The organism is Paraburkholderia tropica (assembly GCF_900109265.1).
GTDB classification, from domain to species: Bacteria; Pseudomonadota; Gammaproteobacteria; order Burkholderiales; family Burkholderiaceae; genus Paraburkholderia; species Paraburkholderia tropica.
The window spans coordinates 284,726-341,489 of sequence record NZ_FNZM01000009.1; the positions used below are offsets into that span (position 1 = coordinate 284,726).

The 56,764-nt window shown below is 66.1% G+C and carries 52 protein-coding genes and 3 tRNA genes (2 of these 55 cut by a window edge); 18 read left to right on the plus strand and 37 right to left on the minus strand.

The features are described from left to right. The 3 genes from BMY06_RS17165 to BMY06_RS17175 all read right to left on the minus strand — a co-directional run. A protein-coding gene (locus BMY06_RS17165) for an enoyl-CoA hydratase/isomerase family protein (RefSeq protein ID WP_074984352.1) crosses the window boundary here: on the minus strand, window positions 1–754 show its 5' portion. It extends 407 nt beyond the left edge of the window; 754 of the gene's 1,161 nt are visible here — the first part of the coding sequence; it begins with the start codon at window positions 752–754; its stop codon lies off the left edge, out of view. Between the two features lie 77 nt (window positions 755–831). Continuing rightward, window positions 832–1,518: a TetR/AcrR family transcriptional regulator gene (locus BMY06_RS17170; protein WP_074984274.1), complete on the minus strand. Its 687-nt coding sequence runs from the start codon at window positions 1,516–1,518 to the stop codon at window positions 832–834. A 51-nt stretch (window positions 1,519–1,569) separates the two neighbouring features. Further along, window positions 1,570–1,854, minus strand: coding sequence for a DUF1488 family protein (locus BMY06_RS17175; RefSeq protein WP_065063253.1), 285 nt, complete (start codon window positions 1,852–1,854; stop codon window positions 1,570–1,572). 205 nt (window positions 1,855–2,059) lie between these two features. Here BMY06_RS17175 and BMY06_RS17180 point away from each other — a divergent pair, with 205 nt between their 5' ends. Then, window positions 2,060–2,272: a hypothetical protein gene (locus tag BMY06_RS17180; RefSeq protein ID WP_065063251.1), complete on the plus strand. Its 213-nt coding sequence runs from the start codon at window positions 2,060–2,062 to the stop codon at window positions 2,270–2,272. Window positions 2,273–2,322: 50 nt separating this feature from the next. Here the strand turns inward: BMY06_RS17180 and BMY06_RS17185 are convergent, their stop codons facing one another. Further along, a complete protein-coding gene (locus BMY06_RS17185) occupies window positions 2,323–2,661 on the minus strand; it encodes a DMT family transporter (protein WP_065063249.1) in 339 nt (112 codons plus the stop codon). A 4-nt stretch (window positions 2,662–2,665) separates the two neighbouring features. Next, entirely contained in the window at window positions 2,666–3,163 is a 498-nt protein-coding gene (locus tag BMY06_RS17190; RefSeq protein WP_065063248.1) for a heme-degrading domain-containing protein, read from the minus strand. 249 nt (window positions 3,164–3,412) lie between these two features. Between BMY06_RS17190 and BMY06_RS17195 the strand changes: the two genes are divergently transcribed. The 7 genes from BMY06_RS17195 (at window position 3,413) to BMY06_RS17225 (ending at window position 8,951) form a co-directional block, all read left to right on the plus strand. Continuing rightward, window positions 3,413–3,489 (plus strand) — tRNA-Met (locus tag BMY06_RS17195). Window positions 3,490–3,638: 149 nt separating this feature from the next. Beyond that, window positions 3,639–4,184 carry an NUDIX hydrolase gene (locus BMY06_RS17200; RefSeq protein WP_065063246.1) on the plus strand — a complete coding sequence of 182 codons (546 nt, stop codon included), beginning with the start codon at window positions 3,639–3,641 and terminating at the stop codon, window positions 4,182–4,184. Window positions 4,185–4,194: 10 nt separating this feature from the next. Beyond that, a complete protein-coding gene (gene aat / locus BMY06_RS17205; protein ID WP_065063244.1) occupies window positions 4,195–4,959 on the plus strand; it encodes a leucyl/phenylalanyl-tRNA--protein transferase in 765 nt (254 codons plus the stop codon). A 282-nt stretch (window positions 4,960–5,241) separates the two neighbouring features. Continuing rightward, the gene (locus BMY06_RS17210) at window positions 5,242–6,012 is read left to right on the plus strand and encodes an arginyltransferase (RefSeq protein ID WP_065063242.1); all 771 of its coding nucleotides are present in this window, start codon (window positions 5,242–5,244) and stop codon (window positions 6,010–6,012) included. Between the two features lie 135 nt (window positions 6,013–6,147). After that, on the plus strand, window positions 6,148–7,182 hold the full coding sequence (locus tag BMY06_RS17215) for a quinone-dependent dihydroorotate dehydrogenase (RefSeq protein ID WP_065063240.1): 1,035 nt from the start codon (window positions 6,148–6,150) through the stop codon (window positions 7,180–7,182). A gap of 153 nt (window positions 7,183–7,335) precedes the next feature. Continuing rightward, window positions 7,336–8,133: a cystine ABC transporter substrate-binding protein gene (locus tag BMY06_RS17220; RefSeq protein ID WP_065063238.1), complete on the plus strand. Its 798-nt coding sequence runs from the start codon at window positions 7,336–7,338 to the stop codon at window positions 8,131–8,133. Between the two features lie 158 nt (window positions 8,134–8,291). Beyond that, window positions 8,292–8,951, plus strand: coding sequence for an amino acid ABC transporter permease (locus BMY06_RS17225; RefSeq protein WP_065063236.1), 660 nt, complete (start codon window positions 8,292–8,294; stop codon window positions 8,949–8,951). A gap of 64 nt (window positions 8,952–9,015) precedes the next feature. Here the strand turns inward: BMY06_RS17225 and BMY06_RS17230 are convergent, their stop codons facing one another. From BMY06_RS17230 to BMY06_RS17240, 3 genes are all read right to left on the minus strand, one after another. Next, window positions 9,016–9,993 (minus strand): Gfo/Idh/MocA family protein, encoded by a 978-nt coding sequence (locus BMY06_RS17230; protein ID WP_074984276.1) that lies wholly within the window; start codon window positions 9,991–9,993, stop codon window positions 9,016–9,018. Window positions 9,994–10,195: 202 nt separating this feature from the next. Continuing rightward, the gene (locus tag BMY06_RS17235; protein ID WP_065063232.1) at window positions 10,196–10,918 is read right to left on the minus strand and encodes a FadR/GntR family transcriptional regulator; all 723 of its coding nucleotides are present in this window, start codon (window positions 10,916–10,918) and stop codon (window positions 10,196–10,198) included. A 396-nt stretch (window positions 10,919–11,314) separates the two neighbouring features. Then, complete coding sequence (locus tag BMY06_RS17240) at window positions 11,315–12,901, minus strand: mannose-1-phosphate guanylyltransferase/mannose-6-phosphate isomerase (RefSeq protein ID WP_074984277.1); 1,587 nt, start codon at window positions 12,899–12,901, stop codon at window positions 11,315–11,317. Window positions 12,902–13,742: 841 nt separating this feature from the next. Here BMY06_RS17240 and BMY06_RS17245 point away from each other — a divergent pair. Next, on the plus strand, window positions 13,743–14,477 hold the full coding sequence (locus tag BMY06_RS17245) for a Crp/Fnr family transcriptional regulator (RefSeq protein ID WP_065063228.1): 735 nt from the start codon (window positions 13,743–13,745) through the stop codon (window positions 14,475–14,477). Window positions 14,478–14,769: 292 nt separating this feature from the next. Here BMY06_RS17245 and rpiA read toward each other — a convergent pair whose 3' ends face one another. From rpiA to rnr, 4 genes are all read right to left on the minus strand, one after another. After that, a complete protein-coding gene (rpiA, locus tag BMY06_RS17250) occupies window positions 14,770–15,465 on the minus strand; it encodes a ribose-5-phosphate isomerase RpiA (RefSeq protein ID WP_065063226.1) in 696 nt (231 codons plus the stop codon). Between the two features lie 172 nt (window positions 15,466–15,637). After that, a complete protein-coding gene (locus tag BMY06_RS17255; protein ID WP_074984279.1) occupies window positions 15,638–16,543 on the minus strand; it encodes an N-acetylmuramoyl-L-alanine amidase in 906 nt (301 codons plus the stop codon). A 45-nt stretch (window positions 16,544–16,588) separates the two neighbouring features. Beyond that, entirely contained in the window at window positions 16,589–17,332 is a 744-nt protein-coding gene (gene rlmB / locus BMY06_RS17260) for a 23S rRNA (guanosine(2251)-2'-O)-methyltransferase RlmB (protein WP_065063223.1), read from the minus strand. A gap of 154 nt (window positions 17,333–17,486) precedes the next feature. Next, entirely contained in the window at window positions 17,487–19,958 is a 2,472-nt protein-coding gene (gene rnr / locus BMY06_RS17265; protein ID WP_065063221.1) for a ribonuclease R, read from the minus strand. Between the two features lie 444 nt (window positions 19,959–20,402). On the opposite strand from rnr, the gene BMY06_RS17270 reads away from it, so the two are divergent. From BMY06_RS17270 to BMY06_RS38750, 3 genes are all read left to right on the plus strand, one after another. Further along, window positions 20,403–20,489: transfer RNA gene (locus BMY06_RS17270), tRNA-Leu, on the plus strand. Between the two features lie 220 nt (window positions 20,490–20,709). Next, window positions 20,710–20,796, plus strand: a tRNA-Leu gene (locus BMY06_RS17275). 55 nt (window positions 20,797–20,851) lie between these two features. Beyond that, complete coding sequence (locus BMY06_RS38750) at window positions 20,852–21,310, plus strand: hypothetical protein (protein ID WP_143064426.1); 459 nt, start codon at window positions 20,852–20,854, stop codon at window positions 21,308–21,310. A gap of 36 nt (window positions 21,311–21,346) precedes the next feature. Here BMY06_RS38750 and oxlT read toward each other — a convergent pair whose 3' ends face one another. The 8 genes from oxlT to BMY06_RS17320 form a co-directional block, all read right to left on the minus strand. Then, window positions 21,347–22,669, minus strand: coding sequence for an oxalate/formate MFS antiporter (oxlT, locus tag BMY06_RS17285; protein ID WP_258365496.1), 1,323 nt, complete (start codon window positions 22,667–22,669; stop codon window positions 21,347–21,349). An 85-nt stretch (window positions 22,670–22,754) separates the two neighbouring features. Next, entirely contained in the window at window positions 22,755–24,149 is a 1,395-nt protein-coding gene (locus BMY06_RS17290; protein ID WP_074984282.1) for an NAD(P)(+) transhydrogenase (Re/Si-specific) subunit beta, read from the minus strand. Window positions 24,150–24,158: 9 nt separating this feature from the next. Beyond that, complete coding sequence (locus tag BMY06_RS17295; RefSeq protein ID WP_074984284.1) at window positions 24,159–25,727, minus strand: Re/Si-specific NAD(P)(+) transhydrogenase subunit alpha; 1,569 nt, start codon at window positions 25,725–25,727, stop codon at window positions 24,159–24,161. 190 nt (window positions 25,728–25,917) lie between these two features. Beyond that, entirely contained in the window at window positions 25,918–26,154 is a 237-nt protein-coding gene (locus tag BMY06_RS17300; protein ID WP_065063202.1) for a hypothetical protein, read from the minus strand. Window positions 26,155–26,211: 57 nt separating this feature from the next. Beyond that, window positions 26,212–26,658, minus strand: a complete 447-nt coding sequence (locus BMY06_RS17305; RefSeq protein ID WP_065063200.1) for a PAS domain-containing protein — start codon at window positions 26,656–26,658, stop codon at window positions 26,212–26,214. Window positions 26,659–26,778: 120 nt separating this feature from the next. Next, window positions 26,779–28,029, minus strand: coding sequence for a formyl-CoA transferase (gene frc / locus BMY06_RS17310; protein WP_065063198.1), 1,251 nt, complete (start codon window positions 28,027–28,029; stop codon window positions 26,779–26,781). 51 nt (window positions 28,030–28,080) lie between these two features. Then, complete coding sequence (gene oxc / locus BMY06_RS17315; protein WP_074984285.1) at window positions 28,081–29,829, minus strand: oxalyl-CoA decarboxylase; 1,749 nt, start codon at window positions 29,827–29,829, stop codon at window positions 28,081–28,083. A 331-nt stretch (window positions 29,830–30,160) separates the two neighbouring features. Beyond that, complete coding sequence (locus BMY06_RS17320) at window positions 30,161–30,880, minus strand: GntR family transcriptional regulator (RefSeq protein ID WP_074984287.1); 720 nt, start codon at window positions 30,878–30,880, stop codon at window positions 30,161–30,163. A gap of 233 nt (window positions 30,881–31,113) precedes the next feature. Between BMY06_RS17320 and BMY06_RS17325 the strand changes: the two genes are divergently transcribed. Then, window positions 31,114–31,497 carry a hypothetical protein gene (locus tag BMY06_RS17325; protein WP_065063192.1) on the plus strand — a complete coding sequence of 128 codons (384 nt, stop codon included), beginning with the start codon at window positions 31,114–31,116 and terminating at the stop codon, window positions 31,495–31,497. Window positions 31,498–31,600: 103 nt separating this feature from the next. Here BMY06_RS17325 and BMY06_RS17330 read toward each other — a convergent pair whose 3' ends face one another. Both BMY06_RS17330 and BMY06_RS17335 read right to left on the minus strand, forming a co-directional pair. Next, a complete protein-coding gene (locus BMY06_RS17330) occupies window positions 31,601–33,340 on the minus strand; it encodes a long-chain fatty acid--CoA ligase (protein ID WP_074984289.1) in 1,740 nt (579 codons plus the stop codon). Window positions 33,341–33,475: 135 nt separating this feature from the next. Beyond that, window positions 33,476–34,249: an SDR family oxidoreductase gene (locus BMY06_RS17335; protein WP_074984291.1), complete on the minus strand. Its 774-nt coding sequence runs from the start codon at window positions 34,247–34,249 to the stop codon at window positions 33,476–33,478. A gap of 330 nt (window positions 34,250–34,579) precedes the next feature. On the opposite strand from BMY06_RS17335, the gene BMY06_RS17340 reads away from it, so the two are divergent. From BMY06_RS17340 to BMY06_RS17350, 3 genes are all read left to right on the plus strand, one after another. Then, entirely contained in the window at window positions 34,580–35,989 is a 1,410-nt protein-coding gene (locus BMY06_RS17340) for a glycosyltransferase family protein (RefSeq protein WP_074984292.1), read from the plus strand. 341 nt (window positions 35,990–36,330) lie between these two features. Next, a complete protein-coding gene (locus BMY06_RS17345) occupies window positions 36,331–37,548 on the plus strand; it encodes an MFS transporter (protein ID WP_065063186.1) in 1,218 nt (405 codons plus the stop codon). A gap of 245 nt (window positions 37,549–37,793) precedes the next feature. Next, entirely contained in the window at window positions 37,794–39,569 is a 1,776-nt protein-coding gene (locus BMY06_RS17350; protein ID WP_074984294.1) for an AMP-binding protein, read from the plus strand. On the opposite strand, the gene BMY06_RS17355 is transcribed toward BMY06_RS17350, so the two are convergent. The 4 genes from BMY06_RS17355 to BMY06_RS17370 form a co-directional block, all read right to left on the minus strand. Beyond that, the gene (locus BMY06_RS17355; protein ID WP_124262599.1) at window positions 39,566–39,859 is read right to left on the minus strand and encodes a hypothetical protein; all 294 of its coding nucleotides are present in this window, start codon (window positions 39,857–39,859) and stop codon (window positions 39,566–39,568) included. The two genes, BMY06_RS17350 and BMY06_RS17355, sit on opposite strands and share 4 nt — an antisense overlap. 76 nt (window positions 39,860–39,935) lie before the next feature. After that, complete coding sequence (locus tag BMY06_RS17360) at window positions 39,936–41,522, minus strand: FAD-binding oxidoreductase (protein WP_074984298.1); 1,587 nt, start codon at window positions 41,520–41,522, stop codon at window positions 39,936–39,938. A gap of 6 nt (window positions 41,523–41,528) precedes the next feature. Continuing rightward, window positions 41,529–42,413, minus strand: a complete 885-nt coding sequence (locus BMY06_RS17365) for an anti-sigma factor family protein (RefSeq protein WP_074984299.1) — start codon at window positions 42,411–42,413, stop codon at window positions 41,529–41,531. After that, window positions 42,410–42,961, minus strand: coding sequence for a sigma-70 family RNA polymerase sigma factor (locus BMY06_RS17370; protein WP_074984301.1), 552 nt, complete (start codon window positions 42,959–42,961; stop codon window positions 42,410–42,412). Before BMY06_RS17370 ends, BMY06_RS17365 begins: the two co-directional genes overlap by 4 nt. 720 nt (window positions 42,962–43,681) lie before the next feature. Here BMY06_RS17370 and hfq point away from each other — a divergent pair. Continuing rightward, complete coding sequence (gene hfq / locus BMY06_RS17380; protein WP_074984304.1) at window positions 43,682–44,176, plus strand: RNA chaperone Hfq; 495 nt, start codon at window positions 43,682–43,684, stop codon at window positions 44,174–44,176. A 215-nt stretch (window positions 44,177–44,391) separates the two neighbouring features. Then, window positions 44,392–44,586, plus strand: coding sequence for a hypothetical protein (locus BMY06_RS17385; protein WP_074984306.1), 195 nt, complete (start codon window positions 44,392–44,394; stop codon window positions 44,584–44,586). A 108-nt stretch (window positions 44,587–44,694) separates the two neighbouring features. On the opposite strand, the gene BMY06_RS17390 is transcribed toward BMY06_RS17385, so the two are convergent. The 11 genes from BMY06_RS17390 to cpaB all read right to left on the minus strand — a co-directional run. Beyond that, complete coding sequence (locus BMY06_RS17390) at window positions 44,695–45,426, minus strand: DUF2968 domain-containing protein (RefSeq protein WP_065063173.1); 732 nt, start codon at window positions 45,424–45,426, stop codon at window positions 44,695–44,697. A 54-nt stretch (window positions 45,427–45,480) separates the two neighbouring features. Continuing rightward, the gene (locus BMY06_RS17395; protein ID WP_065063171.1) at window positions 45,481–46,872 is read right to left on the minus strand and encodes a sigma 54-interacting transcriptional regulator; all 1,392 of its coding nucleotides are present in this window, start codon (window positions 46,870–46,872) and stop codon (window positions 45,481–45,483) included. Window positions 46,873–46,881: 9 nt separating this feature from the next. Further along, window positions 46,882–48,666, minus strand: a complete 1,785-nt coding sequence (locus tag BMY06_RS17400) for a TadG family pilus assembly protein (RefSeq protein WP_074984307.1) — start codon at window positions 48,664–48,666, stop codon at window positions 46,882–46,884. A 1-nt stretch (window position 48,667) separates the two neighbouring features. Beyond that, on the minus strand, window positions 48,668–49,060 hold the full coding sequence (locus BMY06_RS17405; RefSeq protein ID WP_161495571.1) for a DUF3613 domain-containing protein: 393 nt from the start codon (window positions 49,058–49,060) through the stop codon (window positions 48,668–48,670). 57 nt (window positions 49,061–49,117) lie between these two features. Then, window positions 49,118–50,017 (minus strand): tetratricopeptide repeat protein, encoded by a 900-nt coding sequence (locus tag BMY06_RS17410; RefSeq protein ID WP_124263385.1) that lies wholly within the window; start codon window positions 50,015–50,017, stop codon window positions 49,118–49,120. A 31-nt stretch (window positions 50,018–50,048) separates the two neighbouring features. Next, on the minus strand, window positions 50,049–51,248 hold the full coding sequence (locus BMY06_RS17415) for a type II secretion system F family protein (RefSeq protein WP_074984311.1): 1,200 nt from the start codon (window positions 51,246–51,248) through the stop codon (window positions 50,049–50,051). Beyond that, the gene (locus tag BMY06_RS17420) at window positions 51,245–52,381 is read right to left on the minus strand and encodes a type II secretion system F family protein (RefSeq protein ID WP_074984312.1); all 1,137 of its coding nucleotides are present in this window, start codon (window positions 52,379–52,381) and stop codon (window positions 51,245–51,247) included. Before BMY06_RS17420 ends, BMY06_RS17415 begins: the two co-directional genes overlap by 4 nt. Then, entirely contained in the window at window positions 52,374–53,714 is a 1,341-nt protein-coding gene (locus tag BMY06_RS17425) for a TadA family conjugal transfer-associated ATPase (protein ID WP_074984314.1), read from the minus strand. Before BMY06_RS17425 ends, BMY06_RS17420 begins: the two co-directional genes overlap by 8 nt. A gap of 3 nt (window positions 53,715–53,717) precedes the next feature. Continuing rightward, window positions 53,718–54,956, minus strand: coding sequence for a P-loop NTPase family protein (locus tag BMY06_RS17430; protein WP_074984315.1), 1,239 nt, complete (start codon window positions 54,954–54,956; stop codon window positions 53,718–53,720). A gap of 72 nt (window positions 54,957–55,028) precedes the next feature. Beyond that, the gene (locus tag BMY06_RS17435; protein ID WP_110328122.1) at window positions 55,029–56,345 is read right to left on the minus strand and encodes a type II and III secretion system protein family protein; all 1,317 of its coding nucleotides are present in this window, start codon (window positions 56,343–56,345) and stop codon (window positions 55,029–55,031) included. 108 nt (window positions 56,346–56,453) lie between these two features. Further along, a protein-coding gene (cpaB, locus tag BMY06_RS17440; RefSeq protein WP_074984317.1) for a Flp pilus assembly protein CpaB crosses the window boundary here: on the minus strand, window positions 56,454–56,764 show its 3' end. It continues 643 nt past the right edge of the window; the window shows 311 of its 954 coding nt (coding positions 644–954); the start codon falls outside the window, past its right edge — the gene reads right to left on this strand; its stop codon occupies window positions 56,454–56,456.

The window sequence follows — 56,764 nt, forward strand, 5'->3', positions numbered from 1 at the left end:
CAATCGCCAGCGCCGATTCCGACGCCCGCCGCCGCGCCTCTTGCGCAGGCAACGCCGCGCGCCGGATGCGCTCGATTACGTCGGCGCCCGTCACGAACGTCTCGGTCTGCAAGGTGTCGAGCAGCGCGGGCCACGCGGACTCGTCGAGAAAGACGTCGGCGAGCCCGGCGTAAAGCGCGCTGGCCGCGTCGATCGTTTCGCCCGTCACAGCGAGATAGCGGCCAAGCGCGCCCGGCGTGCGCGCGAGCAGCCAGCCCATGCCCACGTCGGGAAAGAGGCCGATGCGCGTTTCGGGCATGGCCATGCGCGTCGTCGCGCCGACCAGACGCAGCCCGCCCGTGCGATGCGCGCCCTGCGAAATGCCCATGCCGCCGCCCATCACGACGCCATTGAGCAAGGCGATATACGGCTTCGGATAGCTGAAGATCGTGTGATCGAGCCGATATTCGTCGATGAAGAACGTGTCGAGCGCGGCCTGATCGCCCGCGCGAAATGACTCGTAGAGAAAACGGATGTCGCCGCCCGCGCAGAACGCACGCGGATGCGGCGTGCGCACGACGACTGCGAGCACATCGGGGTCATCGCGCCAGCGGTCGAGCGCGTCCTGCATGGCATCGACCATCGCGGTCGACAATGCGTTGAGCGCCTGCGGGCGATCGAGTTCGATATAGCCGATGCGGTCCGCGACGCGCGTGCGCACGTGCTGTTCGTGATCGGCGGAAACAGGGCTGGACGACGGGCTGGGCTGGGACATGGCGATCGGCAACACGGAAAGCACGAGGAAATGACGCGCGCGGCCATCCGGACACGCGGCAGCGCCTCGCGAGGCTATCACGTCGCGCCGGCTTTCGTCGGCTTGCGGGCAGGCGCGGCGGCGCTGTCGCGATCGCTCTGCCCGTTCTGCCCGTCGTGCTGTTCCGGCTCGCGCGGACCGAACCACGCATCGAGCGCGACGTCGACGGTTTGCCTGCGCTGCGCCTCGCTCGCCAACGCCGGATCGCGCGACGCCAGCGCGACCACGCCGTGCAGCATCGCCTGGAGCGCACACGCGAGCGATGTGGAATCGATACGACGTTGCTGCGCGTCCGCGAGCGTCTGCAGCGTCGGCGCGAACAACGACGGCGCGCGCTCGCTGGGGAGATCCGCCTCCGTCGCCGCCGCTTCCGCTTCGCTGAACATCAACCGGTACGCCTGCGGATGATCGCAGCCATACGCGACGTAGCCGTGCGCGAGCGCCTCAAGACGCGCGCGCGGATCGTCGATACGCGCAAACGGCGCGAGATGCGCGAGCAGGTGCGCGTGGCCTTCGCGGCCCAGCGCGCGCACGATATCGTCGCGATTCGCGAAGTGCAGATAGAGCGACGCGGGCGAATAGCCGATGGCGTCGGCGATCTTGCGCATCGACAGCGCGGCCAGGCCCTCGCGCATCACGATGCGGCGCGAGGCGTCGAGAATCCGTTCGCGCAGTTCGAGACGCTGCGCGGCGGCGCGGCGAACTTTCGGTTCGGTGAGGCCCATCGGCCCGATCCTCCTGCGCGCGAAACTATTCAGGACTGCCGGAGGACCCTGTCACGACAGCAAACTGCCCGGCGGAAAATGCCCGCTCTTGAGCAGCACGGGCGTGCCGTTGCTCAGTTCGAGATGCGCGCGCGCCACGGCTTCGATGCGCGGACGGCCCGCGTCGAACGCCTCCATCCAGGCTTCGCGGACGGCGGCGTTCGCGCCGAAGTGATCCTCGAGCGCCTCGACGGAAATCGCGCACGGCACGCGCGCGCCGTCGACCAGCGCGGGAAACACCACGGTGAGATTGGCGTCGCGCCAGACTGGCGCGTCGCCGGGAAATCGGATATCCATAAGCGGCCCCGCTCGACGATTTTGCAGAAGAAAATCCGCTCCGGCAGAAAACGGAAGAGCGCTTTATGTTACTCGTGGCGCAGCGGGTTCGACACCTGCGTGCACGGTGCGCGTGCGAAAATTGCCAACACTCCGCGGTGGGGCGCGCTTTGCCGCTCGCACCCTTTCACTTTCGCAAGCAGGCAAACCGACAAGCAGACACGACATGGCACCGCATCTGAACGGCCGATACTTCGTGGACGACCACGAGATACCCGAACCGCAGGCGGCGAACCGCTGGTTCAGCTACGCACAGCAGCACGGCATCGACGTGGCGCGCGCGATCAGCGTCTGGGAAGACGCCGCCACGCTCGACGGCGAGACGAGCCGCGCGACGGTGGCGGGATGTGGAATCCGCATCGTGCCGCCCGAGGTCTGAGCGGCACGCGAGACAGCGCGATGCGGCGGGCGCGCGCATCGATACGCTGATCAGTGCGCCTGCATCTTCGAAAACAGATTCAGCACGAGCACGCCGGCCACGATCAGACCGAGGCCGAGCAGCGCGGGCAGATCGGGCACCTGCTTGAAGAACAGCATCGCGACGAGCGTGATCAGCACGATGCCGACGCCCGACCACACCGCATAGACGATGCCCACGGGCAGGCTCTTGAGCGTCAGCGAGAGGCAGTAAAACGACACGCCATAGCCGACCACCACGACCGCTGACGGCACGAGCCGCGAAAAGCCGTTCGAGGCGCGCAGCGCGGACGTGGCGATGACTTCGGCGACGATGGCGATCGCGAGCAGGACCCAGGGAGAGGAGCGCATCGCGTCAGACCGTCGCTAGCGCGAGCTGGCTGTAGTCGGCGCCGAGCTGCGCGCACAGCGCCTCGACGACGAGTTCGTGGTCCTTGCGCTGCGGCAGCCCCGAGACGGTCACCGAGCCGATCACGCCGACGCCGTCGACAGTGATCGGAAACGCGCCGCCGTGCGTCGCGTATTCGGAAAGCGGCAGACCGTGTTTCTCGGCGAGCGTCGTGCCCGCTTGCTGCATGCGCAGGCCGATCGCGTACGAGCTGCGGCGGAAGTGATCGACGACGCGCGACTTGCGGCGCACCCAGTCGGCGTTGTCGGGCGAGGTGCCGGCGAGCGCGCAGAAGAACAGCGTGTGGCCGAAGGTGCGCACGTCAATGGCGACGGCATGCGAGCGCGCCACGGCCAGCTCGCGCAGATGAGCGCCGAGTTGCCAGGCGCGATCGGCGTCGAAGCGGGGAAACACCAGCGCGCGCTCTTGCGCGGTCACCGTTTGCAGATCGTGGGCGATATCCATAGGGGGCGAGTCAGACTGAGGGAATTGAGCGCTGATTCTAGCCTGGCGGTTTGGCGCGCTGGATGTGGCTAGCGGCACCTCGATTTGTCCAAATGCGCCTTTGGGTGCGCGCTTTCGCCGAGCCTCGCCGGTCCCCTGAAGCGGCCTGCGCAAAGGCCCCGCAATCTTTCCGCAATCGTCTGGCAGGCTTTTCGTTATTTTCTGTTGACAGCTTCGATCCTAGCCCTCATAATAGCTTTCTCTGACGGACGCGGGGTGGAGCAGTCTGGCAGCTCGTCGGGCTCATAACCCGAAGGTCACAGGTTCAAATCCTGTCCCCGCAACCAGCAAGCTGTTCGTCGGAAACAAACAAGGGTTACAACGCATTGGCGTGTAACCCTTTTTTGTTTTTGTCTCTCCCTTCCCCTCCGGTTCGCGCCCCCGTCATCGCACGCGGCGGTGATACACTCGCATCACCCATCCCCCTATCGTGCCCATGAAATTCTGCTCGACTTGCGGTCAGGCGGTCAGCCTGCTCGTTCCGCCCGGCGACAACCGCGAACGCTACGTCTGCTCGCACTGCGGCACTATCCACTATCAGAATCCGCGCAACGTAGTGGGCACCGTTCCCGTTTGGGAAGACAAGGTGCTGCTGTGCCGGCGCGCGATCGAGCCGCGCTACGGCTACTGGACGCTGCCCGCGGGTTTCATGGAGATGGGCGAGACGACCGCCGAGGCCGCCTCACGCGAAACGCTAGAGGAAGCCGGCGCGCGCGTGGAGGTGCAGAGCCTCTTTTCGCTGCTGAACGTGCCGCGCGTGCATCAGGTGCATCTGTTCTATCTCGCGCGTCTGCTCGATCTCGACATCGCGGCGGGCGAGGAAAGCCTCGAAGTCCGCCTCTTCGAAGAGCACGAAATTCCCTGGGACGACATCGCCTTCCCGACGGTCGGCCAGACCCTGCGCTTTTTCTTCGCCGATCGCCAGTCGGGCAGCTACGGCCTGCACACCGGCGACGTCCTGCGCTCGCTGCGCGACGGCTGAGCCCGCGGCCATGGTGCCCTGGCTTTCGCCCGACGAACCGTTTCCGCCCGTCGAACGCGCCCTTGGCGCGTCGAGCGGCGCGCCGGGCCTGCTCGCCGCGAGCGCCGACCTGCTGCCCTCGCGGCTCGTCGACGCCTATCGGCACGGCATTTTTCCGTGGTATTCCGACGGCCAGCCGGTGCTCTGGTGGAGCCCGGACCCGCGCATGATCCTGCGTCCGGACGACTTCAAGGTCTCGCCGTCGTTCAAGAAAACCCTCAAGCGCGTGCTGCGCGATCCGGCCTGGGAAGTCCGCGTCGACGACGATTTCGCCGCCGTGATGCGCGCCTGCGCCAGCGCGCCGCGTCACGGCCAGCGCGGCACCTGGATTACCAACGATGTGATCGACGCCTATTCCACGCTGCACCGGATCGGCGAGGCGCATAGCGTCGAAACCTGGTTCGAGGGCCGCCGCGTGGGCGGTCTGTACGGCGTCTCGCTCGGCACGATGTTCTTCGGCGAGTCGATGTTCGCCGCCATGACCGACGCCTCGAAAATCGCGCTCGCGGCGCTCGTCGCGCATTTGCGCCGCAGCGGCGTCGCACTGATCGACTGCCAGCAGAACACCGCGCATCTCGCCTCGCTCGGCGGCCACGAAATCGCCCGCAAGAGCTTCCTCGCGCACGTGCGCGCGACCGTGAGCGCGCCGGCCATCGGCTGGCGCTTCGACAAGCAGGTGCTCGCCGACTGGACCGGCCATCGCAGCGCGCCCGAGTCCGCCGTTCCGGCCGTCTGAGACCGCGCGCGCCCTCTTTTCGCGCAAGCCGGAGAAGCACGCGAACAAGCGGACGAACACGCGGTCCGCCTCGCACAACGCCGCGCAATTCGATGGATTCCCGCCTGGCGTCGATGTTAGTATGCAAGCAGAACACGTCGCATCCGCGGCCCGCAGAACGAGACGCTGCGCGGCTCTGCGGCGCGCCCGGCACGGCAACCCGGCGTCCTGCGCCTCCCCTGCGCCCGCGCGCGGCAATCACGCCGATCCGCGACGATCCGAACCGCTACGAGAGCTGCCAACGTGACGCATCCCAACGAGCTGCCGCTTTCACCGCTTTCCGCGCTGCAATTCTATGCAACGGCGCCTTACCCCTGCAGTTATCTGGAGGGGCGCATCGCGCGCTCGCAAGTCGCCACGCCGAGCCACCTGATCAACTCCGACGTCTACACCGATCTCGTGAAAGCGGGCTTTCGCCGCTCGGGCGTCTTCACCTATCGGCCCTATTGCGACGGCTGCCGCGCCTGCGTGCCGGTGCGCGTGCCGGTCGAGCGCTTCACGCCGCGCCGCACGCAGCGGCGCACCTGGAAGCAGCACGGCGCGCTCGTCGCGACCGTCGCGCCGCTGCATTACGACGAAGCGCACTACGCGCTGTACATGCGCTACCAGTCGGCGCGCCACGCGGGCGGCGGCATGGACCGCGACAGCCGCGACCAGTACGAGCAGTTCCTGCTGCAAAGCCGGATCAACTCGCGCCTCGTCGAGTTTCGCGAGCCCGATCCGCAACAGCCCGACGAGCCCGGCACGCTGCGCATGGTCAGCATGATCGACATCCTCGGCGACGGCCTCTCGTCGGTCTATACGTTCTTCGAGCCCGACGATCCGCACGCGAGCTACGGCACCTACAACATCCTCTGGCAGATCGAGCAGGCACGCAGCCTTCAACTGCCTTACGTCTACCTCGGCTACTGGATTCGCGAAAGTCCCAAGATGGCGTACAAGGCGCGTTTTCAGCCGCTCGAAGGGCTTTTCGACGGCGTCTGGCGCGCGCTCGATCCGGTGCCCGAGCGTTAGGAGACGGCCGCCGCGCGGCCTCGCGCGCGCGTTTTTGCCGCCACGCGCGCCATGCGCCCGTTCAGCCGCCTCCCTCGCCCGGCTTTCTCGCTAAAATAGCGGGTTCCCATTTTCCGGCGCGCGCGCCTTCCTCCCGTGTTCAGTACCCTTTATCCGTTCGTTCGCGACCAGCTCTTCCGCATGGACGCCGAAGACGCCCACCATCTCTCGCTGCGCATGATCGGCGCCGCGGGCCGCACCGGCATGGCCGGCCTGCTTGCGCCGCGCGTCCCGGATTCGCCGCGCACGGTGATGGGTCTCACGTTCCGCAACCCGGTGGGTCTCGCCGCGGGTCTCGACAAGGAAGGCGCCGCCATCGACGGATTCGCCGCGCTGGGCTTCGGCTTCATCGAGGTGGGCACGGTCACGCCGCGTCCGCAGCCGGGCAATCCGCGTCCGCGCATTTTCCGTCTGCCCGAGGCGGGCGGCATCATCAACCGGATGGGTTTCAACAACCACGGCGTCGAGCAGTTCGTGAAGAACGTGCAGGCCGCGCGTTATCGCGGCATTCTCGGCCTGAACATCGGCAAGAACGCCGATACGCCGATCGAGCGCGCCGCCGACGATTACCTGTTCTGCCTCGAACGCGTCTATCCGTTCGCGAGCTACGTGACGATCAATATTTCGTCGCCGAACACGAAGAACCTGCGTCAGCTGCAAGGCGGCGGCGAACTCGACGCCCTGCTCGCGGCGCTCAAGGACAAGCAGCAGCGTCTGGCCGACATGCACGGCAAGCTCGTGCCGCTCGCGCTCAAGATCGCTCCCGATCTCGACGACGAACAGGTCAAGGAGATCGCCGACACGCTGCTGCGCCACAAGATCGAAGGCGTGATCGCCACCAACACCACGCTCTCGCGCGCGGCCGTCGAAGGCCTGCCGAACGCCGCCGAGACCGGCGGTCTGTCGGGCCGTCCGGTGTTCGACGCGTCGAACGAGGTGATCCGCAAGCTGCGCGCCGAACTCGGCGAGCAGGTGCCGATTATCGGCGTGGGCGGCATTTTCTCGGGCGAGGACGCGCGCGCGAAGATCGCCGCGGGCGCCGCGCTCGTGCAGGTCTACACCGGCTTCATCTATCGCGGTCCGGCGCTCGTTGCCGAATGCGCGCGGGCGCTGGCCTCGGGCCGCGCCTGAGGCTATAGTTTCTGACTCAGTATTTCCGGCCATGCGCGGCGCTTCGGAGGCGTCGCCCGGCCTGAAAGCGGCAGCCCTCCCGATCGCCTCGCCAGGCGCGCGCCATCCAGCGCCGGGAAGGCCGCCACATCGCAGCAAAACAAGAGGAAAACAATGAAAGCATCCTTGCTGAAGAAGCTCCTTGCCGTCGCTCTCGTCGGTGTTTCGTTTGTCGCGGCGAGCGCCCACGCCGAGGACCTGCTCGACCAGGCGAAGGCGCGCGGCACGCTGCGCATCGGCCTCGAAGGCACCTTCCCGCCGTTCAACTCGAAGGCGCCCAACGGCGAGCTGGTCGGCTACGACGTCGACATCGCGCGCGCCGTGGCCGCGAAGATGGGCCTGAAGCCCGAGTTCGTCACGACCGAGTGGAGCGGCATCATCGCCGGTCTGCAGGCAGGCAAGTTCGACGTGATCGTCAACCAGGTCGGCATCACCGACCAGCGCAAGGCCGTGCTCGACTTCTCGCCGGCGTACACGTACTCGGCGGCGCAGCTCATCCAGCGCAAGGACGACACGCGCCAGTTCAAGTCGCTCGACGACCTCAAGGGCAAGAAGCTCGGCGTCGGTCTGGGCACGAACTATATGGACATGGCCAAGTCGGTGCCGGGCATCGACGTGAAGACCTATCCGGGCGCGCCCGAGTATCTGCGCGACCTGGCCGCCGGCCGTCTGGACGCGGCGCTCAACGACCGCCTGATGCTCGCGTACCTGCTGAAGAACTCGCAGCTGCCGCTGCGCACGGGTTCGATCGTCGGTGACGGCAACCCGTCGGGCATTCCGTTCAAGAAGGGCAATCCGAAGTTCGCCAAGGCGATCGACGACGCGATGACGCAACTCGAAGCCGACGGCACTTTCGCGAAGATCTCCGACAAATGGTTCGGCATCGACGTGACCAAACCGGTCACGAAGTAACGGCGTCCGGCGCCTTGCGCAACGTGCCCGACGTGCGGCTCGCCGCGCGGGTATCGTGCGCAAGGTGATGCGCGCGGGGCGGCATCGCACGATGCCGCCCCTTGTTATTTCACGGCGCTCCTCGCGCCCCTAACCCGCGTCTCGCGCGCGTTTTCCCCATGCCCATCTACACGCTCATCATCCAGTCGCTGCCGGTGCTCGCGCAGGGCGCGGTGCTGACGATCAAATTCGCCATCCTGTCGATGATCTTCGGTCTCATCGGCGGCGCCGTGCTCGCGCTCATGGGCATCAGCACGAACCGCGCGTTTCCCGTGATCGCGCGCGTGTACGTGAGCATCATGCGCGGCACCCCGCTGCTCGTGCAGATCTTCGTGATTTACTACGGATTGCCAAGCATCGGCATTTCGCTCGATCCGACGCCGGCCGGCGTGATCGCACTCTCCGCGAACGTGGCGGCGTATCTCTCGGAGAGCATGCGCGGCGCGATTCTGGGCATTCATCACGGCCAATGGCTCGCGGCCTACAGTCTCGGCCTCTCGCGCCGCCAGACGCTGCGCTACGTGATCGCGCCGCAGGCGCTGCGCATTGCCGTGCCGAGCCTCTCGAACAGCCTCATCAGCCTGATCAAGGACACCTCGCTCGTGTCGGTGATCACGGTGACGGAGCTGCTGCGCAGCGCGCAGGAAATCATCGCCTCGACCTATCAGCCGCTGCCGCTCTATCTCGCCGCCGCCGCGGTGTACTGGGTGCTGTGCCAGATCCTCGAATGGGTCCAGCACTGGTACGAAAAGCGCCTCGCGCTGCCTTCGCGGCACTGAGGAATCGCTACACGCACGCGCCGTGCATGTCACGCGGCGCGGCGCGCCCGCCTCCGCATTCGCCTCACTCGCAGGCGAACTTCAGGCCGAGCGCCGCGCGCGCCGAATCGGCCATCGCGATCATGCGCCGCGACGTCTCGTGCGGCAGGATCGGACTCTCCAGCGCGCCCTCGCGCAACAGCTCGCAGAAGTGCGCGGTCTCGTAGTTGAGGCCGCCGCCGTCGAAAGGCTCGTCCAGCTCCGCCACGCGGCCATCCACGTAACGAATGGTCGCGCGCACCGGATTCCACCAGTTCGCGTGGATCGTCACGTTGCCGAGCGGGCCCGCCAGCAGCGCGTCGCCGTATCCGTGCAGATCGAGTCCGCAAAAAAGCTGCGCGATACCGTTTTCATGCTGGCAATTCAGGCTCGCAAAGGTGTCCACGCCGGTCGCGCCGAGCCGCCCGAAGGTCTGCACCTCGCGCGGCGCGCCGAGCCAGTCCACGGCGAGAAACATCTCGTACACGCCGATGTCGAGCAGCGCGCCGCCTGCATGCTCGAACGAGAACGACGGATGATCGGCGGGCACGTTGGCCACCGAGCAGCCCGCGCGCACGAGGCCGACGGGACCGATCGGATCCGCTTCCAGATGGGCGCGCAAGGCGCGATACAGCGGATAGAACGGCGGCTTCATCGCTTCCATGAAAAGACGCCTGGCCGCGCGCGCGGCGTCGAGCACGCGCTCGAGCTGCGTGACGTTCACGGTGGCGGGTTTCTCGCAGAGCACCGGCACACCGGCTTCGAGCGCGGCAATCGCGTAGTGCGCGTGGCTGTCCTGCATGGTGGCGATATAGACCGCGTCGATGCCGCTCGCGAGCAAGGCCTCGAAGCTCTCGCAAGCCGTTGCGCCGAACTCGCCGGCGAGCGCTTCGGCGGGCGCCGCGCGTCGCGACCATACCGCGCTCACACGTGCGTCGCGCACGTGCTCCACGCCCTGCGCGAAGCGCCGCGCAATGCGGCCCGCGCCCACGATGCCCCAACGGATCGTCTGAATCTCGCTCATGCGTCGCCCTCTCCCGTTCTGTCGCTCTAACGCTGCGTCGATATGTCGCGCGCTCGAAGCTCAGGACGATACCGGCTCGCGCGCGGGAGAGCAAATCGACGCGCCGTGCATGTCACGCGCGGGAAAGACGCAAAAGACGCAAAACCCGGCCGCGCGATGCGGGGCCGGGTTCGAGGCGAAGCGAAACTTCAAACGGCCGCGTTCAGCGCGGCTGCTCGATCGCTTCCTGAGTCAGCGCGTGATGCAGTTCGTCGGCGGTGAATTCGATCATCGCGGCGGCCGCGGCCTGCGCTTCCTGCGGCGCGCGCCGCTCGATCGCGTCGACCACGCGTCCATGTCCGGCGACGATGTTCGCCCAGCCGCCGTCGCGTTCACTGACGATCGGATTCACGAGCGACAGCGCGCCGCGAATGATCGCCGCCATCTGCTGATAGAACTGATTGCCGCTCGCCGCCAGAATGCGCGTGTGCAGTAACGTGTCGGCGGCCTGGCAGCCCGCGTCGCCGGGACTCGTCTGGCTGAGCGCTTCGTAGGCGTCGCGAATGCCCGCGAGATCCGCGGCGCTCGCGCGTTCGGCGGCCAGCGCGCAGGCTGCGGGCTCGATCAGCGCGCGAAACTCGATCACGTCGCGCAAGAACGTCTTGTCGGGCTTCGCGCGAAAGCGCCAGCTCACCACGTCCTCGTCGATCATGCGCCAGTCGCGCATCGGCCGTATGCGTGTGCCGATCTTCGGACGCACGTCGAGCATGTGCCGCGCGAGCAGCATCGACAGCGCTTCGCGCATGACGGTGCGGCTTACGTCGAACTCTTTCGACAACACGTCCTGCGGCGGCAGAATCGCGCCGTAACGTTCCTCGACTATGCCCGAGATCAGGCCATCCATGACCTTGCTCACCAGCGATCGTTCTTTGTTTCCCAGTTCCATGACCCCTCCCCCCGATGCGGCGTTATCGCCCTGTTTGCCGGTTACTGCACGGGCCCTCAAGCTGCGTCGATCTCAAGCGTACGTTGCCATGCGTATTGCATATCTCGCCAGCCAGGATATTTCCTGACATGAAAGGCCTACGTTTCACGCCCTATTCGATCCAGATCTCGAAAGCACACTGCAATTGGCCCTTCGGTTGCCCGATTGTTTTGTTTTGAAGTTATTCGTCGTCGTTTTCGTCTGTCGTCTGTATGAAGCACCCGCTTACACCTGGGCGGCAACGCGGCGCGCGTCTGTGCATATGCAGCGATGCGCGCCGCCGTCCTCAGCGAGGCTTCATTCATGGGCCCTTCTTGATGCACGTTGCTCGACGCGAGTTGCGTGCGCCGCTCAATCTCAGCTACGCGTGACGAGAGCCGGCGCGCGGCCGTACTGATCGTCGAAGCGCACGATGTCGTCTTCGCCGAGATAGCCGCCCGACTGCACCTCGATGATTTCAAGCGGCGTCTTGCCCGGATTCTCGAGGCGATGCTTCACGCCGAGCGGGATATAGGTCGATTCGTTTTCCGAAAGCAGGAACACCTCGTCGCCGCGCGTGACGCGCGCCGTGCCGCGCACGACCACCCAGTGCTCCGCGCGGTGGTGATGCATCTGCAGCGACAGCACGCCGCCCGGCTTCACGACGATGCGCTTGACCTGGAAGCGTTCGCCGCGATCGATCGAGTCGTAGCAGCCCCACGGACGCTCCACGCGCCGATGGTGCTGCGCTTCCTCGCCGCGCTGCGCCTTGAGCTTGCCGACGATCGCCTTGACGTTCTGCACGCGATCCTTGGCCGCGACCAGCACCGCATCGGCGGTCTCCACCACCACCACGCCGTGCACACCCACGCAGGCGACCAGCCGGCCGTCCGAATGCGCGAAGGTTTCGGTCGAGTCTTCGAACAGCACGCGGCCGCGCGCGACGTTGCCCGCCGCGTCCTTCTGCGAGACCTGCCAGACGGCGTCCCACGCGCCCACATCCGACCAGCCCGCGACGAGCGGCACGACCACGCCCGCGAGACGCGCGTCGGCGCCGATGGACTCCATTACCGCGTAGTCGATCGAGTCGGACGGACAGGCGGCGAGCGTCGCCGCATCGAGATGCACGGCGCCGTCGGCGTCGACGGCCGCGCGCTCGAAGGCTTGCGCGCAATGCACGGAGATCTCGGGACGGCAATGCGCGATCGCCGAAAGCCAGACCGAAGCGCGCACGACGAAGATGCCGCTGTTCCACCAGTAATCGCCGGACGCGACGTAGCTTTCGGCGACGTCCGCGCTGGGCTTTTCGACGAAACGCTCGATCTTGCGCGCGCCGCCCGCGCCCAGCGCCGCGCCGGCGCCGATATAGCCGTAGCCGGTTTCCGCGCGCGTCGGCGGCACGCCGAGCGTGACGATCGCGCCGCGCGCCGCGTAGGTCACGGCCTCTTCGAGCGCGGCGGCGAACGCGTTACGGTCAGCAATCAGATGATCGGCCGGCATGGCGATGAGAATCGGATCGCTGTCGCTGACGGAACCGTCCGCGCCTGTCGCCGCCGCACTGGCGGCGTGAGCGGCATGCGTCGCGTGGGCGGCCAGCGCGGCCACGGTCAACGCCGGCGCGGTATTGCGCGCAACCGGTTCGAACACGACACGCGCGGCCATGCCGCTGCGGCCAAGACGGTCGGCGGTCATGTGGCGCAACTCTTCGCTGCTCACCACCAGCGGCGCGGCCTTGCGCACGCTGCTGCCGGCGCGCGCATAGAGGCCGTCGAGGCGGCGCACGGTGGCTTCGAGCAGGGACTCGCCGTCGAGCAGGTCGATCAACTGCTTGGGGCAGTGCTCACGAGAAAGCGGCCACAGCCGCGTGCCCGATCCGCCCGCCAGCACCACCGGCTGGACGACGAGCGCGACTTCGGGTTCATTGGCCGCGGCGATCACGCCGGCCGGCGTCACGATCTGGTTCATGCGAGAAGCTCCCCGTTCCGAATGCTTCGGTTGTTCCGATACTTCCGTTAACGCTGGTTATGGGTGCACCTCGCACCCCCGTTTTCGGATTCCATTGGAACAAAGCGCATCGGACGATTCTGTACGCATACCCACACTGATCGCGCGCTGATGACCCGGCGATACCATCGCCGCGGTTCGCGTGAGGCGGTCAGGCCGTTGCGCATGCAACCGCGCGTCCGTGTCATGAATGAACGAAGAAAGATGGCAGACGTTGCGAGCCTCACACAGCATGCGAGGCGCTTATGTGCGCTAGCCCACGTAACGTGACGCGGCGTTACGCGGGTCATGTTTCAGGACCGAACGTTTCCTCGCGCCGCCCTCGCGGTGCAACACGGATGAATCAAATCCGCACGCTTTTGCCTGCGCCCGGATGCCGCGCCCCCTTTTTCGATGCGCGCATGTTTCAGCATGGAGTCATTTTTCGCACCCCCTGCCTGAAGCACGAATACCCAAATAAATTCAAGGATTTACGTCGATATAAAATGCGCGAACCGCGCAAAGCGCAGGCGTAGTCGTCGTACAGAATTGAAACAAAAATCCCGCTTTATGCCCCCGTTCTTGCATTGCATCGCCCGCAAAGCCACGCGCCTGAACGATTCGGGGTCATCTGGCACACACCCTGCTTTGAGAGGTACGCCACACAGGCGTATCGCAGACAACGATCTCGCGAACGACTCGGGACTATGGGGCCGGCAAGCCGAACGCAGAGCCGCTACGGGAAGCGGCAAACACAACATGCTCGACAGCCGGAACGAAAAAACATGGGGCGACGAAAGTCGCTTCGCACGAGGACCAAATCATGTTGACCCTTCAATCAGACCTGCACGGCAATCACCTGCTCGGCGCCCTGCCGTCGCACGAATGGCAAGCTCTCGCACCGCATCTCGAACTCGTTCATCTGCGCACCGAACAATTGCTCTGTGACTCCGGCCAGCGCATTCATCACGTCTACTTTCCGACCACGGCCATCATCTCGATGCTCTCGACGATGGAAGACGGCAGTTCCGTGGAAATCGCCGCCGTCGGCCGCGAAGGCATGACCGGCGTGCCGGTGCTCACGGGCGGCGAAACCATGCCGAACCGCGTGCAGGTGCAGTGCGCGGGCTTCGCCTACCGCATGAGCGCGCAAAGCCTCAAGCAACAATTCGCGCGTTCGGACTTCCTGCGTCGCCTGATGCTGCTGTACATGCACGCACTGCTCACGCAGGTCGCGCAAACCGCCGCCTGCAATCGTCATCACTCGCTGAGCAAGCAACTGTGCCGCTGGCTGCTGATCGAAGTCGATCGCGTGGCCTCGAACGACCTCTCGGTCACGCAGCAACTGATCGCCGATATGCTCGGCGTGCGTCGCGAAGGCATCACGGAAGCGGCCGGCAAGCTGCACGACGAAGGCCTGATCCACCATAGCCGCGGCCGTATCCGCATCCTCGACCGCAAGGGCCTCGAAGGCCGCGCCTGCGAGTGCTACGGCCTCGTGCGCCGCGAGTTCGACCGCCTGCTGCCGCGTCTGCATCAGGCCGAAACGGTGGAGTGACGAAGGGGCGCGCGGCGCGGGCCGCGCGCGGTTCTCGTGAGCCGAAGGATTTCGCGAAACGTGCCCGGGACGGCGCGTTTCGCCTTTTTCCCCGCATGTCGACGGCACAACGATCGCGCATCCGCTGCTCTCATATTCATCAGGATGCCGAATCAACTGGCGCGTATCGACGCGCATCGATGCACACTTCGCTCCGCCGGAACCACTAAAACACCATCTTGCGGACGGCGGCGTGACTGACGCCTCGCCACCGCCCTGCCGGCCGATCCCGACGATCAGCCGGACATCGCGATCAAGCCTTGCGGTACTCGATGCGCTCGACGCCTTGCGCGCCGCCCAGCAAGCACAGATCGGCGCCGCGCGACGCGAACAGACCGACGGTGACCACGCCCGGCCACGCATTCACATGCGCTTCGAGCGTGCGCGGGTCGCTGATGCGCAGACCCTTCACGTCGAGAATCTCGTTGCCGTTGTCGGTGATGAAGGGCGAACCGTCTTGCTTCACGCGCAGCACCGGCACGCCGCCGAGCGCCGTCACGCGGCGGCCGATGGCCGTGCGCGCCATCGGCACGACTTCGATCGGCAGCGGAAACTGGCCGAGCACGTCCACGAGCTTGCTCGCATCGGCGATACAGACAAACACTTCCGACACCGACGCCACGATCTTCTCGCGCGTGAGCGCCCCGCCGCCGCCCTTGATCATCGCGCCCGACGCGTCGATCTCGTCGGCGCCGTCCACGTAGACGGGCAGCGATTCGATGTCGTTCAGGTCGAAGATCTTGAAGCCCTGCGCTTCGAGGCGCGCGGTGGTGGCCACCGAGCTGGACACCGCGCCGCGATAGCGGCCCTTGCTGGCGGCCAGTGCGTCGATGAAACAGTTCGCGGTCGAGCCGGTGCCGACGCCGATGATGGCGCCTTCCGGCACGTTCGCGTTGACATAGTCGGCCGCGGCCTGGCCGACCAGTTGTTTGAGTTCGTCTTGAGTCATGATGGGGAACTGCCCGAGGAAAGAAAAACGCGGAAAACGCCTAGTTTACCGGAGTTGCGGACCTGGACCTGCGGGGATCGGCGGTTATCGGCGAAGATGCGCCGGATTCGGGCCGTCGTGCGGGCTGTCGTGCCGCGCGCCGGAAGGCATGCGGCACGCATCGCCGCGGGCGTCAGGGCGCCGTTTCGGTCGTGCCGGGCAGCGCCGGCGCGGTTTTGTCGACGTATTTGTCGAGCAGCGCCTGGGCGATCGCGTCGGTTTGCGCGTCGGGCGTGCCGGAATAGTCGCTCGGCCGGAAGTGCATCTGGAAGGCGGCGAACACGCGGCGCGTGCGCTCGTCGAGCACGCCGTCGGTGGCCACCTCGTAGCCGTAGCGCGCGAGCTTCACCTGCAGGCCGCGCACGTCGGCGGGCGCATTGGGCGCGCGGCCCGCCAGATCCGCCTGCACGGTCGCGTCGTCGGGCCAGGCGCCCACGCCCGCGTCGTAAAGCTGCTTCCACGGGAACGCCGGACCCGGATCGATCTTGCGCTGGGGCGCGATGTCGCTGTGCCCCACCACGCGCGTCGGCGGAATGCCGTAACGCGTGACGATGTCCTTCGAGAGCGCGATGATCGCCGTCACCTGATCGGGCGGCCAGGGCGCCCACGTACGCCCGGCGGGCGTATCGTGCGGCCCGGAATTGACGTTTTCGATCCCGATCGACGCCGCATTCAGCTCCGTCGTGCCCTGCCACTCGCTCACGCCCGCATGCCAGGCGCGCTGCGTTTCGGGCACGAGCTGCAGCACGACGGGCTTGCCGTCGCGCAGCGGCGGATGCTCGGGCACGAGGTAATGCGCGCTCACGTTCTCGCGCGTGAGTTCCTCGAGCGAGGTCGGCTCGTCGCCTTCCGTGTAGTGCAGCACGAGGAAGCGGATGCGCGAATCGGCGCTACGCGCGTGATATTGCGTATCCGCGACGTAGCCGCCGCGGTCGATCATCGTGGCGGGCGTGCAGGCGGCAAGCGCCAGCACCGCGCCGAGCGCGGCGAACGGCGCGCCATGCCGCGCAAATCGCCGGGTCAAACCCAAGAGTGTCATGCTGCGTCGATCAGAATCCAGGCGCGGGTGAAACGCGATGCGCGATCAGCGCGCCACCGCGCGCTGGCGCACGGCTTCGAACAGGCAGACGCCCGACGCCACCGAGACGTTCAGGCTCTCGACCGTGCCGGCCATCGGAATCTGCATGACTTCGTCGCAGGTTTCGCGCGTGAGACGGCGCATGCCCTCGCCTTCGGCGCCCATCACCAGCGCGACGGGACCGTCGAGCTTGGTCTGATAAAGGCCCGTGGGCGCGTCGCCAGCCGTGCCGATGATCCACACCCCCGCGTCCTTGAGCTCGCGCAGCGCGCGCGCCAGGTTCGTGACGGTGATGTACGGCACCGTGTCGGCGGCGCCGCTCGCGACCTTCGCGGCCGTGGCGTTCAGGCCCACGGCGCGGTCGCGCGGCGCGATCACCGCATGGGCGCCCGCGGCGTCGGCCACGCGCAGACACGCGCCGAGGTTATGCGGATCGGTCACGCCGTCGAGCACCAGCAGCAGCGGCGAACCCTGAATGCCGTCGAGCAGTTCCGCGAGGTTCTGCGCGAGCGGCATGTCGTGCACGCGCGCCACCACGCCCTGATGGCGCTCGGTGTGCGCGAGGCCCCAGAGGCGCGTCTCGTCGGCAGCAATGATGCGCACGCCCGCTTCTTTCGCGGCGTGCAGGAATTCCTGCATGCGGCGATCGCGCCGCGACGTGTCGTAGTAAATATCTTCGACCGTGGACGCGTCGTGCCGCATACGCGCGGTCACCGCATGAAAACCGTAAAGAACCTTGAGACGTGACATGACTGGCTACAACCCCTGATGAACGGCTCGCGACGCGCCTGCCTGCGCGCACCGCGAACAAAAATAAGTGCGCCGGTCGTCGTGACCGGCGCGGTCCTGCTGGAACAGCTTCAGCGCGACGCCGGTGCGCAATGCCCACGACGTCGACGCGATTTCAACGCTTCTTGCGCGGCGGCGCCTTCTTGGCCACCGACTTCGACGCCGGGCGCTTCTTCGCGGTTTTCGCGGCGCCACGCGCCGCGCGGGCTTCCTTCACGGCCGCCGTGGGCGCGGGTGCGGCTTTCTTGCGGCGCGACTCTTCGCCTTGCGGCATCGAACGCACACGCGGGCCGCCGTCCTGCGCGCCGCGCTCGTGCTGCTGCGCCTGGCCGCCGCGATTGAGCGCGGGCTTGATCGGCGTATCGCGCACGAGGCGGAAGTCGATCTTGCGCGCGTCGAGATCGACGCGGCTCACCTGCACGCGCACGCGGTCCGACAGGCGGTAGCGGATGCCCGTGCGTTCGCCGCGCAGCTCGTTCTTGATGTCGTCGTACTGGAAGTAATCCGAGCCCAGCTCCGTGACGTGCACGAGCCCTTCGATGAACAGCGAATCGAGCTGCACGAAGATGCCGAACGACGTCACGCCGCTCACCATCCCGCCGTACTCTTCGCCGAGCTTGTCGCGCATGAAATAGCACTTGAGCCAGGCTTCGACGTCGCGCGAGGCCTCGTCGGCGCGGCGCTCGTTGGCCGAGCAGTGCAGACCGAGTTCTTCCCAGATCGCCGTGTTGCCGCCACGCGCGCGCTTGCCGCGCTTCTCTTCGTCCTCGGCTTGCAGCGCGCGGGCGCGCGGCGACAGCGCCGTGTTGAGTTCGACGCCGTCCGGCGCGGCCGGCTGGTACTTCTTGCCCTGCAGGATCGCGTAGATCGCGCGGTGCGTGAGCAGGTCGGGATAGCGGCGGATCGGGCTCGTGAAGTGCGCATACGCCTCATAAGCAAGACCGAAGTGGCCGATGTTGTCCGGGCTGTAGACGGCCTGCTGCATCGAGCGCAGCAGCATGGTCTGCAGCATCTGCGCATCGGGCCGGTCGCGGATGTGCGCCATCAGCGCCGCGTAGTCGCTCGCGTGCGGCGAATCGCCGCCGCCGAGCGTGAGGCCCATGCCGCGCAGGAAAGTGCGCAGGTTTTCGAGCTTTTCGGCGCTCGGCCCCGCGTGCACGCGATACAGACCCGGGTGCTTGTTGCGCTTCATGAAGTCCGCCGCGCACACGTTGGCCGCGAGCATGCACTCCTCGATCAGCTTGTGCGCGTCGTTGCGCTGACGCGGCACGATCTGCTCGATCTTGCCCTGCGCGTTGCAGACGATATAGGTCTCGGTGGTGTCGAAGTCGATCGCCCCGCGCTTCTGGCGCGCCGCGAACAGCGACTTGTAGACGCCATAGAGATTTTGCAGATGCGGCAGCAGCGTGGCGCGCCGCACGGCTTCCGGACCCTTGGTGTTCTTGAGCACGGCGGCGACTTCGGTGTACGTGAGCCGCGCGGCCGAGTGAATCACGCCCGGATAGAACTGGTACGCCTTGATCTCGCCGCGCGCGGTAATCACCATGTCGCAGACGAGCACGCAGCGGTCGACGTGCGGATTCAGCGAACACAGGCCGTTCGAGAGCTTCTCGGGCAGCATCGGAATCACGCGGCGCGGGAAGTACACCGAAGTGCTGCGCTCGATGGCGTCCACGTCGAGACCGCCGGCCGGCGTCACGTAATGCGAGACGTCGGCGATCGCCACCAGCAGGCGGAAGCCTTCGCCCTTGCCGACCTGCATCGGCTCGCAATAGACCGCGTCGTCGAAGTCGCGCGCGTCCTCGCCGTCGATGGTGACGAGCGGTACGTCCCGCAGATCCACGCGATAGCGGATATCGGTCGGACGCACGGCATCGGGCAGCTTCGCGGCTTCGTCGAGCGCACGCTTGCTGAATTCGTGCGGCACGCCGTACTTGCGCACGGCGATCTCGATCTCCATGCCGGGATCGTCGATGTCGCCGAGCACTTCGACCACGCGGCCGAGCGGCTGCGAATGACGGCTGGGGAAGTCGGTCAGTTCGACCACGACCACCTGGCCGACCTTGGCCTTCTTGGGATTCTGCGTGACGAGAATGTCGTGGCCGATGCGCTTGTCTTCGGGCGCGACGATCAGCGCGCCGTTCTCGTTGAGCAGACGGCCGATCACGCTGCGGTTCGCGCGGTCCGTGACCTCGACGATGTGCCCTTCCGGACGCCCGCGACGGTCGTAACCGACGATGCGCGCGAGCACGCGGTCGTTGTGCATGACCTTCTGCATCTCGCCTTGCGGCAGAAACAGATCGTCCTGACCGTCGTCACGTACGAGGAAGCCGAAGCCGTCGCGATGGCCTTGCACGCGCCCGGCGACGAAATTGGAAGGATGCGCAAGCTGATAGTGACCGCGCGAATCGAGCCGGATCTGCCCGTCGCGCTCCATCGCGGCGATCCGCCTGAAGAACCCTTCGCGCTCCTGGCGCTTGATGGCGAGCGCCTCGGCGATATCGTTCGCGGTGCAGGGCGATTCGCTGGTCCGCAGCACGCCGAGGATCTCTTCGCGGCTGGGAATCGGGTACGGATATTTGCTCAAGGGCTTGTCGATGGTTGTTCTCGTTGCGTGGACGTCGGAGTTTGCGTGGCCCGAGCCTGTCGTGCCGCGCCCCGGTCTTCGAGTGCTGCTATCTACGTGTTCGAGTGTTGCGCGATGCGGCGGCCCCCTCGGATCGAACGTCGAACGCGCGCCGCTCCGCAGGGACTGCTGCGAGGCATTCTAACACCCGCGCACTACGCGACAATTCACCGTGCAGCCTTGTGCAGACTCGTTGCGAACGCCTGCGCGCGGCGCATCTCGAAAGCGCTGTTCGACCGGACCGGCGAAGCTCCACTCACGTCGCTGGAAAGCCCAGCAAAAACGCGCGCGCCCCGCGCCTTGAAACATTTTTTCAAAAGACGCTTGACAGTCCCCGCAGACACGCTACAATCTCGCTTCTCTGCTGCACGACACAGCGCAGCAGCAAGTAGTAAGCGACACCTTGCCCAGGTGGCGGAATTGGTAGACGCACCAGGTTCAGGTCCTGGCGGTGGCAACACTGTGGAGGTTCGAGTCCTCTCTTGGGCACCAAGATTCATGAAAAAAGCCGGCTTGATGCCGGCTTTTTTCTTTTAGTGTCAGCAGCTCGTCGAGCTCATGCGGCTTACGTGGATTTGAGGTTATCTCACTCCGCTCTGCCCTCGGCAAGACCCGGATGTTTCTCGAAGCACCGCTTTCGCGAAATTTTCTTGAAAAGATCTGTTGACAGACACCGGGAACGCGTTATAATCTCGGTCTAGCTTGAAGACGTGCCCAGGTGGCGGAATTGGTAGACGCACTAGGTTCAGGTCCTAGCGGTGGCAACACTGTGGAGGTTCGAGTCCTCTCCTGGGCACCACGCCTCTTCAAGCAGTAATAAAGCAGCACTCCGGATTCATCGAAAAAGCCCGCACATGCGGGCTTTTTTGTTTTCCGCGCCTCTTCTCTTCCTTTTTCCCGTCTGCATCGAACCATTCTCGTGCGCGCCGTATCGATACGCTACCGATACGCTACGGATACGCACCCGATATGTTCCGTGGTATACATTGCGAAAACAGGACTGGAAGCAGCGCCCGGCGCTGCACCACCACGCGCAGGGAGACCTGATGGAATTCGTCGTTATCGTCGCGCTGATCGCCGTGAGCTTCGGCGCCGCGGCGACGTGGCTGATCGCCACCCGCCTGCCCGCCGAATGGATCGAGCGCGGCCAGCATGAAGGAAGGTACGCGTCGCTTTCGATGCCGACCACCGCGTCTTCGTCGACGTCATCGGAAATCGACGCGCACCGCGTTCAGGCGCGCACCGATACGCGCCGTGTGCGCCGCTCGCGCTTTCGCGCCACCGCCCAGCGGTCCGGCAAAGCGGCCGCCTGAGCATCACGTCCCAGACAAACCGCTCGTCGATAACGCCTACTCCCGCGAACCGAGCGGCGTCGCCACGAACGCATTCTCGGCGCGCTCCGGCGCCGCCGACTCGAAGATCCAGCGCCGCCGCATCGGCTGCAACACGACCTTCGCGCAGACGCCCGCCATCATCGCCACGCAGGCGGCAAAGTCAAACACCATGTTCCATCCGCCATGCACGGCGAGCAGCGTGGCGACGGGCACCAGCAAAGCCGCCGTGCCTTTCGCCGTGTACAACGTGCCCGCATTGCCCGCTGCATAGCGCGCGCCGAAAGTGTCCGCGCAGGTCGCCGGGAAATTCGAAAAGATGTCGCCGTAAAACAGGAACACGAGTCCCGAGAACAGCATGAACAGATACGGATCGTGGCCGAACTCGCGCAGTCCGAGCAACGCCAGCCCTTCGCCGAGAAACGTGATGAACATCGTGTTCTCGCGGCCGATCCGATCCGAAATCAAACCGCACAAGGGCCGCGTGAAGCCGTTGCAGAGATTGTTGATCGACAGCGTCATCGTCAGCAGCGGCAGCGACACGCTCAGCAAGGTCACCGGCATCGACGCGAAACCATACGACTTCGCGATCGGCCCGATCTGCGCCGTCGCGATGATGCCGCCCGCCGCCACGCACACGAACATCGCATACATGACCCAGAACAGCGGCGCGCGGACCATCTGCCGCGTCGTGTAATCGGTTTTCGTGGCGACCACGCGCCGGATACCCGCCGCGTGCGCGGGCGGCTGCGGACGCACCATCAGCAAAGCCAGCGCCATGATGCACGCACCTTGCAGGAGTCCAAAGAACACGAAGGCGGTCTCGTAACCCGAATGCTGAATCATCCGCGAAATAGGGATCACGGTGAGCGCCGCGCCCGCGCCGAAGCCCGCGGCCGTCATGCCCGCCGCGAGTCCGCGCCGGTCGGGAAACCATTTGAGCGCGGTGCCCACGCAGGTGCCGTACACGCAGCCCGCGCCGATGCCCGAAATCACCGCCGCGACGTAGAGCACCGGCAGCACCGGCGCCCAGGCGTCGAGCACCCAGCCCAGCGCCACGCAGCACGCGCCGCCCATCACGACGGGACGCGGCCCGAAGCGGTCGACGAGCCAGCCTTCGACCGGCACGAGCCACGTCTCCGTGACGATGAAAATCGAAAACGCGAGCTGGATCGCCGCTTGCCCCCAATGATGCCGCGCGTCCATCGGCACGACGAACAGCGTCCACGCATATTGCAGATTGGCGACGAGCCCCATGCAGGCGATGCCGGCCACGAGCTGCACCCAGCGGTTGTGCCGCCGCGCCGTGTAGCCGGCGTCGATGCGATTGGTATGTACCACGTTGTCTCTCTCCATTCGTTGATGAACCGCCGCGAACGGCGGCTTGCTGCATCACTGCGGACATCGCTTCGGCATCAGCTTGTCATCACGCGGTTTCCAGCTGGCGCAGCAACGCGTCCACGCTGCCCTTCGCGTCGCCGAACAGCATGCGCGTGTTCTCCTTGTAGAACAGCGGATTGTCGACGCCCGCGTAACCGGTCGCCATGCTGCGCTTCGAGACCACCACCGTGCGCGCCTTCCACACCTCGAGCACCGGCATGCCCGCGATCGGACTGCCCGCATCTTCCTGCGCGCCCGGATTGACGATGTCGTTCGCGCCGATCACGAGCACGACGTCGGTGCTCGTGAAGTCCTCGTTGATCTCGTCCATTTCGAGCACGATGTCGTACGGCACCTTCGCTTCGGCGAGCAGCACGTTCATGTGGCCAGGCAAGCGCCCCGCCACGGGATGAATGCCGAAACGCACGCGCACGCCCGCCGCACGCAGCCGCCGCGTGATCTCGCTGATGGTGCCTTGCGCCTGCGCGACGGCCATGCCGTAGCCCGGCACGATCACCACTTCGGCGGCATCGCGCAGCAGCGCGCTCACTTCATCCACCGACGTCGCGACCACCTCGCCTTGCGGCGCCGCGCTCGACGTCGACGTTGCCGCGCCAAAGCCGCCCAGGATCACCGAGACGAAACTGCGATTCATCGCGCGACACATGATGTAGCTGAGAATCGCGCCGCTCGACCCGACGAGTGCGCCCGTCGTCACGAGCAGATCGTTGTCGAGCATGAAGCCGGTGGCCGCCGCCGCCCAACCCGAATAGCTGTTGAGCATCGAGACCACCACGGGCATGTCCGCGCCGCCGATCGCCATCACCAGATGCACGCCGAGCGCCGCCGCGATCACGCACATGGCGATCAGCGCGTAGAGCGCCTGCGGTGCATCGGGCACGGCGACGAAGCGATAGCCGAGCACGACGCACACGGCCAGCGCGATCGCGTTCATCGCATGGCGCGCGGGCAGCACGAGCGGCTTGCCGCCGAGCGTTCCCTGCAACTTCAGAAACGCCACGATCGAACCGCTGAACGTGATCGTGCCGATGAACGCGCCCACGTAGATCTCGGTGTCGTGAATCGCGCGCTCGACGCCGATCGCGGGCCCCGACGGCGCGAGCAAATTCGCGAAACCGATCAGCGTGGCCGCGAGCCCGACGAAGCTGTGCAGCACCGCCACCAGTTGCGGCATCTGCGTCATCTCCACGCGCCGCGCGAGCACGGCGCCCACGCCGCCGCCCACCACGGCCGCGACGATGGCGATCTGCAGCCCCGCGCCCGCCGTGACGAGCAAGGTGGCAAGCACCGCGATCGTCATGCCCGCGACGCCATAGAGATTGCCGCGCCGCGCGCTCGCCGGATGACTCAGGCCGCGCAGACTCAGGATGAAGAGCGTCGCCGCGCCGAGCCACGCCATATTGCCGATTCCAGTCAACATGACGCCTCCTCAGGTCCGTTGGAACATGTTCAACATGCGCTGGGTCACGAGGAACCCGCCCGCGATGTTGATGGTGGCCACCACGAGCGCGATGCCCGCGAGCACGCTCGCGATCGTGCTCGACCCGCCCGGATGCAGCAGCGCGCCGATCACGATGATCCCGCTGATCGCGTTGGTCACGCTCATGAGCGGCGTGTGCAGCGCGGGCGTGACGTTCCAGACCACCTGATAACCGACGAACACCGCGAGCACGAACACGGTAAAGTGCGCAACGAATGCGGGCGGCGCGACCGCGCCGAGTGCGAGCAGCAACAGCGCGCCAATTATCAGCATGCCTAACGACCATGCGCCGTGTTTGCGCGCGTCTTGCGTTGACGGTTGCGCATGTCCTGCCGCCGCAACGTGCACCGGCGCATTCGGCGCTGCTTGCGGCTGCGCAGCCGGTGTTTGCACGGGCGGCGGCGGCCAGCACAGATTGCCTTGCTGCATGACCGTCGTACCGCGCTGCACGACGTCGCCCATATCGATCGTCAATGCGCCATTCTTGAGCGGCGTGAGATCCGTGAGCAGATGACGCAGATTGGTCGCGTACAACTGGCTTGACTGATTCGCCATGCGGCTCGGCAAGTCGGTATAGCCGATCACGGTCACGCCATGCGCCTGCACGACCTCGCCCGCGCGCGTGAGTTCGCAGTTGCCGCCCTGCTCCGCCGCCATGTCGACGATCACGCTGCCCGCGCGCATGCACGCAGCCGTCTTCGCATCGATCAGACGCGGTGCGGGCTTGCCCGGAATCAGCGCGGTCGTGATGATGATGTCCACTTCGCGCGCCTGGGCCTCGAACAGCGCCATCTCCGCTTCGATAAACTTCGCGCTCATCTGTTTCGCGTAGCCGCCCGTGCCGCCGCCGTCTTCATCGACATCGACGCTCAGGAATTCCGCGCCCATGCTCTCGACCTGCTGACCGACTTCCGGCCGCGTATCGAACGCACGCACGATCGCGCCCAGACCACGCGCCGCGCCGATCGCCGCGAGCCCCGCCACGCCCGCGCCGATCACGAGGACCTTCGCGGGCGGCATCTTGCCCGCCGCCGTGATCTGCCCGGTGAAAAGCCGCCCGAAATGCTGCGCCGCCTCGATCACCGCGCGATAACCGGCCATGTTGGCCATCGAACTCAGCGCGTCGAGCTTCTGCGCGCGCGAGAGACGCGGCACGCAATCCATCGCGAGCACCGTCACGCCGCGCGCGGCACACGCTTCGAGCAGCGCGCCGTTCTGCGCGGGCCAGATGAAACCGATCAGCGTCGCGCCGGTTTTGAGGCGCTGCACTTCGTCGATCGAAGGCGGCCGCACCTTGAGCACGATATCGGCGTTGCTCCAGAGTTCGAGCGCGTCGTCGACGAGGCACGCGCCTGCCTGGCGATATGCGTCGTCGGGGTAGGACGCGCGCTCGCCCGCGCCGGTCTCGACCTCGATTTCATAGCCGAGCTTGATGAGTTGCGCGACGCTTTCGGGCGTCGCCGCGACCCGGCGTTCGTCTTGCTGCGATTCGCGCGGAACCGCAATCGTCATCGCCATGATGTACCTCCGCGGGCGAGCGTTGCGGATAAAAGGGCGAACGGAATCGACGGCGCGCCAAGGGACCTGGCGCGCCGAAAGCGTGGCCACGACTTCATGAAACGTCTCCTGCTCGATGTTGGAATTCTGTGTGCCGCGGCTCGTCCGGCGCGCGCGGGCGCGCCATGCTGAAGGACCGTTTGAAGGCGCGCTAACGCGGCGCCCGGCCCGACTGAAGAATCGCCAGCGCCGCCGCGCGGGCGCCTTCAATGGCGGCGGCTTCGCTTGCGAACACGGTCTCGTCGACGACCTGCTGTTCCGGCAGCAGCGCGTCCGCCTGTTGTGCTTCGGCGGAGTGAATCGCAGCGAACGCGACCCAGCCGCCGTTGTGAATCATTTGACGGGCCGAGAGTTCGACCTCGTAGTGCCCGAGTCTTTCGGTATGCATCGAAGCGCTCCGTGCGGACCTGCGGCTTGAAGGGATGAGAACGACTAACCGGATCGATCAGGATTGCTGATCTTGTGTTTGAAGACGGGTTTCGAGTTCCGTCACGCGCTTGCGCAGATTGCGCTCTTCCTGGAAGCGCGCCGTCTCGTCGCGCACGACCGCGACGATGCCCGTGAGTTCGCCCTGCGCGCCATGCAGCAGCGCCACCGTGAAGGCGATGGACAGCGCGCGACCGTCCTTGTCCACGGCCGGCACGCGCAAGACGTCGTTGCCGTAGCGCGTCTGCCCGGTGGCCATCGTCTTGTGATAGCCCTCCCAGTGGCGACCGCGCAGCCGTTCGGGAATGATCAGATCCAGCGTCTTGCCGAGCGCCTCGTCCTGCGTATAGCCGAACATGCGCGTGGCTGCGGGATTCCAGTACGTGATGTCGCCGGCGGCGTCCGAGATGATGATGGCGTCGCCGATCGCATCGGCGAGCTGTTCGAAATCGATGGCGGCTGGCATATCGTTCGTCGTGGGGAAAGCGAGTTGATGTTCGGGTGCGCGACGCGGTTGGCAAATGCAAGCACGCCGCGCACCACACTACTGATACCGCACTGCTGGATCGCTACATCGAAACTGATATCACACCGCACGCACTTCGTGCAGCGCCGCGATCTGCTGCGGCGTGTAGCCGAGGTCGGCGAGCACTTCGTCGGTATGTTCGCCGAGCAGCGGCGAACCCGTGATCTCCGGCTTCAGTTCCGAGAACTTGATCGGGCTGCCCACCGTGAGGTACGAACCGCGCGCCTTGTGCGGCACTTCCACGATGGTGCCGCTCGCGCGCAGCGACGGATCGTTGGCGATCTCCTTCATGCTGAGCACGGGTGCGCACGGAATGTCGAACTTGCGCAGAATGTCGACCGCCTCGTACTTGGTCTTGTCGGCGAGCCACGCTTCGATCGTCGCGAAGATATCGAAGATATGCGGCTGGCGCGCCTGCGCGGTGTTGTAGTTCGGATCGTCGATCCATTCCGGCTTGCCCAGCGCGCGGCAGATCGGCTCCCATGCGTGACCCTGCACCGTGAAGTAGATATACGCGTTCGGGTCCGTCTCCCAGCCCTTGCACTTGAGCACCCAGCCCGGTTGACCGCCGCCGCCCGCATTGCCGCCGCGCGGCACGACGTCGCTGAAGCTGCCGTGCGGATACTGCGGATACTCTTCCAGATAGCCCACGCGGTCGAGACGTTGCTGGTCGCGCAGTTTCACGCGGCACAGGTTGATCACGCTGTCCTGCATCGACACCGCGACCTTCTGCCCCTTGCCGGTTTTATCGCGGCCGATCAGCGCCGTGAGAATGCCGATGGCGAGATGCATGCCGGTGTTGCTGTCGCCGAGCGCGGCGGCGCTGACCGTGGGCGGACCGTCCCAGAAGCCCGTGGTCGATGCCGCGCCGCCCGCGCACTGCGCGACGTTTTCGTAGACCTTGAGGTCGTCGTAATGATGGCCTTCGCTGAAACCCTTCACCGAAGCCACAATCATCTTCGGATTGAGTTCCTTGATGCGCTCCCACGTGAAGCCCATGCGATCGAGCGCGCCGGGGCCGAAGTTTTCGACCATCACGTCCGACTCGCGAATCAGCTTTTCGAGCACTTCCTTGCCTTCCGGCTTCTTGGTGTCGAGCGTGAGCGAACGCTTGTTGCTGTTGAGCATCGTGAAGTACAACGCATCGGCTTCGGGAATGTCACGCAGTTGATTGCGCGTGACGTCGCCCGCGCCCGGACGCTCCACCTTGATCACATCGGCGCCGAACCATGCGAGCATTTGCGTGCACGCGGGCCCCGCTTGAACGTGCGTGAAGTCGATGATCTTGATGCCGTCGAGGGGTTTGCTCATTGCTATCTCCTGGTCTCGGTAGTCTGAAACGACTGTCCTGTACGGTTGGATTTATTTCTTCATCGCCGCGCTTTGCGGATTGAGATTCGTGAGGCGACCGCTTTCCGTGCCGGCCGATTCGTCGATCACGGCATTGATGAGCGTGGGTTTGCCGGACGCAATCGCGTCGAGCAGCGCCTTCGTGAGTTCCTCGGGCGTGGTCGCCTGGTGGCCGACGCCGCCGAACGCCTCGATCATCTTGTCGTAGCGCGCGCCCTTCACGAACACGGTGGGCGCGACGTCGGCGCCGCCGTTCGGATTCACATCGGTGCCGCGATACACGCCGTTGTTGTTGAACACGATCGTGCAGACCGGCAGGTTGTAGCGGCAGATCGTTTCGAGTTCCATGCCGCTGAATCCGAACGCGCTGTCGCCCTCGATCGCCACGACCTGCGTCCCGCTCGTGACGGCCGCGCCGATCGCGAAGCCCATGCCGATCCCCATGATCCCCCATGTGCCCGAGTCGAAACGCTTGCGCGGCTGGTACATGTCGATGATGCTGCGCGCGTAATCCAGCGTGTTCGCGCCTTCGTTCACGACATTGATATCGGGGCGCGTTTTCAGCACGTCGCGAATCGCCCGCAGCGCGCTGTGGAAATTCATCGGCGTCGGATTCTTGTCGAGCGTCGCGGCCATCTTCGCGAGGTTCGTGTTCTTGCGCTCCGCGACGGCGTTGAGCCACTCGGACGAGGGCTTCGGAAAATCTGCGCCCATGCCTGCGACCAGCGCTTCCACGCACGAACCGATATCGCCGATCACCGGCGCCTCGATCGCCACGTTGCTGTCGATCTCGGTCGGCGCGATGTCGATCTGCACGAACTGCTTCGGACCGGCCGCCGCGCCCCACGTCTTGCCCTTGCCGTGCGCGAGCAGCCAGTTGAGACGCGCGCCGATCAGCACGACGGCGTCAGCTTCCGCCAGCACGAACGAGCGCGCCGCCGAAGCCGACTGCTCGTGCGTGTCGGGCAGCAGGCCCTTGGCCATCGACATCGGCAGATACGGCACGCCGCTCTTTTCAACCAGTTCGCGAATCTGCGCGTCGGCCTGCGCGTACGCCGCGCCCTTGCCCAGCAAGATCAGCGGACGCTTCGCATTCCTGATGACATCGAGCGCGCGTTTCACGGCGTCGGGCGCCGGAATCTGGCGCGGCGCGGCGTCCACGACCTTGATGAGCGACTGCTTCGCCTTCACCGCGTCGATGGTCTGCGCGAGCAGCTTGGCGGGCAGATCGAGATAGACGCCGCCCGGGCGACCCGAGACCGCCGCGCGAATCGCGCGCGCCACGCCGACGCCAATGTCTTCCGCATGCAGCACGCGATACGCCGCCTTGGCATAAGGCTTGGCCGCGTTGAGCTGGTCCATCTCTTCGTAGTCGCCCTGTTGCAGGTCGACGATTTCGCGCTCGCTCGAACCGCTGATGAGGATCATCGGAAAGCAGTTCGTCGTGGCGTTGGCCAGCGCCGTGAGCCCGTTGAGAAAGCCCGGCGCGGACACCGTCAGGCAGATGCCGGGCTTCTTGGTCATATAGCCCGCGACGGCGGCCGCATTGCCCGCGTTCTGCTCGTGGCGAAAGCCGATAAAGCGCATGCCTTCCGCCTGCGCGAGCCGCGCGAGGTCCGTGATGGGAATTCCCACGAGACCGAAGATCGTGTCGATATCGTTGAGCTTGAGCGCATCGATGACGAGATGAAAACCATCCGTCGTTGCTTGCGCCTCTTGCGCAGGGCTGTTCTGCGCGTCGTTGATGCCTGCTTCTGCCATGACGTCTCCTCTTTGGCGGGGCGTTGTGTGATCCGTGATATACAATATTCCACACACAATATTAGTCAAGACGTTTTTTTACGCGGTGGCGGCGTGTTGCAGTGCGAGGTGACGCGCGGACCTTGTGTCATCGGGCTTGCGCCCTTGCGCTCTGATGCACCACACAAACTTCGCCGGCTTCAAGTGCTGCAAACCGCGCAAATTACTTCGTATTCCGTACTATTCAGATAGCGTCCGGACACGCATCAAGACGAATTACGTATCAATGCGCGCCGCTCATGCGGCGTTCACATCAAACGCGACGGGATGCGCGAACTTCAGCCGACGAAGCTCAGTCGAGAAAATCGCAATTCGCTTCGACGAACAGCGCGAGGTCGATCGAATGCTGCCGCACGAGGCGCTCGACGCGCTCGGTATCGCGCGCCTCCAGCGCTTCGATAATGCGCATGTGATCCACGATCGATCTCGACGCGCGATCGCTCTGCGCGATCGTCATCCGTCGTATCGCGCGCACGTGCATGAAAATGTTCTTGATGGTCTCGATGATGATCGGCGACTTCGACAGCTCCACCAGCGACTGGTGAAACATGATGTTCGCCTCGGAGTATTCCTCGATGTGCTCGGCTGGCCGCGCGTCGTCGAAGTCGGCGAACATGCTGCGCAGGCGCGCGATTTCCTCGTCGCTCGCGCGTTGCGTCGCGAGACGCGCCGCGATGCTTTCGAGCGCGGCCCACATATAGATCATCTCGACGATTTCCTTGCGCGTCTTGCGCAGGATGTAGACGCCGCGTCGCGGCACCGTGCGCAGGAAGCCTTCCTGTTCGAGCAGCGTCATGGCTTCGCGCACCGGCGTGCGGCTCACGCCGAGTTTCTCGGTCAGTTCTTTCTCATCCAGACGAATTTCGTCTCGCGAACGGTAGATGTCGGTTTCGGCGATGGCCTGCTTCAATTTTGCGTAGGCCTGGTCGCGCAAAGAGAGCGCGGCGTGAATCGGTTCGAGCGTCAAGGTCAGCGAGGCTGCCCCGGCTTCGTCTTGCATATTGGTGGACATCGGTCGTTTGTCTCCAGCGTTCTATTGAGCAGGCCGGCACAACTCATCGATTTCATATTTCCAATACAATATATCAGCGATATCGACAGCACTACGGGGGGTTTACGCGGAGCCTGCACGCGTCGTCGCTGATATAGACGATGACTTATATAAATCGAAAAAAACTTTAACTATCGTTTATTGATTGGGGCTTCTACATTGGATTCACGCCTTTCGCGAACCAGGAGACAGCCATGAGCCCCTCACCCGCCCGCCCGTACGGCACCGAGCAAGAGTCAGGTTTGCACACGCAGTTGTGCGCTTTCAATTCGGCATTCGCCGAACTGGGTTTGCGGTTTCGCTGGGATGCCGCCACGCTCTATGCACTCGCGGCGATCGAAGGCGAAGCGGCGCGTATTGCGAGCTATATCCAGACGCATCATCCGCATCTGTTGAACGCGTACAGCATCGAGTTTTTATGCGAGGCGATTCTCGGCCGCAAGAATGCGCAGGCGCCGGGCGAATGGCGTGCCGAGACCACGCTGCAGCGCGCGGCTACGAGCCAGCAGGCCGCTGCGGCAACGCGCGATGGATGGGATTGGAGCGAGCCGGGCTTGCCGGCTTTGGCAGGTGCCTGAGCGCGCCTGAAGCGCTCGCCAGGGCTGAGAAAACAGCAAGACGCGAACCATCTGGAAGCATCCAGACGATTCGCGTCTTGACCGAGGCACAATCCGGCTGGCGTCAAGCCCGCGCGGCGGCCTCGTCTTCCTGCAGCTTGCGCCAGAGGATCTTGCCGCTGCCCGACTTCGGCAGCGTGTCGACGAACTGCACGATGCGCGGCGCCTTGTACGCCGCCATGTTTTCGTGCGCCCACGCGATGATGTCGTCTTCGTTCACGCTGCCGAACTGCTTCGGATCGAGCACGACCACGGCCTTCACCGTTTCGCCGCGCTTCGCATCCTGCGTGCCGATGATGCACACCTCCTTGATCGCCGGATGCCGGTACATCAGCGCTTCGACTTCGGCCGGCCAGACCTTGTAGCCCGACGCGTTGATCATGCGCTTGAGGCGATCAGTCATGAAGTAATAACCTTGCGCGTCGCGCCGCACGAGGTCGCCGGTACGCAGGAAACGCTTGCCGTCACGCTCGATGAACGCTTCGGCGGTCGCTTTCGCGTTGCCCCAATAGCCGAGCATCACCTGCGGCGCGCTCATGATCAGTTCGCCCGCTTCGCCTTCGGGCACGTCCTCGAGCGTGATCGGATCGACAATGCGCGCGTCGACGTCGAACACCGGAATGCCCAGGCACTGCGGCTTCGGATTTTGCGGCGGATTGATGTGCGTGGCCGCCATCGTCTCCGACATGCCATAGCCTTCGACGAACTCAAGGCCCGTGAGATCGCGCAGCTTCTTCACGACGGCGTCCGGCATGGTCGCGCCGCCACCGCGCATCCACGCAAGACTCGACAGATCGTATTCGCCGATACGCGGATTCGAAATGAAATCGACCACCATCGTCGAAATCGCCTGCCAGCCGTTGATGCGGTAATGCTCGATCGCGCGCGCGGCCGCGTCGCGATCCCAGCGCGGCAGAATCACGATGGTCGAGCCGTTATAGAGCGGACTGTTCATGCCGCCCTGCATGCCGGTCACGTGAAAGAACGGCAGCACGGAAAGCTGCACGGCGTCCTGATTGCTGCCGAACCAGTTGCAGCCGCCCACCGCCGTGCACATCACCGAACGATGCGTGTGCATGCATCCCTTCGGCTTGCCGGTCGTGCCCGAGGTGTACGGCATCACGCACAGATCGTCCGGACCGGCGGTGAGCGGACCCGGCGTGCAACGCGCGGCGAGCACGTCGGCCCAATGCACGACGCCAGGCCCTTCTACCTGACGCGGCGCGCTCACGAATTCCGGCGGCGGCGACGAAGGCGTGTTCTTCAGATAATCGCTATACGTCGCGACAATCAGGTGTTGCAGCTTGCCTTCCCCCTCACCCGCCAGCGGCGCAATACGCGGATACAACTCCTGCGCGACGAAAGCCGTCGTCGCCCCGCTGTCCTCGACGTAATGCTCGAGTTCCTCGGTGAGATTCATCGGATTGACCGGCACCACGACGGCATTCGCGCGCAGAATGCCGTAGTACGCGAGCACCCATTGCGGGCTGTTCTGCACGTAGAGCAGCACGCGGTCGCCCGCCTTCACGCCGCAGTGCTGTTGCAGATAACCGGCCACGCGCTCGGCTTCGTCCTTGAACTGCGCGAACGTGACGGGCGTGTCGTAGAAGTAGATGAAGGGCTTGTCGGGAAAGCGCGCGGCCGAAACCTCGGCGTTATAGAAGAGGTTCGTGCCGGGAATGCTCAGATGCGGCGAGAGATGTGCGGGCCAGTGCGGCGAACTGGGTGTTGTGCTGTGTGCTGCAGTGTGAGTCGCGCGGGATGCGCTTGAGTCCTGCGAAGCTGCGATGGCGGATGTGGACATGGCGGGTTCCGTCTCCTCGAACGCGCGCCGTCGAGCGCGGCGCGCGCGTCTTGCAATCGGTCAATCGGTTAGTCGGCTAGTCGGCCGCGGCGTAGCGCGGACCGCCCACAATTTTACTTCGGACTACGACGCGAATCAGACGATGCTCGCGCCGCCGTCGATCGCCAGATACTGGCCGGTCACGTGGCGCGACGCCGCGCTGGCAAGAAACACCACAGCGCCCTTGAGATCGCTCTCGTCGCCCAGACGCTGCAGCGGCGTATGGTCGATCACGCTCTGGCCGAGCTTGTCGAGCAGGCCCGCCGCCATTTTGGTCGGGAAAAAGCCCGGGCAGATCGCATTCACGTTGATGCCGTACTTGCCCCATTCCGCCGCGAGCGCGCGCGTAAAGTTGATCGCTGCGGCCTTCGAGGTGTTATAGGCGATGGTCTGCATCGGGCCGAGCGAGCCCTTGAGACCGGCGATCGAAGCGATGTTGATGATCTTGCCGCGCTTGCGGGCGATCATGCTGCGCTTGCCTACTTCGCGCGCGAGAAAGAACGGCGCGTTCACGTTCAGGTTCATGACCTTGTGCCAGGCCTCGTCCGGATAATCCTCCGCCGGTGCGCCCCACGTCGCGCCCGCATTGTTCACGAGAATGTCGATCTGGCCGCACGCCGCGAGCGTTTCGTCGACGAGCTTCGTGGCCGCCTCCGGACGCTGCAGGTCGCTGACAATCGTCATCGCCTCGATTCCGCGCGCCTGAAGATGGCGCTGCGCCTCGGCGAGTTCGTCGGCCTTGCGCGCCGTGATCACGACCCGGCAGCCCATTTCACCCAGCGCCTCGGCCATCTGCAGGCCGAGCCCGCGCGAGCCGCCCGTGATGAGCGCCACCTGACCGCCCAGTTCGAACAATTCCCTGACCTGCATGCTTGTGTCTCCTTGATGTCTGTCTGGACCGCTAAGGCCCGGATTGCCCTGAAGCCTGATTCGCGTTCCGCTTGACGGAACACGTAACGTCGAGTCGATTCTAGTCACCGCATCTGACGGCGGCAATCAGGAAAAGCACGGTCGTTCATTATCGGTGAAATTGTGCGCGGCGTGCCGCGAAGCTTGCAACGCGCGCGGATTGGCGACGGCGCGACATCCGGAAGCATGCGGTTTGAATCGCTCGCTCTCTATAAATTAGGACGTATCCGATGTGCGGCGGCGAGGCCCGTCTCTAAGCTCTTTCTCATAAACAGTGAGAATGACGCCCCCATGCACTCCGACCCCGAACATCGACTCGTCGCGGCCTTCGCCGCCCATGCGCGCGCGCCGCTCGATCCCGCCGCGCTGCTCGACATCTGCCATGCGCTGATCGGCGTGCAGCGCGACGAGCACATGCTCGCGTGGGCGGAAAAAGGACTCGCGCTCGCGCCTGGCCATGCGGGCTTCGTTCACGCGCGGGCGCGCGCGCTGCGTCTGCTCGGCGAGCACGCGCGGGCCGCGCAGACGTGGATCGATGCGGCGCAGACGCGCTGGGCGCCCCTCTTTTACGAAGCGCGACTGGGCCGCGACCTCTATCTGAGCGGCGAGACGCACCAGGCCATCGCCGTGCTGGAGCGCGCGGTCCACAGCCCGCTACCCGACGACCAACCCGACAAGCTTCGCGCGCGCAAATGGCTGGCCGAAGCCATGCTGAGTCTCGGCGACGCGCGCGGTTTCATGCACTGGCTGTACCGCAACCAGGGCGACAGCGGCAACTTTCGCCACGCCGACGTGCCGATGTGGAACGGCCAGCGCGATCTGCGCGGCGAGCGCGTGCTCGTCACGCATCAGATGGGCTACGGCGATCAGTTCATGCTGTATGGCGCGCTGCGTCACTGGCGCGACGCCGGCGCGGAGATCATGGTGACCTGCGACGCGGCCATTCACAGCGTGCTCGAAGCCTCGCTGCCCGATTGCCGCGTCGTGGCCGCGCGCCGCCCGCTGACCGTCGCAGTGCCTATCGAGGCCGCACTGCTGCCCGACGTTCACGACTTCGCGCCGACCCAGCAGGCCACGCTGCTGCATCTGCCGCTGCTGACCGCACACGACACGGCGCGCCCCGATCCGTACTTTCCTGCCTATATCCGCGCGCCCGAGTCCGCCCGCGAGAACGGCGCAATCTGGGGCGAGGCGATGCGCGCGCAGCACCGCGGCAAGCGGCTCGTGGGCCTGTTTTGGGACTGCGCGCAACGGCACGCCCAGACGCTGCGCAGCAAGGAGCGCAACTGGGCACGCCTGCGCAGCATGCCGCTCGACGCGCTCGAACGCCTCACGATGAACCCGGCGCTCGGCGAGCGCGTCCAGTTCGTGAGCCTGTTGCATCCGGACGTGGAAATGCATGGTGGAACGCCGCGCGGCCACGTCAGTCATTACGCGCCCGCCATCCGCACGTTCGCCGACACCACTGCGTGCATCGAGCAACTCGACGCCGTAGTGAGCGTGGACGCCGGCGTGGCCAATCTCGCGGCGATGGCCGGCAAGCCCACCGCCGTGCTCGTCAACCCGACCGGCGAATGGCGCTGGGGCAAGGACGGCGCGCACTCGCCCTGGATACGCGACGCGCACGTGTTGCGTCAGCAGACGATGGGCGACTGGTCGAACGTCATCGCCGCGACGCTCGGCTGGCTCGCGCAACGCTGATCGCCGCGCCGCAAAGCGCTACGCACTCCAGAGCGTATCTGGGCACTCGATCCGGGTTAACCGCAATTAAAAAATTAATCTAAATACCGCTGCATCGCTTGCTCAATCCATTCAACATTCAATTATGGCTTCATTTTAATTACATTTAAATTACCAATAAAACAGAACGCTTTCATATTTCCCCATCTTTACCAGGGATTAGTACGGGTTGCGCCCGACATTCATGCAAATGTTTAATGCCGGGCGTACACTCGTACGAAGCTCGCAGCGCGGGGCGAAGAGCCACACAGGCCATGCCCGGGAGACGAGGCATGGCGCGGGTAAGACAGGAGAAAAATGAAATGAGCTGGACGCGAGAACAGAAAAACGTAACGATCGCAGCGTATTTGGGGTGGACGCTCGACGCATTTGATTTCTTTCTGATGGTTTTCGTTCTGAAAGATATCGCCACTGAATTCAATACCAAAATCCCGGCTGTCGCATTTGCCATTACGCTGACGCTGGCCATGCGCCCGCTCGGCGCACTCATCTTCGGCCGGCTCGCCGACAAATACGGCCGCCGCCCCACGCTGATGATCAACATCGCGTGCTATTCACTGCTCGAACTGCTCACCGGCTTTTCGCCGAACCTCACCACCTTCATCGTCCTGCGCGCGCTGTTCGGCGTGGCGATGGGCGGCGAATGGGGCGTGGGCTCCGCGCTGACGATGGAAACCATTCCGCCGAAAGCGCGCGGCATCGTTTCCGGTCTGCTGCAGGCCGGCTATCCGAGCGGCTATCTGCTCGCCTCGGTCGTGTTCGGCGTGCTGTATCAGCATATCGGCTGGCGCGGCATGTTCTTCGTCGGCGTGCTGCCCGCGCTGCTGGTGCTTTACGTGCGCTCGCACGTTCCCGAGTCGCCGGCCTGGAAGGAAATGGAAAAGCGCGCGCGACCCACGCTGCTCTCCACGCTGCGTCACAATCTCGGCCTCTCGATCTACGCGATCGTGCTGATGACGGCGTTCAACTTCTTCTCGCACGGCACGCAGGATCTCTATCCGACCTTCCTGCGCGAACAGCATCACTTCGATCCGCATACGGTCTCGCTCATCACCATCGTGCTGAACATCGGCGCGATCGTAGGCGGTCTGTTCTTCGGTTCGATCTCTGAGAAGATCGGCCGCCGCAAGGCCATCTGCATCGCGGCGCTGATCGCGCTGCCGGTGCTGCCGCTGTGGGCGTTCTCGGTCACGCCGGTGATGCTCGCGCTCGGCGCCTTCCTCATGCAGATCTCGGTGCAAGGCGCGTGGGGCGTGATTCCGGTGCATCTGAACGAAATCTCGCCGGACGAAGTGCGCGCGACTTTCCCGGGTCTCGTCTACCAGCTCGGCAATCTGTTCGCGTCGGTCAACGCGACGCTGCAGGCTTCGCTGGCCGAAACGCACGATCAAAACTACGGCATGGCAATGGCGATCGTCGCCGGCACCGTGGCCATCGTCATTTCCGTGCTGATCCTGTTCAGCCGCGAACGCCGCGGCATCGACATGACGCAGACCGCGAAGCAGGTGAGCACCACCTGAGGTTAGCGAACCTTCGCGCAGGGAACGCGGCGGCGCTGCGCCGCGCGACCCGCGAACGAGCCGTGCCGGGCGACCGCCCGCACGGCTTTTTCTTTGCCCGCACGGTTCTTGCGGCAGGCATTGCGCCCCCAGGACACACGACGACCTCCCGCGAACACGCCGCCCATAAATGGGGAAAATACGCGTAACGCTCGCGCGCCGCGCGGCGCATCATGGGAGCGCCCCGTCCCGCCCGGAGTCCACGCATGACGCATCGCATGACGAACAATCTGGACAGCACGCCGCCCTTCGACAAGCCCAACACCGACGGCATCTGGTTCGCGTCGTATCCCGCAGGCGTGCCGCACGAGGTCGACGTCACGCGCTACACCTCGCTCGTTCAGTTCTTCGACGACTGCACCACGCGCTTTCGCGAGCGCGAGGCCTATGTGAGCGCAGGCTCGCCGATGACCTACGCCGCGCTCGCGCGCAAGGCCACCGCGTTCGCTTCGTGGCTGCAAGGCGCGGGCGTGATGCCCGGCGAGCGCGTGGCGATCATGCTGCCGAACACGCTGCAATATCCGGTCGCGCTGTTTGGCGCGCTCAAGGCCGGCGCGACGGTCGTCAACGTGAATCCGCTCTACACGGCGCGCGAACTCGAACATCAGCTCAACGACAGCGGCGCGCAAACCATCGTCGTGTTCGAGAGCTTCGCGAAGACGCTCGCGGACGCGCTGCCCGGCACGCGCGTCGAGCGCATAGTCCTCACGCAACTGGGCGACCTGCTCGGCGAGGGGCTCAATCTCAAGGGCCGTTTCATCAACTTCATGCTGCGTCACGTGAAGAAAGTCGTGCCGCCCTACTCGCTGCCGCGCGCCGTCTGGTTGCTCGACGCGCTCGAACAAGGCGCGCGTGCACCGCGTGCGCCGGTCGCCGCCGCGCGCGACGATCTCGCCTTCCTGCAATACACGGGCGGCACGACCGGCGTGGCGAAAGGTGCGATGCTCACGCACGGCTCGATTCTCGCGAACGTGCTGCAAGCAAAGGCCTGGATCGCCGACCAGTTGAACGCCGACGCCGAAACCGTGCTCACCCCGCTGCCGCTCTATCACATCTATTCGCTCACGGTGAATGCGCTCATTTTCATGCTGCTAGGCGGACGCAACATCCTGATCGCGAATCCGCGCGACATGAAACGCGTGATGAAAACCATCCGTCACGAACGCTTCAGTTGCATCAGCGCGGTCAATACGCTCTACAACGCCTTTCTCGACAACGAGGAATTTCGCGCGCGCGACTTCTCCGGCCTCAAGCTCGCGATGGCGGGCGGCATGGCCACGCAGAAGGCCATCGCCGACCGCTTTCGCGCCGTCACCGGCAAGCCGATCGTCGAGGGTTACGGCCTGACCGAATGTTCGCCGATCGTCACGCTCAATCCCGTCGATCTCGATCACCTTCAGGATTTCGCCGGATCGATCGGCCTGCCCGCGCCGTCCACGCAGGTGCGTTTTCGTCGCGACGACGGCACGTGGGCGGGTATCGGCGAAGCGGGCGAACTGTGCGTGAAAGGCCCGCAGGTGATGCGCGGCTACTGGAACCGTCCCGATGAAACCGCCAAGGTGTTCGTGAGCGACGGCTGGCTCACGACCGGCGATATCGGCGTGATGGACGCGCGCGGTTATATCCGCCTGATCGACCGGAAGAAAGACATGATTCTCGTCTCGGGATTCAATGTTTATCCGAACGAAATCGAAGATGTGATCGCAACGCATCCCGGCGTGCGCGAAGTGGCCGCGATCGGCGTGCCCGATCCGGTGCAGGGCGAGCGCGTGAAGGTGTTCGTGGTGAGGCGCGACGCCACGCTGACCGCCGATGCCCTGATCCAGTATTGCCGCCAGCAACTGACCGGCTACAAGGTGCCGAGAATGGTGGAGTTTCGCGACGCGCTGCCGCAAAGCAATATCGGCAAAATTCTGCGGCGCGAATTGCGTGATGCCGAAATCGCCAAGCTCGAAAAAGACGATGCGTCACGAACTGGTTAGTTTTCCGTATTAATTATCTGCGACGGCACATTCATCACAACGCAACGGCGTGACAGCGCGAGCCGTTCGAGCACGAAGCGCTCCGAGTCGCGCAGCGCGCACAGCACCAGCGCGCCTTCGCCGACGCACGCAAGCCGCGTGTACCACAACGCACCAATATCGTCGTCGACGGCGAACGTCATCATGCGCGCACGCGCAGCATGACGCGCCAGCGCCACGCCGCGCGCGAGCCGCAGATCGACTACGGCAATGCGCGCGCCACGTTGCAACGCTGCCTGCGATCGACGCAAACCGATCGTGCAACAGACCGCAGACACGCCGCATGCCACACCGATGAACCTGCGCCGCTTCATCGTCATCGCCTCGTCAGGTGTAGCCGCGCTGCGTACGCCACGCTTGCGGCCAGACGCCCTGCTTGCCCGGCGACAGCACGCCTTGCGGATCGAGCGCGTCCTTCACGGTTTCGGCGAGGCGCAGCAGCGCGCCATCGTTGAAGCTGTACTGCGCCGCCGCGTAATCCATATAGAGCAGATGCGAGCGGTACACGCCGTAGCCGGCTGCACGCGCATCGCTCATCAACGCGCGCAGCAGGTCGCCCGCGCGCGCCGCCTGCGGATGCGGCGCGCGCGGAAAAATCGCCGCGAACACGTGATGGAGATAACGCCCCGCCGCTGTAAAACCGCCGTAGTAATCGAAACCGTATTCGGCCGCGCGCGCCTTGACGAGCGCGTACTGGCGCAGCGCGTCGCGACCGTCGGCGGGACATAGCGGCGAGAAGTCCACGTGCGCGCCATCGTCGCCCAGCCAGTCGAGCATGCGAAACGCGCTCATCGACGGTATGCCCGCCATGTTGCGGTCGCCGCCGCCCTGCGGTTCGTCCTTGCCCGCGTAGCGCCGCGCGGTGAAACGTACACCGGGCACCTTCGCAAACGCACGCTCGACAATGCGTCGTTGCAGCTCGATCACCTCGGCGTCGCCGTAAAGCGCGTAGTGCAGATTCCAGCGTCCGATATCGAGTTCTCTTTGCATGCGAGCAACCGACGCCTCCGGCATCGCGCCTTCGCCGTCGTACCAGCGCGCGCGTGGCGCGAGACCGGCGGCGCGGCGGATCGCGCCTTCGATCACCGCATGCTGGCGTATCGTGCCGCTCAGTTGCAGCCCGCGCAGCGTATCGACGAGCACGCCCAGATCGTCCTCGTGCGCGAACTGGATTTCGCCGATCACATACGCGTCCGGCGCGGGCATCAGCCAGAGTCCCATCTTCGTGACGATGCCGTAATTCGATTGCGTGAACAGCGCGTCGAACGACGGCCCGTAACCGGGTCGATAGAGCGTCCAGGCGGTGCCGATGTCAAGCGCGCCCATGCCGGTGCGCACGACGTCGCCGTTCGCGAGCACCACTTCCATGCCGCACTGCGCCGCCGCGTGATCGCCGTATTCGGTGTAGCCGAAGCCGCGTTCGAGCGTGTTGCCGATCACGCTGCCCCATCCCGACGCGGGCGGATCGACCCACAACGCGAGTCCGCGCTCGCGCAGATGCGCGTACAGATCGAAGTAGCTCACGCCCGGTTCGACGAGCGCCCACGCGAGGCGCTCGTCCACGTCGAGAACGCGGTTCAGCCGCTGCAAGTCGAGCACGACCGAGCCGGACAGGCGCGGCGCCGCGCCGCCGTAGGCGAAATTGCGGCCCGTGGAAACGGTCCAGAGCGGCACGCGCGCCGCATTGGCCACGCGCAGAAGCGCGCGGATTTCGTCGACATTGGCGGGTAGCACGGCGGCGCTGGGCGCGAACGTGTCGTCGCCCGGCAAGGGCGCGAACGGATCGCGATACGCCGCCAGCGCCGCGCCGCTACGGCAAACGTTAGGTCTGCCGACAATCGACTCGAACGCGGCGAGCACACGCGAAAGTTCGCCTGAACTGATGCCGGGCGGCCGTGGCGTGTCGGCGGGCATGACGCGTCACCATTGCGCCGACGTGCCGCCGAGCGCGCCGCACACGTCGTAGGCTATCGTGCGCAAGCGCCCTTCCGTCGCCGGGCCGGACAGCGCGTAGCCCATGCTGTCGGTGCTCCAGTAGAAGGTGCGATGAGCGCCGTCGCGCAGCAGATGCACGGCGTCGCGGTCGCGGCCCGAGACGCTCACGTAGAGCGTCAGGCGTTCGCCGGCATCGTTCTGATACATGAACTGCGCCGCCGGTCCCGCCGCGCCCGGCAGCAACCGCCCGCCGACCAGCGCATAGCCGTACTCGCCGAGCGACGGAATCTGCAACGGCTTGCCCAGACGTCTGGAGAGCCAGGCGACGAGATGCGCCTCGTCGGCCGCGCCGACTTCCACGGGATGACGCACCTCGGGCGAATACACGGCATAGGCCACATCGGCGCGCCGCGCGAAGCGCTCCCCTTCGCTCGCGAACAGCGCGCCCGCGTGGCCGTCGCCGCGCGCCATCCACGCGGGCACGAAGGTCGTCGCCGCCGTGGCCAGTCCCGCGCCGACGATGGCCCACGCCGCCGCGAGTCCCGCGCGCCGCCACCACGGATCGCGGCGCCGCAGCACGACGTACGGTGTCGCGCCGAGGGCGTCGGCGTCGTGTTCGCCGTCGTTCTCACGTGCGTTTCCAGCGTGATTGCAGAGCGATTGCAGCGCGGCCTTCTGCGCGCGATAGGCGGCGATACGCTGCGCCGCCGCCGGGTCCTCCCCGAGCCGCGCGAGCAGCGCCGATTGCTCGTCGGGCGCGAGTTCGCCGTCGACGAACGCACCCAGCGCCGCCAGGTCGTGACCCGCGAGGCCAGAGTGGGCGTCGGCTGGCGCGCCGGCGCGCTCGCGTTCGAGATCGTCGTCGTTCATCGCATCGTCCCCACGACCCGCAGCGGCGTGGCGCGCCGCCCGGGGTCCTGCGCCGGATCGGCGTCGAGCAGCGCGCGCAGATGCTCGCGCGCGCGCGACAACCGCGACATCACCGTGCCCGCCGGTACGCCGAGCACGGCGGCCGCCTCGTGATAGCTCAGTTCCTCGACGCAGACGAGCAGCAACACCTCGCGCTGCGCCGCGGGCAGCACATAGAGCGCGCGTTGCAGATCGCGCAGCACGAGACCGTCCACTTCGCCGCGCGGCGCTTCGAGCGTGCGCCACGGCGCGCTTTCATCGTCGACGGCGATCTCGCGACGGCCGCGCAACTGGTCGATATAAATATTGCGCAGGATCGTCAGCAGCCACGCACGCAAATTGCTCTCGGGCCGGTAGGACGCGGCTTTCGAGAGCGCGCGCTCGGCGGCGTCCTGGACGAGATCGTCGGCCCAGGCGGCGTCGCCGGTGAGCGCGCGCGCAAACCGGCGCATGGCCCCGAGCTGGGCCACGACCTGCGCTTCGAATTCCGCCGACGGGCGGCGCAGCACGGCGCGCCGCTCAGTAGCCGCCCGACGATCCGCTGGTGCCCGAGCTGCCCGACGCGCCGCTCGAGTTCATGTCGCCACACGCGGCGAGGCCCACGCCCGAGACGGCGGCGAGGGTCACGCACGCAAAACAGGCGAGGAACCGGCGAATGGGGCCGGTGGTGCGCCTGGTGGTGCTCTTGGTGTTCCGCCGTGTAGTCCGCTTCATCATCGTCTCCTGCTGAACGAGCCGCTCAGGGCTCAGATCGCTGCATGACTGCAATACACGGTAAACGTTGTGAGCCGCGGGCTTATTCCTCGCGCGTGCGTCGCCGCACGGTTTTCCTTGGGGTCGCGCGCAAAAATGAACAGGCACTAGAATTGGCGATCGTCGCGGCGCGGCGGGATCATTGCGGATTTCGACGCCATTCGGACATATTCGGACGCATTCCGACGCGCAGACCGCCGCCCGATGCACTACGCTGTTGAACGGATGAACCATGCGCGCGTCGTACTGTCACAGTCCGGACGAGCACACTGGTGTATCGTGCCCGGTTCGCTCGCGCAGACGGCCTGTCCCCGCTCATGGCGGGACCGGCAAACGGCGGCACCGGCCGCGACCCGGTATAGTTCTGCAGTAAAGTAGGTAACCGCACGCGCGCTTCGCCGACACAGGGTAGAATCCCCGGCAAGCAAACGTTTCCAATGAATTGCGGCATCGAGCCGCCCGGCTAAAATTCGTCCATGCCTTCCGCAGAATCGCACCCGCAAAACGACTTCATGAACGCCGCGCGCAAAGAGCGCAAGCGCGTTGAAATCTATCTGGTCAACGGCATCCGCCTGACCGGATGCATCGAGTCGTTCGATCAGTACCTGGTGATGCTGCGCACGCCCGTTGGCTTGCAAGGCATCTATAAACGCGCCATCTCCACCATCCAGCTCGACACCGGCACGCGTCCGGGGCCGCGCACGCCGCGCCCCGCGCACGGCGAGCACACGAGCCGCGGTCCGCATGGCAGTCACGGCGGCCATGGCGGCCACGGCCCGCGCGAATCCCGCGAGCCGCGGGAGCCCCGTGAACCTCGCGAGCCGCGCGAATCATGGTCGCCACCCGCCGCGCCGTCGGATCGTCCGGCCAGCGGCGGTCAGGACGGCCCGGTCGTCGTCACGCGTCGCCGCCGCCTTTACGGCGCGGTGAACAATGGCGGCAACGGCGGCGAAGGCAACGGCAACAGCTAAGCCATCGCAGCATCATCCGTACACAACGCGCGCACACTCTGCGCGCGTTTTGCTTTGCGGGCGAAGAATCCGGAAAAGTCGGCAGAAACCGGCGCGAACAGGCGGACATCGTCCGGACACGGTCTGAACGCCGCCCGACGGGAACCTCGCCTGCGCTCAGGGTTTTGCCCTTTGCGTTATGCTGACAGCGACCCTCCTCGCCCCCGGAGCACGCCATGTCCGCCACCAAGCCGTCTTCCCCGCCACCCGCCCCGCAGGACCCGCTCGACGAAGCGCTAGAAGAGACCTTCCCGGCCAGCGACCCGATTTCCATCGATCCGCCGCCCGCGGAGCGCGAGCCCGCCGACAAAGGCAAAGCGCACAACAAGCAAGATAAGCACGACAGCACGCGCCACCACGGCAAGCACTGACGCGCGCCAACGACAAAAAGGCGGTGCGCCCGAGGCGCCCGCCTTTAAACCCTGCGCAGTTTTACGTTTGCCGGAGCGCCCGCTTAAGAGACGCTCCAGACGTGTGCATCAGTGCACCGGCAAACCGCCTTCCACCTGACGCTGCAACTCGCGAACCTGACGCTGCACCTGACGCAGTTGATCCTGCGCCTGCGACTTCTCGGCCTGCAGCGCATTCGCCTGGTCGCGCGTCTGCTTCTGCTGGTCCGCGACGATCGCCTGCTGCTGGCGTGCAACCGTGAGGTCGGCCTGCAGACGGTTCGCGTGGTCCTGCGTCAGCGCGATCATGCGTGCCGTGAACGCCTTCTGCGCTTCGAGACGCGTGCGGCGCAGTTCGACGTCCGACAACTGGACCGTCTTCTGCGCGAAGTCGCGATAAATCGCTTCCGCGCGCTGTTCGTCGCTCGTCTTGATCACGCGCCAGAACGTCTTGTTCTGGAACAAGGCCACGTAGTACGTCATTTCCTTGCCGTTAAACAGCAAGCTGGCGCCGTACGTGCCGTTGTAAGTCGTGCGCAATTCGTTGAGCTCCGAGCCACGAATCAATTGCTGCAGTTCCGCGACGTTACCGGCTGCGTTCTGCTGGGCCTCATCCGGCGTCAGCGCAGCGGACTGGCTGCCCGGCAACGGCTGGGCAGCCGCAGCGGGCTGCGCCTGCACGGCAGCAACCGAGTCGTCCTGCGACGCAGCGACCGGCGCTGCCGCAGTCTGCGGCAAGGGCTGGGCGCAACCGGTTTCGAAACCCCCGATCAACATCAGAGCGGCAAATGCAACCTGCCGAACTCTCCACTTGTAGTCCATGAAGTACCTGTTTGGAACAGTTCTATTTTTAGGTTTTACAAATCGGCACAATTATTACTCACTTTCACCGGTTGCGGGTTCCTCGTCGAAAATTTGGTACTTACGAATCTTTTCCCACAACACCTTGCGGCTGATGCCGAGATACTGCGCCGTGTCCTTGCGGCGCCAACCATTGGCGTCGAGCGCCGCGAGCAGCCGGCTGCGCTCGGCCATGTCCCACTTGCTGCGATCGACGACCGGCGCGACCGGTTCGGCGGCGGCCTGCGGCTGCGCGCCGCCTGAACCCGCCAACAGACGGCGCAGGCGCTGCGCGTCCCACGCGCCCATCTGCCGCACCGTCACGCCGACCCGTTCGGCCAGGTTGCGCAGCTCGCGGACGTTGCCCGCGAAGCGCATCGCCGCCACCGAATCGGCGAGCCAATACGGCAGTTCGGGCAGCGATTCGAGCCGCTCCTCGCCCACCACCGTCGAGACGAAGGCCTTGAAGAGCGCGATCTTGTCGACGGCGCCGCGATCTTCGAGCGACGGCACGATCAGCTCGATCACCGCAAGCCGGTAGTAAAGATCGGCGCGAAACGTTCCGTCCTTCACGAGTTGCGGCAATTGCCGGTTGGTCGCCGCGACGAGCCGGAAATCCACCTTCAGCGGCGTGGCCGATCCGATGCGAGTGACCGAACCGTCTTCGAGCACGCGCAGCAGCTTGACCTGCTGATACAGCGGCAGGTCGCCGATTTCGTCGAGAAACAGCGTGCCGCCGTCGGCCTGCTCGAAGTAGCCCTTGTGCGCGACGGCCGCGCCCGTGAACGAGCCCTTCGCGTGACCGAAGAACAGCGATTCGAACAGGCCGTCGGGAATCGCGCCGCAGTTCACGGCGACGAACGGCCCGGTGCCGTAGCGGCTGTGCTTGCGGTGCAGCAGTTCGGCGATGCGCTCCTTGCCCACGCCGGTCTCGCCGTGCACGAGCACGCTGGTGTCGCAATCGGCGAAGGTCTCGACTTCCTTGAGCAGCGCACGCATGGTCTCCGATTCGGCGACGAGCACGTCCGCGCCCGCCGTCTGCGCCGAATGCGCGCGCATCTGGATCATCAGCTTCGAGATCAGGCCGCGCAGCTCGGCGCAGGTGAAGTCGAGCGGCAGCACGTGCGAATACTCGTTCGGATACATCGTCGGGTCGTTGTCGCGCGGCGCGGCGCCGACCCAGATCACCGGCAGACCGTGCGTGGCCTGCCAGTCGCGCAGCATCAGCGCGCCGGTGTCGATCACGCTCACGCTGACCACGGCGATCGACGGGCGCGCGGCGATGCGCTGCGCGGAGATCGCCGTATCGTCGGCGCGGATCACTTCGACATCGAGACTCGCCATGCAGCGCGCGACGCGCTCGACGATATCGGCTTTGCCTTCCCAGACATACAGATCGAGTTCCTCGATCGGGGTGGTGGTTCTCATCGTAGGTTCTTATTGGACGAGTGATGCGACGCCGCACATGAGCGGATAGCCGGTGACGTTCGCCACGCCGACCTGCACGCCGAGAAGCTGGAGCAAGGGCCCGATGAGCGCCGTGTCGAGCGCGTTCAGCAGCGGGTTGAGCAGCGTGGCGAGAAGACCGGTGATCGCGCTCGCGATCGCGCCGAGGCCGAGGTTGATACCAAGGAGATTCACGGCCAGGTTGTTCGGGTTGCTCAACTGGGTCGACAGGCTGCTCAACGCATTGCCGATCGACCCGCCGAGCTGGTTGGTGTTGGGCGTGGTGCTCGTGAGCTGCTTGCCGGTGCCGTCGAACGTGAGGTCCCAGACCTGCGGCGAATTGAGCCCGATCGAGAGCCCTGCCGTCACGCTGATCAGACCGGCGACATTGAGCAGCGTGCCCGCCTGCCCGCTGCACAAGCCCGACTGAAGCTGGGCGGCGGTCGTGGGCGGATTGCCGACGCACAGATTCGCGATGCCGGTTTTCACTTCGACGACGAAGCGGCTCGCCGCCGCCGTGGTCGAGCACTGCGCGGACGCAAGCCCCGCGGTGGCCGGCGCGACTTCCACGTACAACGGCACGTTCAAGGTCAGCAGACTGCCGAGGCCGGCGATCGACTGGCCGCCGAAGCCGAGATTGAGCGCCACGGCCACCTGCGCGTTGTGCGCCTGGGTGCGCCACGGCGGCGGCGGATTCCCCGGATTCGGGCCCGCCTGACCGACCGCGATCGACGGCGGCGACAACACGTTGACGCTCAGCGAAGCCGCCGTAGGCAGGATCGAGCTGACCACCGGCAGGCTGTTCAGATTCAACTGCACGGCAACCGGCGACTTGCCCGCCTGCGCGATCTCCGCCGCCACGATCAGCATCTGCAATGCGTTGACCGAGACGTTGGCGGCCGACTGCGCGTCCGCGAGGCCGAGCGAAAGCAGCGCGGTGCCGCCGGTCTCGCTGGCAATCGCGATCTTCGTCGCCGACGTGGCAGCCACACTCGCGAACGCCGTGAGTCCGCTCACGGCCGCGCTCACATCGGCGGTCAGCGCGCCGTCCTGCTGCACGGCGCTCGCGAGCACGCTCGCGATATTCGCGACCGTCGCGTTCGCGCTGAGCAGGCCGTTGACCGTGCCGACGTTCGCGGCGGCCGCGATATCGGCGAGCTTGACGTTCGCGTTGGCGATGCCGTTCCACGACGCCACGCTCAGGTTGACGGCCGTGCCGCCCAGCAGCGAACTGAGCATGCCGTTGAGCAGATTGACCTGCGCGAGCGTCGTGGCCACCGCGAACGAGCCGATGATGGTCGACTGCGCCGTGGCGGTCGCGGTGATCTGGCGTTGCACCATGTTGAGGAAGAAGAACGGCACGGTCTGCGTGACCGTCACCGCCACGCCGTTGTAGGGCGTGCTGCCGTTCGGCGTGAAGCCCATGTACGCCGAGCCGTTGGCCTGCTGGCCCGTCTGATCCCACCGTCCGCAGACGACCGACAGCGTGCTCGACGTGCCCTGCGCGGTGAAGCCGTTGGTGCTGGCGTTCGCGATCGCGACGGCTTTCGGCTGCGTGCAGGTATCGTCCATCTGCTGCGCGGCGGCGAGCGCCGCGAAATCGGCGACGTTCTGCAGCGCGCGCTTCTGGAAATAGATGTTGGCGACGTCGATCACGCCGAGCGCCGCGACCGCGAAGAACACCGCGAAAGCGGCGATCACCGCGATCGAGCCGCGCTGCCGCCGCGCGCAGGCACGCTCGCGCCGACCGCGCCGCACATCGATGCGCCGCTGCATGTCAGTAAGCGCCGCCCGACGTGCCGTTGCTCTGGCCGCCGCCCGTCGTCCCGCCCGATTTCACCGACGAACCGAAGGTCGCCGGAATCTCCGTATCGAACGATTTGAGGTAGCGCTTGTAGGCGTAGCCCGCTTCCGCGCCGAGCATCGGCTGTGCGGGCGCCGCCGCGCTGTTGCTGCGCTGGATCGCGAGCCAGGCATGCGCGGCGTGGCCGATCTCGCTGTTGCGCGGCGCGGCGCCACTCGTGTCGCCGCCCGTGCCATCGTCCTGCGCGTGCGCCGGATGCGAGACGGCGAGCAGCGTCAGCGCGAGCGCGACGGCGAAGCGCCAGCCGAATCGTCCGCCGACTCGCTTGAGCATGTCGGCCTGCGTGAGCGCGGATCGCTGCGCCAAGGTCCTGATCGTTGCGTGCGTTTTCATTGTTCTCTCCCCGGATGATGTCGCGCCGCCCTACTGCGCAACGCGCTGGACGAGGCGCGACTGCGCATCGCTGCCCGGCCATCCGCCCGCGCTGCCCGCGCTGGTCTGGTTGCTGGCGAACGCGCGCGGCTGCGGCACGGCCGCGGTCTGCGCAAGCTTGTGCGCCGTCGCGGCCAGCGACTCGCGCTGATCGGCAAGCTCGCGTGCGCGGCTCGCCTCCTTCACTTTCTGCGCGTCGCGCGCGACGGCCGCGCGCGTATCCGCGGGCAGGCCCTGCTGGTTCATCAGCGTCTGCGCGTCGCCGTCCGCGCCGCTCGCGCTCAGCAGCAGCGCAACGTTGGCGGCGATCTTCGGATTGTGCGGATCGAGTTCGATCGCCTTGAGCAGCGGCACGCGCGCGCCGTTCACGTCGCCTTCGCGCAGGAGCGCGTAGCCGAGATCGGAGAGCGTCGCGGGATCGGTCGGCGCAAGCATCGACGCCTCGTCGAGTTCCTGTGCCGCGTGCCGGAAGTCGCCCGACGCGCCTGCGAGCAAGCCCAGCCCGCGATGGCCGCGCGCCGCGAACGGCGTATTGAGCAACTGCGTATAGGCCGACGCGCTCGCGCTCGCCTGGCCGGTCGCGCGCAACGCGTCGGCGCGCAGCACGATCGAATTCGGGCTCGCGCCGTACTGGCGCTCGTAGGCGTCGATGTGCGCGAGCGAGGCGTAATAGAGCCCCTCCGTCTGCATGCGCGAGATCAGCCCGAGATACATGCCGGGCGTGTCGGGCACCGCATCCTTCGCGTTATCGGCGCGCATTTTCATTTCGGCTTCCGCCTGCGGACCCACGCCATAGCCTTGCGGCGACGAGCACGCCGCCAGCAGTGCGAGCGCGCCGCACGCGGCCACGCTCATCGCACGCCTCGCGTGCGTCACGATCGAAGTCTTCATAGTCGTTCTGCCTGATTTCATGGCGCACCCGCTAATGGTGAATCGACGAGAGCGAGCGCATCACGGCGATGAGGCCCGGCCCCGCCGCCACGATCAGCAGCGCGGGCAGCAGCGTCACGACCATCACGCCGGTCATCCGCACCGTGAGCTTGCCGATGCGCTCGCGCAGCGTCGCGCGGCGCACTTCGCGCAGCCGGTCGCCGAACTGCCTGAGCGGTTCCTGTACCGCGCCGCCGTGCTTGTCCACCTGCACGAGCAGGCGGATCACGGAGCGCAGATCCTCGTTGTCGTAGGTCGTCGCCATGCGTTGCAGCGACTGTTCGCGCGTGCGTCCGGTGACGAACTGGCGCTGGGCGATTTCCATTTCGCTTGCGAGCACCGGCAGCACCGGACGGAATTCGTTGACGAGCACCTGCAGACTCTGGTCGAGCGACAAGCCGACGCCCTGCAACAGGCGCAACAGATCGACGAACATCGGCAGCTCGTCGGCGACGGCTGCGAGACGCGCGGACGCACGGCGGCGCAGATGGAATTTCGGCGCGAGAAAGCCTGCGAGCAAGCCGGCCGCGCCGAACATCGCCACGCTGCGGCCGCTCATCGCGGCGTAGCTTGCCGCGCCGATCGCGAGGCCGGCCGCGCAGGCAAAGCGCGCGACGATGAACAGCCCGCGCGAGCGGGCGTCGACGTAACCGCTCTGGTCGAGCAGACGGCGATCCTCGTCGGCGACCATGAGCTTGCCGAGCGGCGTATCGAGCCAGCGCGCGCCCGCGTTCGCCAGCGCATCGACGATGCCGGGCAGACCCGTGCGGCGCGGCGCGCTTTCGACCCGCGGCTTGCCGCCCGTCGCACCGGCACTCCCCGCGCCGCCGGCTCCACTCGCGCCGCCGGCTCCAGTTGCGCCACCCGCGCCCGCACCGCTCGCCGATGCCGCGCCCGGCGCACGCAGCGCCGAGACGTGGCCCGGCGCGCCGGGGGCGGCCATCGTCCCCATCGTGCCAGTCGAACCCATCGAACCCGGCGCGCTCATCGCGTTCGAGGCCTGCAGCGAGGCCGCATTGCGCGCCTCGGACGCCGCCGTGGCCGCCTGCGCGCTCATGTTCGCGATGGCCTGCGCGAGCGTGCGCGCGCTGCGCCGCGACGCCAGCAAACGCTGACACACCAGCGCCGCGAGCAGCGCCAGGCCGAACGCGCCGAGCAGCAGCGCAAGCGAGCCGAGTCCCTGCGCGCTCATAGCCCTCCCTTCAGGCGCGTGAGCCGGTACAGCAGCCAGCCGCCGAACACCTGCAGGCCGATCGCGGCGTAGACCAGTTTGCGTCCCGAACCGTCGTCCCAGAGCGAGCCGAAATAACTCGGGTTGGTCACGATGAGAAAACCCGCGATGCCGATCGGCAGCAAACCGAGCACCCACGCCGAGAGGCGCGTTTCCGCCGACATCGCGATCAGCTCACGCTGCGCCTGTTCGAGATCGCGCATGAAGTTGGACATGCGTTCGAGCATCACGTCGGCGCGGCCGCCGTAACGCACCGAAAGCCGCAGCACCGAGCCCACGAATTCGAGTTCGCGCGCGCGATAGACCTGCGCCACCTGATAGAGCGCGCGGTCGATTTCCACGCCCGAACGCAGCATGCGCGAGACGTGATCGAGACATTCGCGCAGCGGCGCTTCGGTTGTCACGAGCGCGGCCTGAAACGCCGCGGGCACGCTGTTGCCGAGTACGATCAGGCGCACGATGCCGTCGAGAAACGACGGCAATTGCCCGACCAGCTTGCGGCGGCGGCGCTCGATGCGCACGGAGAGCACGAAGGCGCTGCCCGCCGCGACGACCATCAGCGCGCCGAGCAGCGCGGGCAGACCGGCCGCCACGTAGGCCCACAGCGCCAGCGCGAGCGCGGCGAAGCCGACGAACAAGGCGGGCTTGCGCGCGTCGGCGATGCCGGCGCGGCTCATGACGTGGTCGAACGCCACGCCGACGCGCGCCAGCCAGCGGCGCGGCAGCGAGGCCTCGTTCTTCGCGTTCGCCGTATGCTTCGCGTTGGCGGCATGGCTTGCGCCGGTGGCGCCGGTGGCACCCGCACCGCCCGCGCCGGCCGCCGATCCGTTCGGATTCACGCCCGACGTCACGCGTATCGGCGCAACGCCTGCGCGCGCCGCACCTGCGGCACCGGCTGCACCGCCGACGCCCGCCGCTCCCGACCCACCCGGTCCGGCCGCGCCAGCCGCATAGCCCGCCGCCGCGACGCGGCTATCGACGAAACGCGTCACACGCTCGCGCGCCGTGTGCTGCTGCGCCCGCTGCCAGAGCATCAGCCCGGCAGCGGCGAACAGCAGCGCAAGCGCCGCGGCGAGCGCGATGATGCTAGACATTGAAGCCCCCGCCGTGCCCGCCGCCGAAACCGAAGTTCGACGACGCCGACACCGCCTGGCGGAAGCGCGCGAGCTTCGGCGAATGCGGATGAATGCCGAGCGAATCCCAGCGGTCGATCTCCTCGCCGTCGGGCGTGGTCACGGGCTCGTAGCGATAGAGTTCCTGCGTCGCGATGATGTTGTCCGCGAGACCCGTTACTTCGGTTACCGAAAGAATCCGGCGGCGTCCGTTGGACAGACGGCCGATCTGCACGATGAAGTCCACCGCGTTGGCGATCTGGCGGCGCAGGCTGCTTTCCGTGCCCTGAAAACCCGCGAAACCGGCCAGCATTTCGAGGCGATACAGACATTCGCGCGGGCTCGACGCGTGCACCGTCGCCATCGAACCGTCGTGGCCGGTGTTCATCGCCTGGAGCATTTCGAGCACTTCGCCGCCGCGCACTTCGCCCACGATGATGCGGTCCGGACGCATCCGCAGCGTGTTGCGCAACAGGTCGCGAATCGTCACCACGCCCGCGCCGTCGAAACCGCCCGGACGGCTTTCGAGGCGCACCACATGCGGGTGATTGAGCGAAAGTTCGGCGGTGTCCTCGATCGTTACCACGCGCTCGACGTCGGGAATGTAGAACGCCAGCGCGTTGAGCAGCGAGGTCTTGCCCGAGCTCGTGCCGCCCGAGACGAGAATATTGCAGCGCGCCTGCACCGCCGCTTCGAACAGCGCGCCGATCTCCGTGCCGAACGTGCCGTTGTTGACCAGATCGTCGGGGCGCAGCGGGTCCTTGCGGAACTTGCGGATCGAGACGATCGGGCCCGCGAGCGACAGCGGCTCGATCACCACATTGATCCGTCCGCCGTCGGGCAGACGCGCGTCGACCATCGGATTCGATTCGTCGAGACGCCGGCCGATCGGGGCGAGAATGCGGCGCACGATGCGCAGCAGATGCGCGTTGTCGGAGAAGCGCACGGGGATCTTCGCGAGAATGCCGTGCCGCGATACGTACACGTCGCTATAACCGTTGATGAGGATGTCTTCCACCGCCGGGTCGCCCAGCAGATCCTCGATCGGCCCGAAGCCCGCCAGCTCCTTCGTGAGCGCCTCGGCAATCGCGCGCACTTCGCTTTCGTTGATCGGGATATGGCGCAGCCGCACGAAGCTGTCCATCTCCAGATCGACGAACTGATTGATCGCGTGGCGCGACCAGCGCCCGAACTCGGCGCCCAGTTCCTCGATGCGCGTGAGCAGGTGTTCGTGCGCCGCGTTCTTGATGTCCTGGAACTGCTGGCTGTGCGCGAACAGCGGCGCGTCGTCGGCAAATTCGATGTTATCCGCCATGATCTACGAACGCTTCGGTGATTGAGGGAAGAAATTGCGCAGCGGACGGCGCAGCGCATCGAGTTTTTTCGGCGCGCGCGCCTCGATGCCGTCGATCTGCGCGGCGAGCAGTTCGAGCGCGCGCACATACGGATCGCGCGGCGCGCTGTCGACCAGCAACTGGCCGCGATTGGCGGCCTGGCAGAGCGCCACGCGGCGCGCCGGCAGCACGGCCGCGAGATCGACGCCGAGACGCTCGGCGATCTGCGCGCCGCTCAGGTCGATCTCGGCGTCGTACTGATTGATGATGAGATGCAGCGTGTTGCCGTCCATGCCGCCTTCGCGCAGCGCGTCGATCTGGCGCGCGGCCGCGACGATCGACGCCACGCTCTGGTCGCACACGAGCCAGACCGCGTCCGCCGACTGGGCGACCTGGGCGACGAACTCCGCGTTCGTGAAGCCGCCGAGATCGACGAGCTGCTGATCGAAAAACGCACGCAGGCGCGCCAGCAGCGCCACCGCCGACTGATACGAAACCTCGCGCAGCGCGCCGAGATCGGCAGGCAAGGTCGTCAGCGCGAGGCCGCTTTCGTGATTCGCGAGCGCGGTATGCACGAAGGTCTGATCGAAGCGGCGCAGATTGCGCACGGCATCGACGAAACTGAAGCCGTTGCCCGCGTTGAGCATCATCGCGCCGTCGCCCGCGGGCAGGCCGAGGTCGAGCAGCGCGGCGTGGCGGTTGAAGGCCGCGCCCTTGCGGGCGAGCAGCGCGCCGAGATTCGCGGCGAGCGTCGTCACGCCCATGCCCGCGCGTGCGCCGAGCATCACCGTGAGACGGCCATGGCGGCTCGGCGCTTCGACGCGGTTTTCGAGCACCTGGCGCACGATCGCCAGCGCGTCCTCGGGACTGCCCGCCACGTCGACGAAATCGCGCACGCCCGCGCGCAAGGCCGCGAGCGCGCTCTCGGGTTCGGCGAGCGTGCCGACCGCGATCACCTGGAGGCCCGGATACGACACATGCGCGGCGGCCACCACGGCGCTCGCCCAGGCCGCGCGCCCCTGCGAAAAATCGACGAGCAGCAGCGACGGCATCTGCTGGCCGACCCGCTCGCCGACGGCGGCCGGCTCGAGCGCCACCGCATCCACCTTGCCCGCCATGCCGAGCGCGCGCGCGATCCAGCGGGCGTGCGCGTCGTCCGACGATGCGAACACGAACGAGTCCACGACCGTGCGATCAGTCGTCAAGTACGTTCTCGCGTTCATGATCCCTCTCCTTGTGCTGCTCGCGCAGCGCAGGCCGCGCACGGCGCGGCGAAGCCATGCCGACGGCGGTTGTCATGGCGAAAATCCCGGGGCGGGATCGCGCGAGGCCGCGCCGCCGAGCAACGCGCGCCAGACATGGCCGTCGCGTTGTTCGGACAGCTCGCCAGGCGAGCTGGGCAGCTTCGCGTCCTTCGCGAGCGGCGACACCAGATGCGGCGTCACCACGATCACCAGTTCTCTTTCGTTTTGCTGATAGTTCAACGTCTTGAAGAACGCGCCAATCACAGGCAGATCGCCGAGCAGCGGCACCTTGCTCACGTTCGACGCGGTCTCGCGATCGATCAGGCCGCCGATCACGAAGCTCTCGCCATCGCCGAGTTCGACGGTGGTTTCCGCGCGCCGCGTCGTGATCGCGGGCACCGAGACGCCGCTGATCGTCACCGCGTTGGCGAAGTCGAGCTGGCTCGCCTCGGGCGCGACCTTCAGCGCGATGCGCTGCGGCGAGAGCACCGTGGGCGTGAGCGACAGCCCGATACCGTAGGGCTTGTATTCGATCGAACTCGTGCCGAGCGCCTGCGGCACCGGCACCGGAATCTCGCCGCCCGCGAGGAAGCTCGCGCTCTGGCCGGACAACGCGACGAGCGTCGGTTCCGCGAGCACGCGCGCGAGATTGTTCGACTCCATCAGGCTCAGGTCGGCGAACAGTCCGTGCGTCGCCGACGCGAACACAAGATTGAACGCCGACGAGATCGGCGCCACGCTCTGGATGTCCGAGACGCCGTTGGTGTTCGAAGCGGACGTCAGCGCGGACGGCGCGAACGAGCCGAACGTGAAACCGTTGTTCTGGCGCGCGAAGTTGAAACCGATCTGCTTGAGCACCGAGCGGCTGAATTCGACCACGCGCACGTCGACCTGCACGACCGAGCGCGTCGCGATGCTGGAGGCATCGAGCACGTCGGTGTCCTTCGCGCCCTTGCCGAGCGAGCCCTGCGCGGCCACCACCGCGCGCTGATGCTGCTCCATCGTCGCCGCGCTGCCGCTGATGATGGCCGTGCCGTCCAGCACCTTCACGTCGGGCGTGCCCGCGCCGAGCAACGCGCGCGCCGCGCGCGTCGCCACGTTCACGGTGAAACTGCGCTGCACGCCGCCTTCCCACAGCATCACCGTGGTCGTGCCCGCGCCCTTGCCGACGAGCAGCAGACCGCCGCGCCGGTCGCCGCGCACGACCAGCACGTCCGCCACCGCCGGGTCGCCCACGGCGACGCGCGTGAGCGCGCCCGTGACGGGCAGCGTGCGCTGCTCGCCCACGGTGATATCGACGGTACCCGCTGGCGCGCCCGCGTCGGGCGAGCCGGCGCTCGACGGCGGCGCCGCGCGCGCGGGCAACATCGCGAGCGCGAAACCGCCGGCGCAAACGGATGCGGCGAGCGCCACGGCAAGAGTCCTCTTCATCGTCATGTTGTGGTTTCTATTGAATACGCACGCTCGCGCGGCGCTTTACCAGGCGACCGTTTCGGCCCGCCCGCCCCGAATCACTTCCAGCCCGCCCTGTGCGCCCCCGTTGCCGCTGCTCGCGCGATGAACCACCGGCACAGCCGGACGCGGCGCTTGCGCACCCGCAAGCTGATCGAGCGCGACCCCCGCGGCCGCGCGCGTCGAGTTGTCCGGCGTGCCGTGCGCGACGACGCGCAAGACACCCTGCTGCGGCCCGAACGCGGACGGGTCCATCTGATCGTCGTCCGTGGGGTTGCGCAGCGCGAGAATCAACTGGCCCTGGCTCTGCGCGAGCGCGAGGTCGTTCACTTCGG

Excerpts from the sequence above, each read along its gene's own strand:
- BMY06_RS17170 (WP_074984274.1), bottom strand. The coding sequence starts at position 1,518 with ATGGGCCTCACCGAACCGAAAGTTCGCCGCGCCGCCGCGCAGCGTCTC.
- BMY06_RS17175 (WP_065063253.1), bottom strand. The coding sequence starts at position 1,854 with ATGGATATCCGATTTCCCGGCGACGCGCCAGTCTGGCGCGACGCCAAT.
- BMY06_RS17180 (WP_065063251.1), top strand. The coding sequence starts at position 2,060 with ATGGCACCGCATCTGAACGGCCGATACTTCGTGGACGACCACGAGATA.
- BMY06_RS17185 (WP_065063249.1), bottom strand. The coding sequence starts at position 2,661 with ATGCGCTCCTCTCCCTGGGTCCTGCTCGCGATCGCCATCGTCGCCGAA.
- BMY06_RS17190 (WP_065063248.1), bottom strand. The coding sequence starts at position 3,163 with ATGGATATCGCCCACGATCTGCAAACGGTGACCGCGCAAGAGCGCGCG.
- BMY06_RS17200 (WP_065063246.1), top strand. The coding sequence starts at position 3,639 with ATGAAATTCTGCTCGACTTGCGGTCAGGCGGTCAGCCTGCTCGTTCCG.
- aat (WP_065063244.1), top strand. The coding sequence starts at position 4,195 with ATGGTGCCCTGGCTTTCGCCCGACGAACCGTTTCCGCCCGTCGAACGC.
- BMY06_RS17220 (WP_065063238.1), top strand. The coding sequence starts at position 7,336 with ATGAAAGCATCCTTGCTGAAGAAGCTCCTTGCCGTCGCTCTCGTCGGT.
- BMY06_RS17225 (WP_065063236.1), top strand. The coding sequence starts at position 8,292 with ATGCCCATCTACACGCTCATCATCCAGTCGCTGCCGGTGCTCGCGCAG.
- BMY06_RS17230 (WP_074984276.1), bottom strand. The coding sequence starts at position 9,993 with ATGAGCGAGATTCAGACGATCCGTTGGGGCATCGTGGGCGCGGGCCGC.
- BMY06_RS17235 (WP_065063232.1), bottom strand. The coding sequence starts at position 10,918 with ATGGAACTGGGAAACAAAGAACGATCGCTGGTGAGCAAGGTCATGGAT.
- BMY06_RS17240 (WP_074984277.1), bottom strand. The coding sequence starts at position 12,901 with ATGAACCAGATCGTGACGCCGGCCGGCGTGATCGCCGCGGCCAATGAA.
- BMY06_RS17245 (WP_065063228.1), top strand. The coding sequence starts at position 13,743 with ATGTTGACCCTTCAATCAGACCTGCACGGCAATCACCTGCTCGGCGCC.
- rpiA (WP_065063226.1), bottom strand. The coding sequence starts at position 15,465 with ATGACTCAAGACGAACTCAAACAACTGGTCGGCCAGGCCGCGGCCGAC.
- BMY06_RS17255 (WP_074984279.1), bottom strand. The coding sequence starts at position 16,543 with ATGACACTCTTGGGTTTGACCCGGCGATTTGCGCGGCATGGCGCGCCG.
- rlmB (WP_065063223.1), bottom strand. The coding sequence starts at position 17,332 with ATGTCACGTCTCAAGGTTCTTTACGGTTTTCATGCGGTGACCGCGCGT.
- BMY06_RS38750 (WP_143064426.1), top strand. The coding sequence starts at position 20,852 with ATGCGGGCTTTTTTGTTTTCCGCGCCTCTTCTCTTCCTTTTTCCCGTC.
- BMY06_RS17290 (WP_074984282.1), bottom strand. The coding sequence starts at position 24,149 with ATGTTGACTGGAATCGGCAATATGGCGTGGCTCGGCGCGGCGACGCTC.
- BMY06_RS17295 (WP_074984284.1), bottom strand. The coding sequence starts at position 25,727 with ATGGCGATGACGATTGCGGTTCCGCGCGAATCGCAGCAAGACGAACGC.
- BMY06_RS17300 (WP_065063202.1), bottom strand. The coding sequence starts at position 26,154 with ATGCATACCGAAAGACTCGGGCACTACGAGGTCGAACTCTCGGCCCGT.
- BMY06_RS17305 (WP_065063200.1), bottom strand. The coding sequence starts at position 26,658 with ATGCCAGCCGCCATCGATTTCGAACAGCTCGCCGATGCGATCGGCGAC.
- frc (WP_065063198.1), bottom strand. The coding sequence starts at position 28,029 with ATGAGCAAACCCCTCGACGGCATCAAGATCATCGACTTCACGCACGTT.
- oxc (WP_074984285.1), bottom strand. The coding sequence starts at position 29,829 with ATGGCAGAAGCAGGCATCAACGACGCGCAGAACAGCCCTGCGCAAGAG.
- BMY06_RS17320 (WP_074984287.1), bottom strand. The coding sequence starts at position 30,880 with ATGTCCACCAATATGCAAGACGAAGCCGGGGCAGCCTCGCTGACCTTG.
- BMY06_RS17325 (WP_065063192.1), top strand. The coding sequence starts at position 31,114 with ATGAGCCCCTCACCCGCCCGCCCGTACGGCACCGAGCAAGAGTCAGGT.
- BMY06_RS17330 (WP_074984289.1), bottom strand. The coding sequence starts at position 33,340 with ATGTCCACATCCGCCATCGCAGCTTCGCAGGACTCAAGCGCATCCCGC.
- BMY06_RS17335 (WP_074984291.1), bottom strand. The coding sequence starts at position 34,249 with ATGCAGGTCAGGGAATTGTTCGAACTGGGCGGTCAGGTGGCGCTCATC.
- BMY06_RS17340 (WP_074984292.1), top strand. The coding sequence starts at position 34,580 with ATGCACTCCGACCCCGAACATCGACTCGTCGCGGCCTTCGCCGCCCAT.
- BMY06_RS17345 (WP_065063186.1), top strand. The coding sequence starts at position 36,331 with ATGAGCTGGACGCGAGAACAGAAAAACGTAACGATCGCAGCGTATTTG.
- BMY06_RS17350 (WP_074984294.1), top strand. The coding sequence starts at position 37,794 with ATGACGCATCGCATGACGAACAATCTGGACAGCACGCCGCCCTTCGAC.
- BMY06_RS17360 (WP_074984298.1), bottom strand. The coding sequence starts at position 41,522 with ATGCCCGCCGACACGCCACGGCCGCCCGGCATCAGTTCAGGCGAACTT.
- BMY06_RS17365 (WP_074984299.1), bottom strand. The coding sequence starts at position 42,413 with ATGAACGACGACGATCTCGAACGCGAGCGCGCCGGCGCGCCAGCCGAC.
- hfq (WP_074984304.1), top strand. The coding sequence starts at position 43,682 with ATGCCTTCCGCAGAATCGCACCCGCAAAACGACTTCATGAACGCCGCG.
- BMY06_RS17385 (WP_074984306.1), top strand. The coding sequence starts at position 44,392 with ATGTCCGCCACCAAGCCGTCTTCCCCGCCACCCGCCCCGCAGGACCCG.
- BMY06_RS17390 (WP_065063173.1), bottom strand. The coding sequence starts at position 45,426 with ATGGACTACAAGTGGAGAGTTCGGCAGGTTGCATTTGCCGCTCTGATG.
- BMY06_RS17395 (WP_065063171.1), bottom strand. The coding sequence starts at position 46,872 with ATGAGAACCACCACCCCGATCGAGGAACTCGATCTGTATGTCTGGGAA.
- BMY06_RS17400 (WP_074984307.1), bottom strand. The coding sequence starts at position 48,666 with ATGCAGCGGCGCATCGATGTGCGGCGCGGTCGGCGCGAGCGTGCCTGC.
- BMY06_RS17410 (WP_124263385.1), bottom strand. The coding sequence starts at position 50,017 with ATGAAGACTTCGATCGTGACGCACGCGAGGCGTGCGATGAGCGTGGCC.
- BMY06_RS17415 (WP_074984311.1), bottom strand. The coding sequence starts at position 51,248 with ATGAGCGCGCAGGGACTCGGCTCGCTTGCGCTGCTGCTCGGCGCGTTC.
- BMY06_RS17420 (WP_074984312.1), bottom strand. The coding sequence starts at position 52,381 with ATGTCTAGCATCATCGCGCTCGCCGCGGCGCTTGCGCTGCTGTTCGCC.
- BMY06_RS17425 (WP_074984314.1), bottom strand. The coding sequence starts at position 53,714 with ATGGCGGATAACATCGAATTTGCCGACGACGCGCCGCTGTTCGCGCAC.
- BMY06_RS17430 (WP_074984315.1), bottom strand. The coding sequence starts at position 54,956 with ATGAACGCGAGAACGTACTTGACGACTGATCGCACGGTCGTGGACTCG.
- BMY06_RS17435 (WP_110328122.1), bottom strand. The coding sequence starts at position 56,345 with ATGTTGCCCGCGCGCGCGGCGCCGCCGTCGAGCGCCGGCTCGCCCGAC.